Here is a 56,804-nt window from a genome sequence, read left to right as displayed (position 1 = left end):
ATGCCCTGGGCCATGCGGCGCAGGTTCTCCAGCAGCACCACGCGCAGGGTCGTGGGCAATGCCCAGAGTTCGCCCAGCGTGAGTTCGTCGATGTCCTGGTAGGCGTTCAGGAAGGTCGTGAAGAGCTCGGCGTTGAGCACGCTGTCGGTGTGCGCGACGTAGGCCCACGCGATGCCGTAGACGCGCGGCAGGCCCGCCAGCGGCGGGGTGCCCAGCTTGGGCAGGCGCGCGTAGTAGCCGCGCGGCACGCCTTCGCGGATCTCCTGGAGCTGCGCCTCCACCAGATGGAAGTTGTCCAGCAGCCATTCGGCCGCGGGCGACACGTAGCGCCCACTGCGCGAGATCAGGGCGATGTAGTCGAAGGCGCCGCGCAGCGAGGCCAGGTTCTCCTCGACGCGCGGGAAGAAGGGCGGCGCGGACCCGGCGGCGTCGGCGTCCCGCACGGTCTGCGCGCGGGCCAGGCTGTGGCCGTGCTGGGCGAAGCGCTGGGCACCGAAGAGCTCGGCCCGCACCGGCGGCTGCACGGCCGCGCGCGGGCGCGACAGCAACGTGCGTGCGTAGGGACTGAGGGAGTCGAAATGGGCGAGGACCGGAGCCGCCACGCCGTCAGGCGAAGGTGGCCAGCGCGACGGTGGCCACCGTGGCGACAAACGCCACCGTGACGATGCGGCCCGAGACGAGCGCGTGCACCTGCTGCAGTCCGCCTCGCACGGCCGACCATCGGCCGTGCGCCGCCGAACACTGCGCCATGTGCGAGGACAGGGCGTCGAAGTCGCTGCTCACGAAATCGAAGGCCGGCGGCGTGGGCGCCGTTGCCGGGCCGGTGGAGGAGACGAGGACGGACGAAGAGGACATGACGACGGTTCCAAGGTAAGACGTTGACGACCGCGCGAAATGCGAAATGGTGTGTGCGTGTTGCGTCTCAGGGTATACCTTTAAGGAAAACGGTCGATCCTCCGAAGCCGATAAAGACGTAGGAAAAAGCACTACGGCGAATGCGCGGAGACCGTCCGGCCCCGCGCACCGGCCGTCCTCAGCCCGTGTTGCGCAGGCCCGCCGCCACTCCGTTGATCGAGATGTGGATGCCGTTCTGCAGCCGCTCGCCGCCCTCGCCGGCGCGATAGCGGCGCATCAGTTCGACCTGCAGGTGGTGCAGCGGATCGATGTAGGGGAAGCGGTGGCTGACCGAGCGCTGCATCTCGGCGTTGCCTTCCAGGCGCTGCCTGGCGCCCGTGATCAGCGTGAGCGCGTCCGAGGTGCGGCGCCACTCGGCCTCGATCATGCCGAACACCTTCAGGCGCAGCTTGCGGTCGGCCACCAGCTCGGCGTAGCGCGAGGCCAGCGCCAGGTCGCTCTTGGCCAGCACCATGTCCATGTTGGACAGCAGCGTGCGGAAGAACGGCCATTGCGCGTACATGCGCTGCAGCATCGCCTCGCGCTCCTTGCGCTGCGCCGGGGTGGCGGCGCTCTCCAGGAACTGCGCGATCGCCGAGCCGAAGCCGTACCAGCCCGGCAGCGTGAGGCGGCACTGGCCCCAGCTGAAGCTCCAGGGCACCGCGCGCAGGTCCTCGATGCTGCGGTTGGGGTTGCGCGAGGCCGGGCGCGAGCCGATGTTGAGTTCGGCGATCTCGCGGATCGGCGTGGCGCCGAAGAAGTAGTCGGCGAAGTGCGGTGTCTCGTAGACCAGCGCGCGGTAGGCCGCCATGCTGGCGGTCGACAGCTCCGCCGCCGCCGCGAGGAAGGCCGCCGGCGCGGCCTTGCCCGCGGGCAGCAGCGTGGCTTCCAGCGTGGCCGCGACCAGGGTCTCCAGGTTGCGCCGGCCGATCTCGCGGTTGGCGTACTTGGAGCCGATCACCTCGCCCTGCTCGGTCAGGCGAATCTGGCCGCGCACGGTGCCCGGCGGCTGCGCCAGGATGGCCTGGTAGCTGGGACCGCCGCCGCGTCCGACCGTGCCGCCGCGGCCGTGGAACATGCGCAGGCCGATGGCCGGACCGGGGTCGTCCGCCGGCGCCGCGCCGGCCTTGGCGTCCTTGCCCTTCTTGGCGCCGGCGTCGGCGGCCGCCGCCGTCGCCGCCAGCGCCGGCGCGTTGAGTTCGTCGAACAGCGCCACCAGCGCCGTGCCGGTGCGGTAGAGCTCCCAGTTGCTGGTGAAGATGCCGCCGTCCTTGTTGCTGTCGCTGTAGCCGAGCATCACGTCCTGCAGCGCGCCCGAGCGCTGCACCAGCGCCTTGACGCCGGGCAGGGCGTAGAACTCCCGCATGATCGGCGCGGCGTTGCGCAGGTCCTCGATGGTCTCGAACAGCGGCACCACGATGAGGTCGCACACGCCCGAGCCGCCGAGCGTGCCGCGCATCAGCCCGACCTCCTTCTGCAGCAGCAGCACCTCCAGCAGGTCGCTCACGCTCTCGGTGTGGCTGATGATGTAGTGGCGGATGGCGGCGTCGCCGTAGCGCGCGCGCGATGCGCGGGCAGCCGCGAAGATCGCGATCTCGCTGTGCGTGAGCGGCGCGTAGTCGGCATCGGGCACGCGCAGCGGACGCGCCTCGCCCAGCAGGCGCAGCAGCAGCGTGCGCTTGGCGTCCTCGGGCAGGGCGACGTAGTCGGATTCGATCTGCGCCTGCGCCAGCAGGTCGGCGACCACGGCCTCGTGCTTGTCCGAGCTCTGGCGCAGGTCGACCGTCGCCAGGTGGAAACCGAAGACCTCGACGGCGCGGATCAGCGGTCCCAGGCGCTGCGCGATCAGCGCCGCGCCGTGCTTGTCGGTGAGCGACTCGGCGATGGTGCGCAGGTCGGCCAGGAACTCCTCGGCGTTCGGATAGGGGTTCTGCGGCGCGATGGCGTGGCGTGCCGCCTGGCCGCCGGTGAGGTCGCGCAGCGTGGCGGCCAGGCGCGAGTACATGCCCGTGAGCGCGCGCCGGTAGGGCTCGTCGACGCGGTGCTCGCTGTGGTCGGGCGAGCGCTCGGCCAGCGCCTGCATCTCCACCGACACGTCCACCAGCGTGGCCGACAGCGACAGCTCGCCGCCCAGGTAGTGCACCTCGGTGAGGTAGTGGCGCAGGGCCAGTTCGCACTGGCGGCGCAGCGCGTAGTCGAGCGTCTCGGCGGTCACGTTCGGGTTGCCGTCGCGGTCGCCGCCGATCCACTGGCCCATGCGCAGGAAGGGCGCGATGTCCTTGTGGCCCAGCTCGCGCTCCAACTCGGCATAGACGCGCGGGATCTCGCGCAGGAAGGTGGCCTCGTAGTAGCTCAAGGCGTTCTCGACCTCGTCGATCACCGTGAGCTTGGAGAAGCGCAGCAGCCGCGTCTGCCACAGCTGCGTCACGCGGATGCGGATCTGCTCCTCGTTGTCGGCGTAGTCGCGCGGCGTCAGGGCGTCCTTGGCGCCGGCGAAGGCGCGCTGGCGCCAGCCGATCTCGTCGCGCGCGGTCAGCAGCTGCGCGATGGCGCGCTCGGCGTCCAGGATGCTCTTGCGCTGCACCTCGGTCGGGTGCGCTGTGAGCACCGGCGAGACATAGCTGCGCGCGAGCGACTCGACCACCGCCTCGGGGGTCACGCCGGCCTTGCGGATGCGCGCGAGCGCGGTCTCCAGGCTGCCGTCCTCGGCGGCGCCGGCGCGGTCGGCCTCGGTGGCGCGGCGGATCTGGTGGCGGTCCTCGGCCAGGTTGGCCAGGTGGCTGAAGTAAGTGAAGGCGCGGATCACGCGCACCGTCTCGGCCGCGCTCAGGCCCTTGAGCAGGTTCTTCAGCGCCCGGTCGGCGGCCTGGTCGGCATCGCGCCGGAACGCCACCGACAGCGTGCGCACCTTCTCGACCAGCGCGTAGGTGGCTTCGCCTTCCTGCTCGCGGATGACGTCGCCGAGGATGCGGCCGAGCAGCCGGATGTCGTCGATGAGGGGCTCGTCGTCGCCGCGGACCGGCTTGTTCTGAGCGGTGGAGGGCGGGGCCTTCTTGCCTGTCGTCATTCGCGTTTTCTCCTGGTTTTAGGGGGTCGGCGCGCCGGCAGCGTTGCTGCGGCGCAACATGCTAGCATCCTGCGATTCTTAAGCCTTCAGCGGAAATCGTCTTGAGCAACATCGTGATCGCCACCCGGGAAAGCCGGCTGGCCCTGTGGCAGGCCGAACACGTGCGCGCCCTGCTGCAAGAACGGGGCCACACGGTCACCCTGCTGGGCATGACCACCCGGGGCGACCAGATCCTGGACCGCACCCTCAGCAAGGTCGGCGGCAAGGGCCTGTTCGTCAAGGAACTCGAGACCGCCCTGGAAGAGGGGCGCGCCGACATCGCCGTCCACTCGCTCAAGGACGTGCCGATGGAACTGCCCGAGGACTTCACCCTGGCCTGCGTGCTGGAGCGCGAGGACCCGCGCGACGCCTTCGTCTCGCCGCGCCACGCCTCGGTCGACGCGCTGCCCCATGGCGCCGTCGTCGGCACCTCCAGCCTGCGCCGCGTCGTGCTGCTGCGCGCGCTGCGCCCCGACCTGCGCATCGAGCCCCTGCGCGGCAACCTCGACACGCGCCTGCGCAAGCTCGACGAGGGTCATTACGACGCCATCGTGCTGGCCGCCGCCGGCCTCAAGCGGCTGGGCCTGGAACACCGCATCCGCGTCGCCTTCGAGCCCGAATCCATGCTGCCCTCGGCCGGGCAGGGCGCGCTCGGCATCGAGGTGCGCGCCGACCGCGCCGACCTGATCGAACTGCTCGCCCCGCTGGCCCACCGCCGCGACTGGCTCGCCACCACGGCCGAACGCGCCGTCAGCCGCACGATGGGCGGCAGCTGCTCGATGCCACTGGCCGCGCACGCGCGCTGGCGGGCCGACGGCACGCTGGGCATCGAGGCGATCTGGGGCGACCCGGAAGGCACCGGCGCCCTGGTGCGCGCCGGCACGAGCGCGACGGGCGTGGACACCGGGCCGGCCGACGGCGCGTCCGAGGGCGAGACCGCCGCGACCGGCGACTTCGCGCGTGCCCGGGCACTGGGCGAATCGGCCGCCGGCCTGCTGCGCGCGGCCGGTGCGCGCTGAGTCGGTCCCCGCCGTGGTCGTCGCCGTCGCGATCGCCGCCGGCTCCGCGCCTTCCTCCCGCCGATGCGTCCGCGCGTGATCGTCACCCGGCCGGCGCGCGAGGCCCCGCGCTGGGTCGACGCGCTGCGCGCCGCCGGCTTCGATGCCCACGCGCTGCCGCTGATCGCCATCGAGCCGGTCGAGGACACCGTCGCGCGCGCGGCGCTGGAGCGGGCGCGGCACGACGCGGCGGAGCGCGACGCGGTGATGTTCGTGAGCGCGGCGGCCGTCGAGCATTTCTTCGGGCCGGCGCCAGCCGCTGGTGCCGCCGTCGGCGAGGCCTCCGACACCGCGCCGCGCCGCTGCTGGGCCACCGGCCCCGGGACGGTGCGCGCCCTGCGCCGGGCCGGCGTGCCCGAGACACGCATCGACGCGCCGTCGGGCGAGGCGGCGACCTTCGACTCCGAGACGCTGTGGGCCCGGGTGCGCGCACAGGTCGGCGCCGGCACGCGCGTGCTGATCGTGCGCGGCGGCGACGCGCGGGCGCAGCCCACCGGGCGCGACTGGCTGATGCGCGCGATCGAGGGCGCGGGCGGCGTCGTCGACACCGTGGTCGCCTACCGCCGGCTCGAACCGCGCCTGGACGATGCCGCCCGCGCGCTGGCGATGGCGGCGTCGGGCGACGGGTCGGTCTGGCTCTTCAGCAGCTCCGAAGCCGTCGCGCACCTGCACCGGGCGCTGCCGGCCGCCGACTGGCGCGCGGCGCGCGCGGTGGCCACCCACGAGCGCATCGCGCAGACGGCGCGCGAGGCCGGTTTCGGCCGCGTCGGGCTGGCCTCGCCGCGGCTGGCCGATCTGGTCGCGTCGATAGAATCGCTCGGATGAGTCTCGCCGCGCCGCTTCCCGACGACATCGAGCCGGACGTGGCATCCCGGGTGCCGACGCCGATCTCCCCGCTCCCCCCTGCCGCCACCGGCGCCCAGCTGCTCACGCGGCTGGCGCTGGGACTGCTGGCTTTGCTGGCGCTGGTGTCGCTGGTGATCGCCCTGGTGCTGTGGCAGAAGGTCGCGGGCATGCAGGAGCAGCTGGCGCGCCAGAGCGCCGACGCCCTGGCGCAATCGCTCGAGGCGCGCACCCTGGCGCGCCAGGCCCAGGACACCGTGCGCGACACGGCCGCGCGCCTGTCGCTCGCCGAGGGCCGCGTCGCCGAGGTCGCGCTGCAGCGGACGCAGCTGGAGGAACTCATGCAGAGCCTGTCGCGCTCGCGCGACGAGAACCTGATGGTCGACATCGAATCCACCTTGCGCCTGGCGTTGCAGCAGGCGCAGGTCACGGGCAGCACCGGGCCCTTGCTGGCCGCCTTGCGCACCGCCGACCAGCGCATCGCGCGTGCCGCCCAGCCGCGCCTGGCGCCGCTGCAGCGCGCCATGCAGCGCGATGCCGACCGCCTGCGCGCCAGCGCCAGCGGCGACGGCGGCGAAGCCATCGCGCGCCTGGACGAGCTGCTGCGCGGCATCGACGACCTGCCCACCGTCAACGCGTTGCCCGCCCGCAGCGGCGGCAGCACCGACGCCTGGCAGATCGAGCCCGTCGCCGACGACGCGCCGCTGTGGCAGCGCGTGCTGGCGGCGGTGCGCAACGAGGCGCGCTCGCTGGTGCGGGTCGGCCGCATCGACCGGCCCGAGAGCGTGCTGCTCTCGCCCGACCAGGCCTTCTTCCTGCGCGAGAACCTCAAGCTCAAGCTGCTGGGCGTGCGGCTGTCGCTGCTGTCGCGCCAGGTCGAGCCCGCGCGCAGCGAGATCGCCGCCGTGACCACGGCGCTCAACCGCTATTTCGATCCGTCCTCGCGCCGCGTGCAGGTCGCGGCCACGCAGCTCCAGCAGCTGCAGCTGCAGGTGAAGGCGGTGGAGCCGCCACGGCTGGACGACACCTTCGCGGCCCTGTCGACGGCCGTGGCCGGACGCTGATGCGCGCGGCCCTCTGGTTCCTGGCGCTGTTCGGCATCGCCGCCGCGACGGCGCTCTTCACGGGCGACAACCAGGGCACGGTCACGGTGTTCTGGCCGTCCTGGCGCATCGACCTGTCGCTCAACCTGGTACTGCTGATCGTCGCCGGTGCCTTCATCCTGCTGCACGTGGCGCTGCGTGCGCTGTCGGCGTTGTTCTCGCTGCCGCGCGAGGCCCGTCAGTGGCGCATCCAGCAGAAGGAGCGGGCCTTGCACGCGGCGCTGCTCGACGCGCTGGTGCAGCTGCTCGCCGGGCGCTTCTCGCGCGCGCGCAAGGCGGCGCTGGCCGCGCTGGCGCAGGAGAGCACGCTCGCGGGACTGGACGCGGCGCTGCCGCAGGCCCGGCAGATCCGTACCATCGCCCACCTGCTGGCCGCCGAGGGTGCCCAGGCGCTGCAGGATCGCGCCGCGCGCGACCTGCACCTGCAGCAGGCGCTCGGTCAGGGCGAATGGCGCAGCGGCGCACCGGGCTCCGAGCTGCGCGAGGGCGTGCAGCTGCGCTCGGCCCGCTGGGCGCTGGAGGAGGGCGACGCCGCTGCGGCGCTGGCGCGCCTGGAGGAACTGCCGCAGGGCGCGCAGCGCCGCACGCTGTCGCTGCGCCTGCGCTTGAAGGCCGCACGGCAGGATCGCCGCACGGCCGAGGCGCTGCAGACCGCGCGGCTGCTGGCCAAGCACCGGGCGTTCTCCGAATCGGCCGCGCGCAGCATCGTGCGCGGGCTGGCGACCGAACTGCTCTCCGGCGCCCGCGATCCGGCGCAGCTGGTGCGGGCCTGGGGTTCCCTGGAAGCCGCCGAGCGTGCGATGCCCGAGGTGGCGATCCAGGCCGCGCACTGCATGACCGCGCTCGGCGGCGATCTCGCCACGGCGCGCGCCTGGCTGCTGCCGACCTGGGAGCGCGTGGTGCTGCCACCGTCGGCGGCCACCCACGCCCCGGCCGACGACGCCTTGCGCGTGCGCCTGGTGCGCACCCTCGAAGCGGGCCTGGAATCGGTCGATCCCGAATGGCTGGCGCGCATCGAGGCGGCGCACCGCGACAATCCACGCGATCCGATGCTCCAGTACCTGGCGGGGATCGCCTGTCTCAAGCGCGAGCTCTGGGGCAAGGCCCAGCAACTGCTGACGCAGGCGTCGCGGGGCCTCCAGGATCCCCACCTGCTGCGCCATGCCTGGCAGGCGCTGGCGAAGCTGGCCGAAACCCGTGGCGACGAGGGCCAGGCGGCCGATGCCTGGAAGCAGGCGGCCGGCGTGGATGGACATTGAGCCTCGTTTAGGCATGATGCGCCCTGGCGCAAAAGTACACTTAAGTTTTAGCCTACGCGAAGACCCTGGATTTTCAGAGGTCAACTATCAGAGAAATACCACAGGGTTTTCTCTCTAATCTCCTGCTTTTCGACTGTTCTGTTGCATACCTCACGCTTATGTTCGCTCGTCCAAGAAACATTTGGACTTAAATAAGCGACGTGAGGTACATTCATAACTGTTTCCAAAAGTATTCATTTTGCTTATTGCGGAGTCCGAATTGAAAAGTTTCCCACTACATGCTGCTCTGCTGCTCTCGGCCGTGGTCGCGCTGCAAGGGTGTGCACCATTGGCTCCGGGCTACCGTTCCGCCAGCAACGACGCGGCTTCGGCCGCGTCGCCTTCGGGCTTCGCGTCCGAAGGTGTGGATGCACCGCCGCCCGGCGCCCTGACGCAGATCACCCCCCAGCTCATCCAGGCGCAGCGCAGCGCCACGCCCAACCAGATCTCGCCCGAGGTGCTGGCCCTGGTCGGCGAGCCCGAGGCCTATCGCATCGGTGCCGGCGACGTCATCGGCATCACGGTCTACGACCATCCCGAGATCGTCTTCAGCGGCGTGCCGGCGACCACGGTGGCCGACCCGGGCAGCGTCTCGCCGGCCCCCGGCTTCATCGTGTCCAACACCGGCCAGCTCACCTTCCCGTACGCCGGTCCGCTGCAGGCCGCGGGCATGACGACGCAGGATCTGGAGAACACGCTCGTCCAGCGTCTCTCGCGCGTCTTCAAGAATCCGCAGCTGAGCGTCCGCGTGACCGCCTTCCGCAGCAAGCGCGCCTACATCGAAGGCGAGGTGCGCGTGCCCGGACTGCTGGTCTTCACCGACATCCCGATGACGCTGGCCGAGGCCCTCAACCGTGCCGGCGGCATCGCCCCGACGGGTGACCGCTCGTTCGTCACGCTCACGCGCGGCGGCAAGACCACCAGCCTCGACCTGTTCGCGCTCACCAGCGCCGGCATCGACCCGACCCGCATCCCGCTGAAGAACGGCGACCTGGTCATGGTGCGTGGCCGCGACGAGCGCAAGGTGGCGGTCCTGGGCGAGGTCAACGTCCAGGCCCCGATCCTGATGCGCAACGGCAACCTGAGCCTGAACGAAGCGCTCAACGAAGCCGGCGGCGTCAACCTGAACCTGGCCAACCCGCGCCAGATCTACGTGATCCGCAACGAGCCCGCCGGGGGCCAGTCGATCTTCCACCTCGACGCGAACACGCCCACGGCGCTCGCGCTGGCCGACGGCTTCGCGTTGCGCGCCCGGGACATCGTCTACGTCGACCCGGTCCCGCTCGTGCGCTGGAACCGCGTGATCAGCCTGCTCCTGCCGTCCACCGCCACGCTGAACTCCGTGCGCGACTTCAGAAGGACGACCAACTGAACCCCCGTTCGGTTTCCGTTCCACCCCAGACTTATCAGCCGATGAACACCACCACCACCTCCTACTCGGGCGACGGCCCGCCGACCACCGCGGACGAAGGCGGCGCCGCCGACTTCGGTCACTATGCCGAAGTCGTCCGCACGAACAAGTGGCTGATCCTCGTCATCACCCTGGTGGTGCTGGCGATCGGCACGGCCATCGCGATGCTGTCGCGCCCGACCTACGAATCGATCATCACGCTGCAGGTCGAGGACGCGCCCGACAACAGCGGCAAGGGTTTCCTGAGCGAAGCCGGCGGCCTGTTCGACGTGCGCGCACCCACGACCGCCGAGATGGAGATCCTGCGCTCGCGCATGGTGGTGGCGCCGGCGGTGGAGCACACCAAGCTCTACATCACGGCCCATCCGCGCTACGTGCCGCTGATCGGCGGCTGGCTGGCGCGCCGCGCCAGCGGCCTGTCGGACCCGGGTTTCCTGGGCTTCGGCGGCTACGTGTCGGGCCTGGAACGCATCGCCGTGAGCACCTTCGACGTGCCCGCCGACCTCGAAGGCACGCCCTTCATCCTCAAGGCGCAGGCCAACGGCGCCTACTCGCTGTCGCATCCGCGCATCGGCGAGGCCCTCAACGGCCGCGTCGGCACCGTCCTGAACGCCAGCACCGTGCACGGCCCGATCTCGCTGCTGGTCAGCGAGATCGCCGGCAAGCCGGGCGCCGAGTTCGAGGTCATCCGCTCGGCCAAGCAGGGAACCATCGCCGGTGTGCAGGATTCGCTCACGCTGGTGGAGCGCGGCAAGTCGTCGGGCATCATCAACGTGTCGATACAGGGCAACGATCCCTACCGCATCACGCGCGTCCTCAACGCCGTGGGCGACCAGTACGTGCAGCAGAACATCGAGCGCAAGGCGGCCGAGGCGCAGAAGACCCTGGCGTTCTTGGACGTGCAGCTGCCGCAGTTCAAGCAGCAGCTCGAGGCGTCCGAGGAGGTCTACAACCGCTACCGCAACCAGAAGGCCACCGTCGCCTTTTCCGAGGAAGCCAACCTGATCCTGACCTCGTCGGTCGACCGCCAGACCAAGCTGCTCGAAGCCCAGCAACGCCGTCGCGAGCTGGAGAGCCGCTTCACCGCCGGCCACCCGTCGGTGCAGACGCTCGACGCCCAGATCGCCGCGCTGCAGGCCGACATCGGCGGCATCCAGACCCGCATCAAGGGCCTGCCCGCGATCCAGCAGGAAGCCGTGCGCATGGAGCGCGACGTCAAGGTCAACACCGAGCTCTACCAGTCGCTGCTCAACAGCGCGCTGCAGCTGCGCCTGGTGAAGGAGGGCAAGGTCGGCAACGTGCGCGTGCTCGACGCCGCCGTGACCCCGGAGTACCCGATCAAGCCCAACCGCGCCGCCATCATCGGCGCGTCGCTGGCCCTCGGCCTGTTCCTGGGCCTGCTGACGGCCTTCATCCGCAGCGCGATGGCCGAACAGCGCATCCGCGATCCGCACGAGGTCGAGACCCACAGCGGCCTGCCCGTGTTCTCGACCATCCCGCTGAGCGACGCGCAGGACGCCATCGCCAAGCGCCGCCTGACCGGCGTCAGCGGTGCCCGCCTGCTGGCCATCGAGAAGCCGGACGATCCGGCCGTCGAGAGCCTGCGCAGCCTGCGCACCGCCATGCAGTTCGCCATGCTGGAGTCGCCGAACAACCGCGTCGTCATCACCGGCGCCACGCCGGGCGTCGGCAAGAGCTTCGTGACGGCCAACTTCGCCGCCCTGATGGCCGCCGCCGGCAAGCGCACGCTGCTGATCGACGCCGACCTGCGCCGCGGCCATGCGCACCAGTACTTCGGCCTGCAGCGCCACGGCGGCCTGTCCGAGCTGATCGCCGGCAGCCTGTCGGTGCAGCAGACGGTGCACAAGCAGGTCGCTCCCGACCTCGACTTCCTGGCCACCGGCCAACTGCCGCCCAACCCGGCCGAACTGCTGGTGTCGTCGTCCTTCAAGAGCATCCTGGACACGCTGTCGCAGCAGTACGACCTGGTGGTGATCGATTCGCCCCCGGTGCTGGTGGCGGCCGACACGGCCACCATGGCGGCGCATGCCGGCACGGTGCTGCTGGTGGCCCGCGCCGACCTCTCCACCATGGGCGAGCTCAAGGAGAGCGTGCGCCGGCTGTCGCTGACCGGCAAGGTCGCCTCCGGCGTGCTGCTCAACGGCATGAACCTGGATCGCCGCGGCTACTCGGCCCCCAAGTACGGCCGCTACCGCTACACCAGCTACAACTACGAGAGCGTGCTGCCCTCGGAAGAGCTGCCCGGCGGCAAGATGCACTGAGTGCGGGAACGGCGAGGCCGGGTGGCGTGGCAGCGATGCCTGCACCGGCCGATCGCGAGAAGGAAGAAAAGAAAGCCATCGGCGCCCATGAGGCGCCGATGGCTTTTCTGCGTCCGGAGAAGGGGCGGGCGGCATCTTCGAATCGATCGGACGATTTCCCTTGTGAATATAATGAGAATGATTCGCATTGTTGAATCGGGGGTATGGAAACGGGGAGGAATTCCGGTTCCGGCCGTTCGCCGACGTCCCCGAGCAGGCGAATTCCTCAACCTGTCACACAAAGGAAAACAACATGACACACGTGCGACGCCATCGCGCGCAGCATCCCGGCGGCCCTGCCGGACGTAGACGACGCGACGGCCAGGGATCGCGGCCGCTGCCGCTGCCCGTGCGGCTGGTCGGTCCCGCGATGCTGGCCGGCGGCATGCTCTGGTCCGCCGCCGCTTCTGCCCAGACCGCGGGAGCCTCCCTGCCGACGGTGACCGTGACCGCCGACACGGACACCGCGGAGAGCCTCCCCGCGCCGTACGCGGGAGGGCAGGTCGCGCGCGGCGCGCGGCTCGGCGCGCTCGGCAACGTCGATGCGATGGACGCGCCGTTCAGCGTCACGGGCTACACCGCCGAGCTGATCGAGAACCAGGGCGCGCGCACGATCGCCGACGTGCTCGCCAACGACGCGTCGGTGCGCTTCACCACGTCCGGCGGACACGCCTACGAGAACTTCCGCATCCGCGGTTTCGACGTCGGGCAGAACGACCTGGCCCTCAACGGCATGTTCGGCCTGCTGCCCGCCGGTCACACGCCGGTCGAGATGTTCGAGCGCGTCGAACTGCTGCGCGGTCCCAACGCGCTCCTGGGCGGCATGTCGCCCAGCGGCGCGGTCGGCGGCGCGATCAACCTGGTGCCCAAGCGGGCCGCCGACGAGCCCCTGAATCGCGTGTCCCTCGGCGCCCAGTCGTCCAGCCAGGTGGGCACCCAGTTCGACCTCGGCCGCCGCTTCGGGGAAGACAAGGTCTGGGGCGCCCGCGTGAACGGTTCGTTCAGCGACGGGCGCACCGCGCTCGACGGCCAGTCGAAGCGGCGCGAATTCCTCTCGGGCGGCTTCGACTACCGTGGCGGCGCGCTGAAGGCCTCGCTCGACGCGTACACCAGCAAGGAGTCGTTCAGGGGCGGGACGCCGGCGATGTTCTGGATCGGCGGCACGGTGCTGCCGACGGCCCCCGATCCGGGCGTGAACCAGTTTCCCGCCGCCCAGGGCGATCTGGAGAGCAAGGCCGTGGTCGCCCGCGCCGAGTACGCCTTCGATGCCCACCTGTCGGCGTTCGCGGGCATCGGCACCCGCCGGCACGACTACGCGGGCTTCATCAACGGCACGCACGTGCGCAGCATCAACGCCGCGGGCACCAGCACCAGCTCCCTCACGGTCGCCTCGCGCGGCTACGACGACGCGACGTCCTCCGAGGCCGGACTGCGCTTCAACGGCACCACGGGCCGAGTGGGCCACGAGGTGGTGCTGCAGGCCTCGCGGCTGACGCAGGAGTCCGGCGCGGCCAGCGCCACCTCGCTCTTCACCACCAACATCTACGCGCCGGTCTTCAAGGCCCTGCCGGCCACGCCGGTGGCGGCGCCGAAGTCCAGCGACAGCACGCTCTCCAGCACCGCGCTGATCGACACGCTGTCCATGCTGGACGACGCGGTGCGCCTGACCCTGGGCGTGCGCCACCAGACGGTCGAGACGGCGAACTTCAATCCGGCGGGCGCGACGAGCGCGCGCTACGACAGGAGCGCCACGACCCCGGCGGCGGCGGTGGTGTTCAAGCCCTGGGGTCCGGACGTCTCGCTGTACGCCAACTACGTCGAAGGCCTGAGCAAGGGCGACACCATCACCACGCCCACGTACGTCCGCAACTTCACTTTCGCGCCCTACAAGACGGTGCAGAAGGAAGCGGGCGTCAAGTGGAACGCGGGCCGCTTCGGCAACACGGCGAGCGTGTTCGAGATCGCCAAGCCGATGCTCATCGCCGTGAACGGCAACGATGCGTCGGACGGCGGCGAGAAGCGCGTGCGCGGTCTGGAATGGAACACCTTCGGCGAAGCGACGCGCGGCGTCCGGCTGCTCGGCGGCGTCGCCTACACCCAGGGCGTTCAGACGCGCACGGCCGGCGGCCTGAACGACGGCCGGACGGCCGTCGGGGCGCCGCGCTGGCAGGGCAACCTGGGGGTGGAGTTCGACACCCCGGTCGCCGGCCTGACCTGGAGCGGACGCCTCGTCACCAGCTCGAGCCAGTACCTCAACGCGGCGAACACGCTGAAGCTGCCCGGCTGGAGCGAGGTCGAGCTCGGCGCGCGCTATGCGACGCAGGTCGCCGGGCGCCGGACGGTCCTGCGGCTCAACGTCCTCAACGCGTTCGATCGGCACTACTACGCCGGCACGTTCAGCGACACCACGCCGATCGCCACCCTGGGCGCGGCGCGCACGGTCAGCGCGTCGGTCACCGTGGACTTCTGATGGACGCCGCCGCCTTCGCGCTCGCCGGCATGGTGCTGGCGGTGACGGGCTGCCTGTGCGTCTACCTCGCCGCCCGCCACCAGCAATGGCTGCACCGGCCCTGGCCGGCGCGCCGGGCACGCGCGGCGGGCGCGGCGATGCTGGTGGCGAGCATCGCCACGCTCGCGCAGGGCATGCAGCGCACCACGGCGGCGTTCGTGTTCGTCACGCTGGTGATGCTGTCGTTCACGCTGCTGCCCGGCATCGGCGCCTGGCTGGCGCTTCGGCGGGGAGCGGCGAAGTGACGCGGACCCGGACGGCGCCGGTGCGCCGCGACTGGATCGCCAAGACGCTGGCCGGGGCCCTGCTGGGCCTGGGCTTCGCGCTCGGAGCCAGCGGGGTCTTCACGCAGCTCGGTGCCGGGCTGCCGCTCGCCGTGCGCGGCCAGATCGCCATGTGGCTGGTGACGCCGCTGTGGCTGGGCCTGTGGGGCACGGTGTATTTCTTCCAGAGCGGCGCGCGGGCCTGGTCCTGGCTCGCGCTCGCCAACCTGCTCGTCCACGGCGCCTGGCTGTGGCTGCGCGCGGGATCGTCGTAGGCCGATCGTCATGCGAACCGAATTCGTCCGTATCTACAAGTCGGTCCACACCTGGACCGGCATCGTCAGCGGCCTCGCGCTGTTCATCGCCTTCTACGCCGGTGCGTTGACCGTCTTCAAGGAACCCCTGTCGCGCTGGTCGACGTCGCAGGCATCGGTTCGCGCGGTGCCGCTGGAGCGGGCGGCGTCCCTGATCGCCCGCACCCTCGCGGCCCGGCCGCAGGTCGCCCAGGGTTTCGTCCTGCGGCTGGCGGCGGGCGACGACCGGTCGGTGGCGATGACCTGGGAGGTGCGCGACCCCGACGCCGACGAGGAGGACGCGCAGGCGGTGCGCCACCACGCCGCGCACCTCGACGCGGCGGACGACCTGCGCATCGAGGCGACGCGGCCATCGCCCCTGGGCCCGTTCATCGACACGCTGCACCGGGTCGTCGGCCTGCCGTTCGACAACGATCCGAGCCGCTGGGTCATGGGCGTGGTGGCCGTGCTGTACGCGATCGCGCTGCTGTCGGGCGTCGTCGTGCTGCTGCCCACGCTCGTCAAGGATTTCTTCGCGCTGCGACTGGGCCGCAACCTCAAGCGCATGTGGCTGGACGCGCACAACGTGGTCGGCATCGTCAGCCTGCCGTTCCATCTGGTCATGGCGCTCACCGCCGTCGTCTTCGCCTTCCACGACGGCATCTACCTCGTGCAGGACCGCCTGATCCACGACGGCAAGTGGGCCACGGCCTTCCAGCGGCCGGCCCGCGGGGCCGAGGCCGCGCCGCGGCGCGATCCCGCGACCCTGCTCGCCCCGGCCGAGCTGCTGGCGCGCGCGCGTGCGCTGGCGCCCGGCTTCGAGCCCACCGAGCTTCAGTACCAGGCCGTGACGGGGCCGCGCGCCACGGTCCGCGTGTGGGGCCGGGACGCCGGGGCCGTCTCGATGCGCGCGCGGGGCGGCTTCGCGCTGCTCGATCCCTACAGCGGCAGGGTGTTGAGCACGGAGGCCCTGCCGGGACGCCAGGACCCGCCCAACCTGCTGCTGGCCAGCTTCTTCGCGCTGCACATGGCGTCCTTCGGCGGCACGCCGGTGCAATGGATGTACTTCCTGCTGGGACTGGCGGGCGCCTGGCTGTTCTACAGCGGCAACCTGCTGTGGATCGAGTCGCGCCGCCGCCGGGCGCTCGGGAACGCCCCGGTGCCCGTGCAGCGGCGCGACACGCGGTGGATGGCGTCGGCCACCGTGGGTGTGTGCCTGGGCAGTCTCTGCGGCATCTCGCTGATGATCGCGGCCAGCCGGTGGCTGCAGGACCGGGTCGACGATCCCGCCGTCTGGCACCAGGGGGTGTACTACGCCACCTTCCTCGCCTGCGTCGCCTGGGCGTTCGGACGTGGCGCGGCGCGCGGCGTCGTCCCGCTGCTGTGGTGCGCCGGCCTGGCGACGCTGGCGATTCCCCTGACCACCCTGCTGGCGTGGACGATTCCCGCCTGGGCCCCCTGGGCCGGGTTCTCGCCGGTGGCGCCGGGCGTAGACGCCACGGCGTTCGCGGGCGCCCTGTGCCTGGCCTGGATGGCGCGCGCCACCGCGCGCCGGACGCGCGAGGGCATCGAGGACAGCGTCTGGTCGGCGGCCGGTGCGCCGCCGGAGAAGACCCGGCCGGCCGATGCCGATGCGCGAGGAAGCGGCCTCTAGCGGGCGCGCCGCGCGTCGATGCAGGTCTGCAGGTCGCGCTCGAAGCGCTCCAACACGGCGTCGCGCGCGAAACGCGCCTCGGCGCAGGCGCGGGCCTTCGCACCGAGTTCGCGCCGCAGCTCGGGCTGCGAGGCGAGCGAGAGCATGGCGTCGGCGAAGGCGTGGGCGTCCTCGGGCGGCACGATGCGCCCGCAGGTCGCGACGACCTGGCCCAGTTCGGTGTCGGCCCGCGCACCGGCCAGCACGGGCCGGCCGCTGCTGAGCATGCCGGTCAGCTTCGACGGCATCACCAGGTCGGCGGCGTCGGCGCGCTGGGGCAGCAGGTGGATGTCGGCGAGGCCCAGGAGGTCGCCCAGGCGCTCGACCGGCTGCAGGTCCATGAAATAGACGTTGGACAGGCTGCCGCAGCGCGCCATCAGGTCGGCGCGGCCGGAGCCCATGCCGCAGAAGACGAAGGCGATGTTCGGCACGTCGCGCAGCAGGACGGCCATGTCGGCCAGGACATCGAGGCCCTGCTTGCCGCCCATGTTGCCCGAATAGAGCGCGACCACGGTGTCCTCCGCGATGCCGAGTTCGGCGCGGAACGGACTCGCCGCGGTGAGCGGCCGGATCGCCGTCACGTCGGCCCAGTTCGGGAACGAGACCAGCCGCTTCGGCGCCACGCCCTTGCTGGCCGCGCGCTCGAGCATGCGCTGGGAGATGGTGGAGACGCGATCGAAGCATCCCATCAGGGCCCGCTCGACGCGGGTCACGGCGGCACGCAGCCGCGGACCCTTGAGCAGGCCCAGCTCGAAGGCGGCGTCGATCTCGTAGTCCTGGATGTGCAGCCAGGCTGCGGCCGAGCGCAACCGGGCGAAGGCGAGTCCGCCCGGGGTGCAGAACAGGGGCGGCTCGGTCATCCAGACCACGTCGGGCTTCCAGCGCCACTGCGCGAGCAGGGCGGGAATGCTGGCCAGCGCGAAGCTCGCCAAGTGGATCAGGCGACGCAGGCCGTTGACCTTGCGCGGCACCCAGACGGGCGTGCGGTAGACGCGCGCGCCGTTCCAGGTCTCGGTGGCGTAGCGCATGGCGCTGTAGCCGGGCCAGACCTTCCATTCGGGATAGTAGGGCGGCGCGGTGACGACGCGCACGTCGTGGCCGCGTGCGGCCAGCCAGGCCACCATCTCGCCCGAGTACTTGCCGATGCCGGTGAGTTCCGGAGCGAAGTTGATGCCGTAGACCAGGATCTTCATCGGCGCTTCTTGGGGAACAGATCGGCCGTGGGGTATTTGCACATCAGCAGGTAGAAGGCCAGGAGCAGGCCCAGCATGGCGTTGGCGCTCAGCTGGCCGATGGCCGGCCAGGTGAACAGACCCAGCAGCAGGGCGAGGGCCATGAGCATGGGGAAGGGGGAGTGGCTGCGGAAAGAGAGGCGCCAGCTGTGCACCAGGGCGGCCATGAGCACCGCGATCTTCAGCGCGATGTAGGCGAAGCCGAGCAGCCCGCCTTCGAGCAGGATCCGGCCGGCTTCCGATTCGGCCAGGCCGAAGTTGTCGGCGCCGGGTTTCAGCGAGGTGGCGAGGTTGGAGCCGGTGCCGATGCCCGAGCCCAGCCAGTTGAAGGCGGCCATCACCGTCGGCTCGCCGAAGAACACGGCGGTCAGGCGCTCCAGGAAGTTCTCGTCGCCCGCCGCCGTCTCGAAGCGCTCCTGCGTGGCGCTGACGGCGTCGGAGAAGAAGTAGGCGAAGGCACACACGAGCAGCAGCACCATGAGCGCGGCGATGATCGCCGCGGGCCGCTCGCGGCCCCGCGACAGCACCACGCGGCCGGCGACGTAGGCGGCGAGCAGACCGCCGGCGGACAGGACGGCCGTGCGCGAACCGCTGACCACGCTGCCCGCGAGCAGGGCGGCGAACACCACCAGGGCGAACACCCACTGCCGCTTGGCGTACTTGCGCGTGCCGAGGTAGCCCAGGATGAGCGGTGCCGCCAGCAGGATGAAGGCCGCGTAGCCGGAGGTGAAGCTGAACGTGCCCGTGGTACGCACCACGCCCGCCACCACGACGAACACGCTGTCCTCGTCGCCGTCGATCTGGCGATTGATGGTCGAACCCTGCGACGAATAGTGCTGCAGCACCGCCAGCGGAGCGAGCATGAGCATCAGCAGCGCCACGACACGGATGGCGGCGCGGTAATCGGCCTGATTCATCGCCGCGGCGGCGGCCACCGCGAGCCAGCTGTAGAGCAGCCAGAAGCGCAATCCGACCGCCAGCAGCAGCGGGGAACTCTCGCCGGCCATGATCTGCATCAGGCTCCAGACCAGGACGCAGCACGTCCACGCCACCATCACCGTCGTGATCTTGGCGTGGCGCTGCAGATGACCGCCGCGCCAGGCATGGAAGACGAGGTAGAGGGCCAGTCCGTCGCGCAGCAGCAGCAGGGGTGCCGTGGCTCCGGAGGTGATCCATTTCCGGATGGCGCCTTCGAACACCACCGTCAGCAGCACGACAATGAAGGCGTAGCCGGCCCGGCTCATCTTCATCGGCGGACTGGCGCTGACCGCGCGTCGCGTCGCGGCGACGGGGGGGCGTGCCAGGCGTGACGGAAGGGGAACGGATGTCGTGGGCGTCATGGTCGGGCCTCTGCGCTGAGGGTTTTCAGGGCGTCGACGTGGGCGTCGACGCGGTGCGGTTCGTACCACTGCCGCGCGGCACGGCCGATCCGTGCCGCCTGGGCGAGGAGGTCGCCGGTGCCCAGGGCATCCAGGGCCCCGAAGCCGGCGGCGTAGTTGACCCCGGCCCGCAGGCCGTCGTGCACATCGTAGTCGCGCCACAGCAGGATGGGGCACATCCCGTGCGCCGCGTAGGCCGCGAAGATGCCGCTCTTTGCGGTGTCGAAGGTCGTGTACTCGACCACGCCGAAGGCGGCCGAACGCATGGCCGCGCTCACCCGCTCCTCGGACAGGAGGCCGTGGACGACGGCGCCTTCCTGCACCAGGCGACGCGTCGTCGCCTCGTCGGGCAGCGGCGGGCCGATGTCGTGGATGCGCAGGCCGTGACGCTGGGCGAACGCGTGGATCTCGCCGCCGTTCCAGGCGTAGGTCCGCGCGCGCGCCGGACCGCCGCCGAAGACGATCAGCGTCGGCTCGCGCGCAGCGCCGAGGTCGGCGACCGCGGGCTCGCCCATGTTCGAGAAGACCGGCACGACGCGATGCGGCGCCACGGTGGTCCCGGAGGAACCGCGCAGCCAGCGAGCCGCGTCCTCGCGGTTGGTGAGCCAGAAATCGGCCTGCCGCAGGGTGTCGCGCGCGATGCGCCGCTGCAAGCCGCTCAGCCAGAACTCCGAGCGCCAGGGCGGCCCGAAGGCATACAACTCGTGGAAGATGACGCCCAGGACCTTGAAGCGCTTGCGCAACTCGCGGACGTGTCCGGGCATCCAGGTCGGGATGCCGCGCTTCTGGTAGCCGTAGTTCGAGTAGTGCAGCAGCAGCAGGTCGCCCGACCAGCCCGACGTGTCCGTGTCGTGCGAGTACTCAACGACCGGCGCCTGGATCGCGTCGGCGATCTTCGCCGCGTAGTCCAGCACACCGCCGGTCCCCGGATAGATGAGCTGCAACGACGACGCTCCGCTGCCTTGCATCGTGGACATCGTCTTCAGTGGGCGCCGACGGGCGAGGCCTGGGCCGACATGCTGGCCAAGTAGGCCTTGAAGTCCTCGTAGGCGCTCTCGATGCCTTCGCGCAGGGCCACGGTCGGCGTCCAGCCCAGCTCGCGGATGCGCGAGATGTCCAGCAGCTTGCGCGGCGCGCCGTCGGGCTTGTCGGCGTCGCAGCGGATCTCGCCGCGATAGCCCACCACGTCGCTCACGAGACGTGCCAGTTCCAGGATCGAGAGGTCCTCGCCGCTGCCCACGTTGATGTGGCTGTTCATCGGCTCGGTCGAGGCGGCGTAGTTCTCGTGCGGCAGGTTCATCACGTGCACGCAGGCCGCGGCCATGTCGTCGACGTACAGGAACTCGCGCTTGGGCGTGCCCGTGCCCCAAATCGTGACGACGGGCGTGCCGGTGACGCGGGCCTCGTGGAAGCGGCGGATCAGCGCCGGCAGGACGTGGCTGTTCTCGGGGTGGTAGTTGTCGCCCGGACCGTAGAGATTGGTCGGCATGACGCTGCGGAAATCGGTGCCGTGCTGGCGGTTGTAGCTCTCGCAGAGCTTGATGCCGGCGATCTTGGCGATGGCGTAGGGCTCGTTGGTCGGCTCGAGCTTGCCCGTGAGGAGCGCGTCCTCGGCCATCGGCTGGGGCGCCAGGCGCGGGTAGATGCAGCTCGACCCGAGGAACAGCAGCTTGCGCACGCCGCTGCGCCAGGCCTCGTGGATCAGGTTGGCTTCCAGCATCAGGTTGTCGTAGAGGAAGTCCGCCGGATAGGTGGCGTTGGCGTGGATGCCGCCGACCTTGGCCGCCGCCAGGTACACCTCGTCGGGTTTCTCGACGGCGAAGAAGCGACGCACCGAGGCCTGGTCGGTCAGATCGAGTTCGGCGTGCGTGCGCGTGATGAGGCGGGTGTGGCCCTGGGCCGTCAGGCGGCGCACGATGGCGCTGCCCACCATGCCGCGATGGCCGGCGACATAGATGCGCTTCTGGAACTCGTTCATGGGAGTGGACGTCTGCAAGAGTGAACAAATGTAAACGAGGCGGGAAATCGTGGCTGTCGCCGCGAGCTCCGCCCCGTTGGTCCGACCGCGCGTCGCGATCGCATGCGGCCTTCTTTCAGGCCGCGGTCTGGATGCTAGCGCCTGTGGTCAGCGCGAGCCATCGCCGGAAATCACGGTATAGACAGTTTTCGCAAGAATCTTGATGTCCAGCCAGAGCGACCACTCGTTGACGTACTGGGCGTCGAGCTCGACGCGCTGGGCGTACGACAGACGGTTGCGGCCGCTGACCTGCCACAGACCCGTCAGGCCCGGACGCACGGCGCAGTAGTGGCCCCAGGTCTTGCCGTAGAGGCTGCGCTGGCGCTCCATGCAGGGGCGGGGACCGACGATGCTCATGTCGCCCTTGAGCACGTTCCAGAACTGCGGCAGCTCGTCCAGGCTCAGCTTGCGGATGAAGTGACCCAGGGGCGTGATGCGCGGATCGTTGTCGAGCTTCTGGAAGGTGTCCCACTGCTTGCGGGCTTCGTCGTTCTTGCTCAGGTAGTCGTCGAGGATGTCCTCGGAATTGCGCACCATCGAGCGGAACTTGAAGAAGCGGAAGGTCTTGCCGTCCACGCCCATGCGGGTTTGGCCGAAATGTACCGGCGTGCCCATGCTGATGCGCACGCCGAGCGCCACCAGCACGTAGAGCGGACCGAAAATCGCGAAGAACACCAACGCGCCCACGATGTCCATCGTGCGCTTGGCCGCACGCTCGGTCAGGGTGAACTGGCGAGGCTGGACGTGGGCGGGAGCAGGCTGGGAATCTCCACCGCCACGGGGCAGTCGACGAACCAGATTGGCTTGCGCGGTCGAATCAGAACGAAACATTTGGGATTCCCCTCAAAGAGCTGCCTTACAGCAAAGTTGTTGTAACGCTTTACTACTAACAGAAAGAATTTGAACACATTCGTTCTAGTCTGTCCGTAGAAGAAGGCCTCAAATCAACGATGCGCGAGGTGTGAAACGAGTAATTTTTCACACGATCCTCGGTTGTGCAATGCAGCATTGCATCATGCCTGTAATGAATTCGTACGCCAAGTAGTAACTAAATCTAAAAAAGATCCGGGTAAACGCTCAGTAAAGACAAACCTCCAATGTTCCTCTGTCAAGGCAATTGGGCTAGGAGAATGTGCGAAATATCACGTGCTCGATGCACCTTTGTGAAAACACGAGGCTGTTACAGCTGGTGATCTCTATGTCAGACAACGCGCCATGAAAAAAAGCCGGAGCATCCTGCGATGCCCCGGCTTCACGAGGTCGAACGGCGGAAGCCGATTCAGCGTGCCTGACTCTCCTCGACGCGTGCGGAACGCTCGAAAGGCAGGACGGTTTTGGCGAGGTCGCGCTTCGTTTCCACCAGCACCAGCGGGCCTTCGTCGACCACGACGACCGGCGGTCGTTCGCGCGGCACGTGGATCGCTGCGGGCTCGGCGGCGATCGCGGCCTGGACCTGGGCGATACGCTCCGCATTGGAGTTGACCCACTGTAGGCCTGATCCTTCAGCCACCTGTATCAATGCCGCCACGGGCAGTTCGAAAGGCCGGACCTTGGGCAGGCCGCCATCGGACTCGGAGTCGACATCGACCGGTGCTGCTTCGGGCTTCGGGCGCACGTCAGGGTTGTTACCCATGCTCACCAGATGACCCTCTGCCAAGTCCGAACCGGCTGGCGGGGAGAAGGAAGAGTGTGCTTTTTCGGGCACAAAGGCGGCGATCCGTGCCTCTTCGGTCTTGACGGAACCCTGACGTGGGGCCTCCTCCTCCCGGGTCGCGTCTCCCACGGCCTGCTCCTGCAGCGGGGGAACGGTGTCGTCGCGCGGACCCCGCTCGCGGCGGTCGCGACCGTAGCGATCGCGCGAGCGACCACGTCGCTCCTCGCCATCGCGACGCGCGGGCGCTTCACCAGTTCCCGTGCCCGCCGCGTCGACGGCCTGCACGTTGCCGGCATCCTCTTCGCCGGTCGGGGACAAGACCGGCGAGGATCCTTCATGGCTTGCGGCCACCGATGACGGTGCGGTGCGCTCGTCACGCATGCCGCCGCCTTCGGGACGACGCTCGCGACGCCGTCCGCCCGCGTCGTCGCCGCGTGCCGGACGCTCCGTGCGCTCGGACACCGGCGGGCGTTCGTCGGTCTCCGACGTCGCGAGTTCCGGCGTCGCCGCCGGGGCGGCTTCGGATTGCGCGGCGAAGCCCGGGTCGCGGGACGCATAGACGCTGCGCTCGCGTCCGTTGCGAGGTTCGCGCTCGGCCGGGCGGCCGTCCTGGCGGTCGTCGGCACGTGCCGACGGTTCGCCGGCCTCGGCGCGCTCACCGCGTTCCGGGCGCTCACCGCGCTCACTGCGTTCGCCACGCTCGCGGCCGCGGCCGCGCGGAGTCCGCTCGGTCGTGGTCGGCGGCGCATCGCCCGACGGTGCGTCGGGGAGGGCCGAAGCGCCTTCGACCACGGCACCTTCGGTCAGTTCGCTCACCAGGGGACGGACGTCGCCTTCGGAGCGCGGACCGCGTCCACCACGGCGCTCGCCGTCGCGCGGCGCACGCGCCTCGCGCGGTTCGCGCGTGCCCTCGCGGCCTTCACGCGGCTCGCGGGGTTCGCGCGCCTCGCGGGGCTCGCGCGCCGGACCGTCGGCACGCAACTCGCCGCGGACTTCGCCGGTCTCGCGGCGTTCGCCGTCGCGACGCTCGCCGCCGCGTCCGCCGCGGCGCTCGCCGTCGCGGCCCGAGCGGCTTTCGCCACCGCGACCGCCCTGGCCTTCGCCGCGTCCGCCACGGCGCGCTTCGCCGTCGCGCGCGCCGCGTGCCTCGCCGTCGCGACCGCCTCGGCCGCCTTCGCGACGTCCGGTCCGGGGTCCTTCGGCGGTCGGGGCGGACGGCGCGGGTGCCGGCGCCGCCGCCGGTGCCGCAGGCGCCGCCACCGGCGTGCCGAAGCCGAAGAAGTTCTTGAGCATGGCCCAGAAACCGGTCTCCGCCGGCGCCGCGGCCGGTGCCGGAGCAGGTGCCGGGGCCGGCGCGGGAGCCCGGGCCGGAGCGGCGGCGGCGGCCGGACGCACCGGCTCCGGACGCGGCACGGCCGCGGGTGCCGGCGCATCGGGCAGCACGCCCTTGATGACCGGCGTCTGCTTGTTGGTCGGCTCCTGCGAGCGGCGCGTGACGGAGGTCGGGTCCTCGATCTCGTCGGCCATCTTGTAGCTGGCCTCGATGTGGTCGAGGCGCGGATCGTCGTGCTTCAGGCGTTCGAGACGGTAGTTGGGCGTCTCCATCGTCTTGTTGGGCACCATCAGCACGGTCACGCGCTGCTTGAGCTCGATCTTGGCGATCTCGGGGCGCTTCTCGTTGAGCAGGAACGAGGCCACCTCGACCGGCACCTGCACGTGCACGGCCGCCGTGTGGTCCTTCAGGCACTCCTCCTGGATCACGCGCAGGATCTGCAGCGCGCTCGACTCGGTGTCGCGGATGTGGCCCGAGCCACCGCAGCGCGGGCAGGGGATCGACGAACCCTCCGAGAGCGCCGGCTTCAGGCGCTGGCGGCTCATCTCCATCAGGCCGAACTTGCTGATCGAGCCGAACTGCACGCGGGCGCGGTCCTGGCGCAGGGCGTCGCGCAGGCGGCTCTCGACCTCTCGGCGGTTCTTCGACTCGTCCATGTCGATGAAGTCGATGACGATCAGGCCGCCGAGGTCACGCAGGCGCATCTGGCGGGCCACCTCGTCGGCGGCCTCGAGGTTGGTGCGGGTCGCGGTCTCCTCGATGTCGCCGCCCTTGATGGCGCGCGCCGAGTTGACGTCGACCGAGACCAGCGCCTCGGTGTGGTCGATCACGATGGCGCCGCCCGAGGGCAGCTGCACCGTGCGGGCGTAGGCCGACTCGATCTGGTGCTCGATCTGGAAGCGGCTGAACAGCGCCGCGTCGTCGCGGTAGCGCTTCACGCGGGCGGCATGCTCGGGCATGACGTGCGCCATGAACTGCTGGGCCTGCTCGTAGATGTCGTCGGTGTCGATCAGGATGTCGCCGATGTCGTGATTGAAGTAGTCACGGATGGCGCGGATGACGAGGCTGGATTCCTGGTAGATCAGGAAGGCGCCCTTGGCGCCCTTGGCGGCGCCGTCGATGGCGCTCCAGAGCTTGAGGAGGTAGTTCAGGTCCCACTGCAGCTCGGGCGCCGAGCGGCCGATGCCGGCGGTGCGGGCGATGATGCTGGCGCCCTTGGGATACTCCAACTGGTCCATCGCCTCCTTGAGCTCGGCGCGGTCGTCGCCCTCGATGCGGCGCGAGACGCCGCCGCCGCGCGGGTTGTTGGGCATCAGCACGACGTAGCGGCCGGCCAGCGAGACGAAGGTGGTCAGCGCCGCCCCCTTGTTGCCGCGCTCCTCCTTCTCGACCTGCACGACCAGTTCCTGGCCCTCGCGGATCGCGTCCTGGATGCGGGCCTGGCTGGCGGAGACGCCTTCGGCGAAGTACTGGCGCGAGATCTCCTTGAACGGCAGGAAGCCGTGGCGGTCCTCGCCGTAGTCGACGAAGCAGGCTTCCAGCGAAGGCTCGACGCGCGTGACGACGGCCTTGTAGATGTTGCCCTTGCGCTGCTCGCGCCCTTCGATCTCGATTTCGTAGTCGAGGAGTTTCTGCCCATCGACGATGGCCAGGCGGCGCTCTTCGGGCTGCGTGGCGTTGATCAACATCCGCTTCATGGTGCGTTGTCCTTGTATGTATGCGTTCGAACCGGCCCATGACGGGCCAACGATGCACGGACGACGCCGGTGAAACGAGGGGGAATTGCCGCGATGTCCCGGTTGCCTCGGCCCGCGGCGCGAACGCCGGCGGCCCTGTCGAGCCTCAGCTCGACGGCAGCAGGGGGGGTGGTGGCGCGTGGATGGGTGCGAGCCCGGGGTGATGTCGATGGGCCGCGTCGCGGTCAGCCGGTCGCGCCGGGAGGGCGCGCGCCACGGGTGACCCGATGCCGCGGGCCGCTGGCAACGGCCAGGTCGGTTTGCGCAGGCAGCGGTGAATCAGCAGCAGCATCAACACTAGAGAGAACTCGCTTCGATCCGCCGGCTGCTTGGAAGCGGCCGGCTGGGTATTCCGTATCGGTGTTTCGTGGGCGTCGGCTTGACTGGGGTGCAGCGTCTGCCACCTGGCGCTCAAGCGCGGGGTTTGCAGTCTCGGCACCGGAGCGGCATCGACCTCACAGCGCGCTCGGCGGTGCTCTAAACTTCTGTTTAATCAAGCACTTACAAGACCACGCTGGTGAAAAATATTATAGGTGCGAAGCCGCAGCCCACGGCCGCGGAGGTCCGGTTTGTTACGGTGGATGAAGAATCCGCCGGGCAGCGTCTGGACAACTTTCTCTTCCGTCACCTCAAGGGCGTGCCCAAGACGCACGTCTACCGGATCATCCGTTCGGGCGAGGTGCGCCTGAACAAGGGCCGCGTCCAGGCCGAGACGCGCGTGGCGGTCGGCGACGTGCTGCGGCTGCCGCCCGTGCGGGTGGCGGAACGTCCGCCGGAGGAGGGCGCCGAGCGTGCGCCGGCGCGCGAGTTCCCCCTGCTGCACGAGGACGAGTCGCTGCTGGCGATCGACAAGCCCGCCGGCGTGGCGGTGCACGGCGGCAGCGGCGTGAGCTTCGGCGTCATCGAGCAGCTGCGCACGGCGCGCCCCGGCGCGAAGTTCCTGGAACTCGTGCACCGGCTGGACCGCGAGACCTCCGGCATCCTGCTGGTCGCCCGGCGCCGCAGCGCGCTGACCGCCCTGCAGGCGCAGTTCCGCGAGCGCGAGACCGGCAAGACCTACCTGGCGCTGGTCGACGGCGCCTGGCCGGCCAACCGCAAGGTGATGGATGCGCCGCTGGCGCGCTACCTGCTGCCGGCGACCGCCGGCGCGGCCGAGGGCGAGCGCCGGGTGCGGGTCGTGGCCAAGGACCATCCCGACGCGATGAGCGCCGTCACGCTGGTGCGCGTGATCGCTCCGGTCCGGCTCGCGGGCGACGCGACGGCGATGTCGCTGCTGGCCGTCACGATCAAGACCGGGCGCACCCACCAGATCCGCGTCCACCTGGCCTCCGCCGGCCATCCCATCGCCGGCGACGACAAGTACGGCGTCTTCGAACGCAATCGCGCCTTGCAGAAGCTCGGCCTCAGACGCATGTTCCTGCATGCGTGGCGGCTGCAGTTCACCCATCCGGCGACCGGCGAGCGCATGGCGCTGCAGGCCGACCTGCCGCCCGAACTGCGCGCGCTGATGCCGGCGGACGTGCTCGACACGCTGGCCCGACAACCGACCCCGACCCCGGCACCCACCGGCACCCCATGACCGAATCCTCCTCCCGCCGCTTCGACCTGATCGCCTTCGACTGGGACGGCACGCTCTACGACTCCACGGCGCTGATCGCGCAATGCATCCAGGACGCGGTGGTCGACGTCGGCGGCGCCCGGCCGAGCCTGCGCGACGCCACCTGGGTGATCGGCCTGGGCCTGGCCGAAGCGCTGGCGCGCGCCGCGCCCGACGTGCCCCGGGAGAAGTACATGGAACTCGGCGCGCGCTATCGCTACCACCACGTGAAGCGCCAGGACGATGTCGTGCTGTTCGACGGCGTGCTGCCGATGCTCGACGCGCTCCGCGCGCGCGGCCACCGGCTGGCCGTCGCCACGGGCAAGTCGCGCCGCGGACTCGACGAGGTGCTGGCCACCTCCGCGCTGCGCGACCGCTTCGACGCCTCCCGCACCGCCGACGAGACCTCCGGCAAGCCGCATCCGCGCATGCTGCTCGAACTGATGGAGGAGCTGGACGTGCCCGCCGCGCGCACGCTGATGATCGGCGACACCACGCACGACCTGCAGCTCGCCATCAACGCCGGCTGCGCGAGCGTCGGGGTGAGCTACGGCGCGCACGAGCCGGCGAGCTTCGACGCGCTGGCGCCGCTGCACGTGGCGCATTCGGTCGCCGACCTGCACCGCTGGCTGGTCGACCACGCCTGAGATCACCCGAAACGCCCGAACCACCCAGGAGCTTTCCCCATGAGCGACACCGAGAGCGAGACCATTCCCCTGTGCCGGTCGGCCGATCTGGTCGAAGGCGGCCTGGCCGTGCCGTTCGACATCACGTACGCCGGCGAGACCTGCCGCGCCTTCGCGATCCGTTTCGAGGGGTCGGCGCACGCCTACCTCAATCGCTGCACCCACGTCGCGATGGAGATGGACTACCAGCCCGACCGCTTCTTCGACGACTCCGGACAGTGGCTGCTGTGCGCGTCGCACGGCGCCGCCTACCGGCCCGACACCGGCGAGTGCGGCGGCGGGCCGTGCCGTGGCGCCCTGGTGAAGATCGACCTGAGCGAGAGCGATGGCGTGGTGCACTGGCATACTGCCTGGAACCTTCGCCCGGTGGCTTTCTAGCCTCAAGCCCGTTCCTTCCGATGACCGAACCGACCCGCACGGAACCCCAGGGTTTCGAACCTTTCGAACGCCCTCCGGCGTCTTCCGCAGTCCATCCCTCCATGTCCAAGACCGACCCGACCTCCACGCCCGGCTGGGAGCGCGCCACGCTCGAGAAGCTCGCCTTCGCCTCATTGCGCGAACAGCGCGCCGCGCGCCGCTGGAAGACCTTCGTGCGTCTGGCCTGGCTGGCCTTCTTCATCTTCCTGGCCTGGCTGGGCATCTCGCGCGCCAACACCGTCACGACCACCGCCGCGCCGCACACCGCCGTCGTGGAGATCAAGGGCGAGATCGCCGACGGGGCCGACGCCAGTGCCGAGTTCGTGGTGGCCGCGCTCAAGATGGCCTTCGAGGACGCCGGCGCCAAGGGTGTGGTCCTGCTGATCAACTCGCCCGGCGGCAGTCCGGTGCAGGCCGGCATCATCAGCGACGAGATCAAGCGCCTGAAGGCCAAGCACGACAAGCCGGTCTACGCCGTGGTCGAGGAGATGTGCGCTTCGGCCGCCTATTACATCGCCTCGGCCACCGACGCCATCTACGTCGACAAGGCCAGCATCGTCGGCAGCATCGGCGTGCTGATGGACGGCTTCGGCTTCACCGGCACCATGGAGAAGCTCGGCGTCGAGCGGCGCCTGATCACCGCGGGCGAGAACAAGGGCTTCCTCGATCCGTTCAGCCCCATGAGCGACGCGCAGCGCGCCTACGCGCAGCAGATGCTCGAGCAGATCCACCAGCAGTTCATCGACGTCGTGAAGGCGGGACGCGGCGACCGGCTCAAGCTCGACACGCCCGGCCTGTTCAGCGGCCTGTTCTGGAGCGGCCAGCGTTCCATCGAACTGGGGCTGGCCGACCACGTGGGCAACGTCGACTACGTGGCGCGCGAGGTCATCAAGGCCGAGGAGATCAGCGACTACACCCGGCGCGACAACGTCGCCGAGAAGCTGGCCAAGAAGTTCGGCGCCGCCATGGGCGATGCCTCGGTTCGCGCCCTGCACGCGGTGCCGGCCCTGCGCTGACGCACGCGTCGTCCGACCCACAGGGACAAGCCGGCCGCGCGGTTCGCGCGGGCCGGCTTTTTCACGTCCGCGCTCAGTGCCTGGGATTGGCGTGGCGCGCCGCCACGGCCAGCGCCAGCGCGAAGGCCACCACCACGCACAGCGCGAGCGTGAGCGAACTGACGCGGGCCAGGAAGCCGATGACCGGCGGCCCGGTCATGAAGCCGAGGTAGGCCATCGCCGAGACCGAGGCGATGCCCTGCGCCGGCGGCACGCCCGGCACCTGCGCCGAGGCGGCGAACAGCACCGGCACCACGTTGGCGAACCCGATGCCCACGCCGGCGAAGCCCGCCAGGGCGATCCACGGCGTCGACGTGACCAGCACCAGCGTCATCGACGCGGCCGCCAGCAGCGCGCTGCCGCGCACCAGCACGGCGGGCTCGAAACGCTTGCGCAGCGCGTCGCCGCCGAAGCGCGCGGCGGCCATGGCGGCCGAGAAGCTGCCGTAGGCCAGCGCGGCCTGCTGCTGCGGGCTGCCCAGCTCCTGCTGCAGGTAGAGCACGCTCCAGTCGTAGATGGCGCCCTCGGCGATCAACCCCAGCGCCGCCAGCGCGCCCAGGATCGCCAGCGCCCCGCGCGGCAGCCGGAAGCCGCCCGTGTCGCCGTGGGCGCCGCGCTCGGTCGCGGTGAGCGCGTTCGGCAGCATGCGGGTCGTCGCCAGCGCCACGGCCAGCACCATCGCGCCGGCCACCAGCAGCAGGTGCCGCTGCGGCGGCAGCCCGGCGGCGAGCGCGGCGCCGCCGGTGAGCGCTCCGGCCATCCCGCCGAGGCTGAACATGCCGTGCATGCCGCTCATCAGGGGGTGTCCGCTGCGCATCTCGATCTGCGCGGCCTCGGTGTTGATGGCGACGTCGAACACGCTGGTGACGAGGCCGAACAGCACCAGCAGGGCCAGCAGGCCGGCGAGGCCGGGCATTGCGATCAGGCCGGTCAGCAGCAAGGCGTAGACCGTGCCGCACAAGCCGCAGACGAAGCGCGCGCCATGGCGACCGATGACGCGACCGGCCTGCGAGATGCCCAGCAGGGCGCCGATGCCCGCGGCCAGCAGCGCCAGGCCGAGCTGGGCCTCGTCGATGCCGTAATGCGCCTTGACGGTGGGGATGTGCACGCCCCAGGTCGCGAAGATGAAGCCGGCGCAGAAGAACTGCGTGCGCGAGGCCCAGCGCGTGGCGGCGGACAACGGCGCGCGGTCGATGGCGGTGCCGGGGGTGGCGGTGGTGTGAGCCGTCGTCATCAGCGCCCGATCGCGAAGACGGCCGGCAGGCGTGTGTCGGCCGTCTCGGGCGCGGCGGCGCGCCAGCCCTTGACCGTGTCGCTGCGCACGCTGGCGCCCGGGAGAGTCAGGCCGCGCGCCACCGCCAGGCGGGTGTGGTGCTGCAGCGACTGCTTGAGCGCCTGCAGCAGCGCGGCGTTGCGGTAAGGCGTCTCGATGAAGAGTTGGGTCTGGCCGGTGCGCAACGCCAGCGCCTCCAGTTCCCGGATGCGCTTGACGCGCTCGTCGGCGTCCTGCGGCAGGTAGCCCACGAAGGCGAAGTTCTGGCCGTTGAGGCCGCTCGCGGCCAGCGCCAGCAGCAGCGACACCGGCCCCGTCAGCGGCACCACTTCGATGCCCAGCAGGTGCGCCGCGCGCGCCACCGACGAGCCCGGATCGGCCACCGCCGGCATGCCCGCCTCGCTCAGCAGGCCGACGTCGTGGCCCTGCAGCGCCGCGGCGAGCAGCGGCCGGGCGTCGAACTGGCCGGCATGGTCGCCTTTCTTGTGGACGTCGCGCGGCAGCTCGTCGATGTGCTGCGCCTGCAGCGGCTGGGCCAGCGGCACGACGGCGTCGATGCGCTTGAGGTAGGCGCGGGCCGATTTCGCGTTCTCGCAGATCCAGTGCGTGATGCGCGCGGCGGTCTGCAGCGTGCCCAGCGGCAGCGCGTCCTGCAGGGGCGCCTGCGCGTCGCAGCCGAAGTCGAGCGGGGCGGGGACGAGGTACAGCCGGCCCGGCGCCGCCTTTCCGGTCGCGGCCGCGGGGCCGAGGGTCGTGGCGTCCCCGCTCACAGCAGCTCCAGCCCGGCGGCGCGCAGCATCCGCGCGGTGCGGATGAGCGGCAGACCGATCAGCGCGGTCGGGTCGTCGCTGTCGATGGATTCGAGCAGGGCGATGCCCAGGCCCTCGCTCTTGGCGCTGCCGGCGCAGTCGTAGGGCGTCTCGGCGCGCAGGTAGCGCTCGATCGCCTCGTCGCCCAGGGGCCGGAACACCACGCGCACCGGTGCCACGTCGCTGCGGGCGAAGCCGCTGGCGGCGCAGACCACCGCCACGGCCGTCTGGAACACCAGCGTGCGGCCTCGCATGCGGCGCAGCTGGGCCGTGGCGCGCTCGTGGTCGCCGGGCTTGCCCAGGGGCTCGCCGTCGAGGTCGGCGACCTGGTCGGAGCCGATCACGATCGCCTCCGGAAAGCGCGCCGCGATCGTGTTGGCTTTGGACAGGGCCAGCCGCTGCGCCAGCGCCAGGGGTGTCTCGCCGGGCAGCGGGGTCTCGTCGACCTCCGGTGCGTGGACGTCGAAGGGCAGGCGCAGGCGCGCGAGCAGCTCGCGGCGGTAGCGCGAGGTCGAGGCGAGGATCAGAGGGCGTTGCATGGGCCGGAATTGTGCGCGAGCCGTTTAGACTGGCCGGGATGAAAAGAGATGCCGCCCCCGCCCGACTCGACGTGATCGACTTCGCCGGCAACGCCGCGATGCTCGCCGGTGAAGAACCCCTGACCGGCTACCCGCGCCTGGCCGCCGAGATGGAGGCGACCGAGGCGCCGACGTCGCCCGTGTCCGACGCCCCCGATGCTCCCGATGCCTCCGATCCGCCCACGGTGCGCTGGCAGGCCACCGGCGAGCGCCGCACCGGCGCCACCGGCGCGGCCGAACCCTGGCTGCATCTGCAGGCCGATGCGGTGCTCCCGCTCGTCTGCCAGCGCTGCCTCTCGACGGTCGACACCGAACTGCAGGTCGATCGCTGGTTCCGCTTCGCGCCCGACGAAGCGACGGCCGAGCTCGAGGACGAGAACTCGGAGGAGGACGTGCTCGTGGCCGCACGGGACTTCGACCTGCGCGAGTTGATCGAGGACGAACTGCTGATGGACATCCCCATCACCCCGCGTCACGACGTGTGTCCGCAGCCGGTGCAGTTGTCGGCGGTCGATCCGGCCTTCGAAGAAGAGGGGAGCGAGCGCGTCAATCCGTTCGCGGTGCTGGGCAACCTGCGCCCTGCCAAATCCTGAATTGGCGGCGTCGCCACCGACGCGCTATAATCGCAGGCTTCGCGCGCGCCGCCGACGAAGTTGGACAGTGATTCCGACCTCCTTGCCGCCCCGCAGCCCACCCACCTCACCGAATAGTCAGGAGCCACCATGGCCGTCCAGCAAAACAAGAAGTCGCCCTCCAAGCGCGGCATGCACCGTTCCCACAATGCGCTGGATGTGCCCGGCATCGCTGTGGAACCTACCACCGGCGAAATCCATCTGCGTCACCACATCAGCCCGACCGGCTTCTACCGTGGCCGCAAGGTTCTGAAGACCAAGTCCGAATCCTGATCCACTGATCCAAGGCCAAGGCCAAGGCCCGAAGCTACTTCTGTCGTAGCGTCGGGCCTTTGTTTTGATGGTCGTCGACTCCCAAACCGCTTCCGTACCGCCCGTGATCACGCTCGCCGTGGATTGCATGGGCGGCGATCACGGGCCGCGCATCACGCTGGCGGCCTGTCGCGCATTCCTCGAACGTCATCCGGAAGCCTCGCTGCTGCTGGTCGGCCTGCCCGCCGCGCTGGAGGGCATGACGCACCCGCGTGCCCGCATCGTCGCGGCCACCGAGGTCGTCGGCATGGACGATCCCCTGGAGGTCGCGCTGCGCAAGAAGAAGGATTCTTCGATGCGCGTCGCCATCCAGCAGGTCAAGGACGGTGCGGCGCAGGCCGCGGTGTCGGCCGGCAATACGGGCGCGCTGATGGCCATCGCGCGCTACCTGCTCAAGACCATGGACGGCATCGACCGACCGGCCATCGCACCGCAACTGCCCAACCGCAAGGGCGGCGCCACGACGGTGCTCGACCTCGGCGCCAACGTCGATTGCGATGCCGAGGACTTGCTGCAGTTCGCCGTGCTCGGCTCGGCGCTGGTCTCCGCGCTCACGGGCAACGAATCGCCGACGGTCGGTCTCCTGAACGTGGGCGAGGAAGCCATCAAGGGCAGCGAGACGATCAAGAAGGCGAGCCAGCTGTTGCGTGCCGCCGCCGATTCGCAGGACCTGAACTTCTACGGCAACGTCGAAGGCAACGACATCTTCAAGGGCACGACCGACATCGTGGTGTGCGACGGCTTCGTCGGCAACGTCACGCTCAAGGCGACCGAGGGCGTGGCGTCGATGATCGTCGAGTTCCTGCGTTTCGAATATTCGAACGGCCTGTTCAGCAAGTTCGCCGCCCTCGTGTCCTATCCGGTGCTCAAGTCGCTCAAGAAGCGGCTCGACCACCGGCGCTACAACGGCGCCGCCCTGCTGGGTCTGCGCGGACTGGTGTTCAAGAGCCACGGTTCGGCCGACGAGCTGGCGTTCGGCTATGCGCTCGACCGCGCTTATGATGCCGCCCGCAACAACCTGCTCGACCGTGTGCGGTCCCGCATCGCCCATGCTGCTCCCCTGCTCGCGCGGAACCATCCCGCAGGTCCGGGGGCGCCGGCCGAAGCCACCGCATCCGCCGCACTGCACGCCTGATGACCTCCTTCTCCCGCATCACCGGCACCGGCAGCCACCTGCCGCCACGCCGCCTTACCAACGAGGATCTGGCCCGCGAACTCGCCGAACGCGGCGTCGAGACGTCCGATCAGTGGATCGTCGAGCGCACCGGCATCCGCGCGCGCCACTTCGCCGCGCCGGACGTGACCAGCAGCGACCTGGGCCTGGAGGCGGCACGCCGTGCTCTCGATGCAGCCGGACGCGTGCCTGCCGATGTCGATCTGATCATCGTCGCGACCTCGACGCCGGACATGGTGTTTCCCTCGACGGCGGCCATCCTGCAGCACAAGCTGGGAATCGCGGGCTGTCCGGTTTTCGACGTGCAGGCGGTCTGCAGCGGCTTCATCTACGCATTGACCGTGGCCGACGCCATGATCAAGACCGGCAGCGCCCGCTGTGCTTTGGTAATCGGTGCCGAGGTGTTTTCCCGCATCCTCGATTTCAACGATCGCACGACCTGCGTGCTGTTCGGCGACGGCGCCGGCGCGGTGGTGCTCGAGGCCAGCGAGGAGCCCGGCATCCTGGCGAGCGACCTGCACGCCGACGGCAAGTACGTCGATATCCTGTGCGTGCCGGGCCAGGTCTCCGGCGGCGCCGTGCTGGGCATGCCCCTGCTGCGCATGGACGGTCAGGCGGTCTTCAAGCTGGCGGTCCGCGTGCTGGAAGAAGCGGCGCGCGCCACGCTGGCCAAGGCCGGCAAGACGGCCGAGGACATCGACTGGCTGATCCCGCACCAGGCCAACCTGCGCATCATGCAGGGCACGGCCAGGAAGCTGAAGCTGCCGCTGGAGAAGCTGGTGGTGACCGTGCACGATCATGGCAACACGTCGGCGGCATCCATTCCCCTCGCGCTCGACGTCGCGGTGCGCGGCGGCCAGGTGAGGAAGGGCGACACCGTGATGCTCGAAGGCGTGGGTGGGGGTTTCACCTGGGGCGCCGTCCTCCTGAATCTTTAAGCTCGCCCGATCGGCGGCCGGCGACGCCGGCACCAGCGCCGAGCCGAACGACACGCACACAACGAGACACGATGAAATCCTTCGCTTTCGTATTTCCCGGCCAGGGTTCCCAGGCCGTCGGCATGCTCGACGCATGGGCGGGCCATCCGGCGGTCGCCGAGACCCTGCGCGAAGCGTCCGACGCGCTGGACGAGGACATCGGAGCGCTCATCCAGGGCGGTCCAAAGGAAGCGCTCGCGCTCACCACCAACACGCAGCCCGTCATGCTGGTGGCCGGCGTGGCGGCCTGGCGTGCTTGGCTGTCGGAAGGCGGCGCGCAGCCGGCGGTGCTGGCCGGTCATTCGCTGGGCGAATACACGGCGTTGGTCGCCGCCGGCGCGCTCACGCTGGCGCAAGCGGCGCCGCTGGTGCGCTTTCGCGCCCAGGCCATGCAGCAGGCGGTGCCGGTCGGCGTCGGCGCCATGGCGGCGGTGCTCGGCATGGAAGCGGCCCGGGTCGTCGACGGTTGCGCCGAGGCGACGGCGAGTTTCGCCGCCGACAGCGGCGAGGTCGTCGAAGCCGTGAACTTCAACGACCCGATGCAGACTGTGATCGCCGGCAGCAAGGCGGCGGTCGACAAGGCCTGCGAGATCGTGAAGGCGGGCGGCGCCAAGCGCGCGCTGCTGCTGCCCGTGTCGGCCCCGTTCCATTCGAGCCTGATGCGGCCGGCCGCCGATGCCTTGCGCGAGCGGCTGGAATCCGTGTCGATCGAGACGCCCCGGATCCCGGTGATCAACAACATCGACGTGGCCGTGGAAACCGACACGGCACGCATCCGCGACGCGCTCGTGCGCCAAGCGGCCGGACCGGTGCGCTGGGTCGAAACGGTCCAGGCGCTGCAGGCGCGCGGCGTCGAGGCCATCGTGGAATGCGGCCCGGGCCGCGTGCTCGCAGGCATGGTCAAACGCATCGCACCCGACGTGGCCTCCGGCGCCCTCTACGATTCGGCCTCGCTGGACCAGACCCGGCAACTTTTGACGACCCCATGAGCAATCCCAAATTCGAAGGCCAGATCGCGCTGGTCACCGGCGCATCGCGCGGCATCGGCGCCGCCATCGCGCTGGAACTCGCGCAGCGCGGGCTGACCGTGATCGGCACCGGCACCAGCGCCGAGAGCGCGCAGAAGATCACCATCAGCCTGGGCGCGCACGGCGTGCAGGGGCGCGCGCTCGACGTCAACGACGGCACGGCGCTCGAAGCGCTGGTCGAGGACATCGTCAAGACCCACGGCGGCCTGCACGTCGTGGTGAACAACGCCGGCATCACGCGCGACATGCTCGCCATGCGGCTGAAGGACGATGACTGGGACGCTGTGCTCGACACCAACCTGAAGGCGGTCTTCCGCGTCTCGCGCGCGGCGATCCGCCCGATGATGAAGCAGCGCTACGGGCGCATCATCAGCATCACCAGCGTGGTCGGCGCGGCCGGCAACGCGGGTCAGGCCAACTACGCCGCCGCCAAGGCCGGCGTCGCGGGCATGACGCGCGCGCTGGCCCGGGAACTCGGCAGCCGCAACATCACCGTGAACTGCGTCGCGCCGGGCTTCATCGAGACCGACATGACCTCCCGACTGCCCGAAGCGCAGCAGCAGGCCCTGCTGTCCCAGATCCCGCTGGGGCACCTGGGCAAGCCGGCCGACGTGGCGCACGCCGTGGCCTACCTCGCATCGCCGCAAGCTTCCTACGTGACGGGGCAGGAATTGCACGTCAATGGTGGCATGCACATGTGATGCGGCGTCGCGATTCGCGAATCCTTTCCGGATCGGCGGACGTTGCATGGCAGCCAGCTAAAATCAACTGATTCTTTACAACCCTTAGAGGGAAACAAATGAGCGATATCGAAGCACGTGTCAAAAAAATCATTGCCGAACAACTCGGCGTGGAAGAGTCCCAGGTCACCAACGAGAAGGCTTTCGTGGCCGACCTTGGCGCGGACTCGCTCGACACGGTGGAACTCGTGATGGCACTCGAAGACGAGTTCGGCATCGAGATCCCTGACGAGGACGCAGAAAAGATCACGACGGTGCAGAACGCCGTCGATTACGCCACCAAGAATCAAAAGGCCTGATTGGCCGTCCACTGCCTGATCGGCCTGCGGCGCGGCGTTTCGACCCGCGCTCGCCAGAGGTCCGAGATCGCGGTGTTGTCCCAGAAAGGTTTGCCGGCATGACCAAACGCCGCGTTGTCGTGACCGGACTCGGTTGCATCGCTCCCGTCGGAAATACGGTGGTCGAGTGCTGGACCCATCTGCTGGCCGGCCAGTCGGGCATTGACACCATCCAGTCGTTCGACGCCAGTTCCTTCGCCTGCAAGTTCGCCGGCGAAGTCAAGGGCTTCGACGTCACCCAATACATCTCCGAGAAGGAAGCGCGCCACATGGATCGCTTCATTCACTTCGGACTGGCCGCTGCCATGCAGGCTGTGCAGGACAGCGGCCTGAAGACCAACGATGCGCTCTCGCCCGACGAGGCGACGCGCATCGGCTGCAACATCGGCTCGGGCATCGGCGGACTCCCGCTGATCGAGCACATGCACGACGAGCTGGTCAACCGCGGCCCGCGTCGCGTGTCGCCCTTCTTCGTGCCGGCCTCGATCATCAACATGATCTCCGGACACGTCTCGATCAAGTACGGTTTCCAGGGTCCCAACGTGGCGATCGTCACGGCCTGCACCACGGGTCTGCATGCCATCGGCCTGTCGGCCCGCATGATCGAGTACGGCGATGCCGACGTGATGATCGCCGGCGGTGCCGAATCCACGGTGTCGCCGCTGGGCATCGGCGGCTTCGCCGCCGCGCGCGCCCTGTCCACTCGCAACGACGATCCCAAGACCGCCTCGCGGCCCTGGGACCGGGACCGCGACGGCTTCGTGCTCGGCGAAGGCGCCGGCGTGGTCGTGCTCGAAGAGTACGAGCACGCCAAGGCACGTGGCGCGAAGATCTATGCCGAGGTGGCGGGTTTCGGCATGAGCGCCGACGCCTATCACATGACGGCGCCCAACGTCGACGGCCCGCGCCGCTCGATGGAGGCCGCGTTGCACAACGCCGGTGTCAACGTGGACGAGGTCCAGTACCTCAACGCGCACGGCACCTCGACGCCGCTCGGTGACCTGAACGAGACGAACGCGATCAAGAACGCGTTCGGCGAGCATGCCCGCAAGCTGGTCGTGAACTCGACCAAGTCCATGACCGGCCACCTGCTGGGCGGCGCGGGTGGCATCGAGTCGGTGTTCACGGTGCTCGCCCTGCATCACCAGAAGAGCCCGCCGACGATTAACATCTTCAACCAGGATCCCGAGTGCGACCTCGACTACTGCGCCAACGAGGCGCGCGATCTCGGGATCGATGTCGCGGTGAAGAACAATTTCGGATTCGGCGGCACCAACGGCACGCTGGTGTTCAAGCGCGCTTGAATTCCTCGTTGCCTCATGCATAGCCCACCGCCGGTCCGCTATCCGGTCGGGCGTTCCCGCACGGCGGATCGACTGCTCGGCATCTGCTGGATGTCGGGCGCGGCGTGTGCCGGTGCGGCGGCGACCCAGCCGATCCTGCAAGGCATGGCCGATTGGCGCGCCTGGGTGCCTTGCGCAGCCGCGTTGCTGTCCGGACTGTCGCTGTGGCGATCGCGCCGGCAGGCGGTGACAGGCGAGCTGACGTTCGATGATGGCGAGGGCTGGTCGCTGGCGTCGGCCGACGGCGCCGTCGTGGCGACCGGCGACGCGCGGATCCACCTCGACCTGCAGCGACTCATGCTGCTGCGCGTCGAAACGACGGATCGGCATGGACACTGGTTGTGGGTCGATCGCGATGCCGACCGGCCGCGTTGGCGCGATCTGCGCCGTGCGCTGTACGCCGGCGCGCGCGGGGTCGCGCACACCGCGTCGCGGCAGGGCGAACGGTTCGCTTCCGCATGACCGCGTCCGTACCGCCCCCGTCGCCGCCGGAAGGTGGGAACGCCGTGCTTCCCGATGCCGACATCGCGCCGTCGCCCCGGCCGGGCGATGTCGACTTCGAACTCGTGCAGCGCACCGTCGCCGGAGACCAGAAGGCCTTCGAGATGCTGGTCGTCAAGTACCAGCGCCGCATCGAGCGCCTGATCGGTCGCATGGTGCGAGATGTCGATCTCGTCGAGGACATCGCCCAGGAGACCTTCATCCGGGCCTATCGTGCGCTGCACCAGTTCCGTGGCGAAGCGCAGTTCTACACCTGGCTCTACCGGATCGCCGTCAATACCGCCAAGAAGGCGCTCGTGGACATGAAGCGCGATCCGACGATCTCCGAAAGCGCACTGAGGCCTTCTTCGTCCGACGACGATGAAACTTACCAGCCGAGAAACGAACCAATCAGCGACGAAACCCCGGAAACGGTGCTGGCGGCCAACGAGATCGCGGCAGCGGTCGAGGCGGCGATGGACGCCTTGCCGGCCGAACTGCGGCAGGCGGTGACGCTGCGCGAGATCGAGGGGTTGAGTTACGAAGAAATCGCCGAGGTCATGGACTGTCCGATCGGCACGGTGCGCTCGCGGATCTTCCGGGCGCGCGAAGCGATTTCTGCACGAGTCAAGCCGATGCTCGACAACCAGTCCGGCAAGCGTTGGTAATCAGGTGATTGCAATGAACCCCCTTCAAGAGTCTTCCCGCGAACAGATTTCCGCGCTGGCCGATGGCGCCCTGCACGGACAGGCGATGGCGAGTGCCGTCGATGCGCTGTGCGCGGACCGCGACCTGCAGCAGGCCTGGCAGGACCATCACGCCATCGGCGAGGTGCTGCGTGCCGGCGCGCGCCGGCCATGCACCGACGGCGCGGCCTTCCTGTCGCGTTTCCAGCAGCGTCTCGCGGCCGAGTCGATCGCCATGCCGGTCGCGGCCGCCGATGCGGCGTCTTCCGTGGTGCCGTTCCCGACCCGTCAGCCGGCGACCGTCGCCGCCGCACCGGTCGAGCGCATCGAAGCCGCCAACGAGCCGGTGTTCCGCTGGAAACTTGTCTCGGGCGTGGCTTCGCTGGCCGCGGTGGCGGCCATCGGCTGGAATCTGGTCGGTGGCGCCGGTCTGCCGGCGGTCGATTCTCGGCTCGCCGCACAGCAGCAGGTGCAGTCGCCGGTGCAGATCGCATCGCGCGATGCGTCCGGGGTGCCTGCCGCCCTGCAGCCCAGCGGCGTGTCCGTTCCCGCAACTGCGCCTGTCCAGGTTGCCACGCAAGTGGCCGCGAGCGGGGGTGAGCCGCAGGTGATGCTGCGCGATGCCCGGCTCGACCAGCTGCTCGAAGCGCATCGGCAGGCCGGTGGCGCGGCGCAGATGCCTTCGGGTTTCCTGCGCAACGCGACCTTCGACGGACCGTCGCGCTGAGCGGCATCAAGGAAATCCAACGATGCCGATCGTCGCTCGCAGGTCCCTGCTGATCCTCTCCACCGCCGGTCTGGTGGAAGTCGCTGCGGGGCAGACGCGTGTCGGCATCGGCGGCGAGCGGGAATCGCACAAGCCCGTCGCGACCGAACTCTCGAAGCTCGGCACCATCGACTGGCTGCGCCGCATGCACGCGGCGTCCCGCCAGTTCAGCTATGTCGGCACCTTCGTGGTGTCCGCGACCACCGGTAATCTCTCGAGCGCCCGCATCTGGCACGTGGCGCAGGGCGACCTGCTGATGGAGCGGGTCGAGTCCCTGTCCGGCGCGCCGCGTTCGACCTTCCGCCGCAACGGCCAGATCATGACCTTCTTCCCCGAGGACAAGGTCGTGAAGAGCGAGAAGCGCGAGAACCTCGACTTCTTTCCCAACCTTCCCGGCGCGCCCGATTCGACCATCGGCGAACTCTACGACGCCCAGACCCTGGGCAAGGGCCGCGTCGCCGCCCTCGACGCCGACGTGGTGCAGCTCGCACCGCGCGACAACCTGCGTTTCGGCTATCGCGTCTGGTGCGAGCGCCGCACGGGGCTCGTGGTCGCGCTGCAGACCGTCGATCGCGATGGCCGGGTGGTCGAGCAGTCGGCGTTCTCCGAGCTCCAGTTCAACGCACCCGTCAAGGTCCAGGCGCTGCAGCAGATGATGAGCGACACGGCCGGCTATCGCATCGAGAAGGCCGAACTCGAGCGCACCACCGCGGCGGCCGAGGGCTGGACCCTGCGCGAGCCGGTGCCCGGGTTCCGACCCGTCAACTGCTACCGGCGCTCGCTCGACGGCGGCGCCCAACCCGAGCGGACGATGCAGTGGACGTTCTCCGACGGCCTGGCATCGGTGTCGCTGTTCGTCGAGCCCTTCGACGTCCGGCGGGCCTCGCGCGAAGCCACGCTCGCCCTGGGGGCCACGCACACGATGACGCGGCGCCTGGCCGATCGCGACGGCGACTGGTGGCTCACCGCCGTGGGCGAGGTGCCTTCGCAGACCCTGGACGCTTTCGCGCAGGGCCTCGCTCGCCTGCGTTGATCTCTTTGTCGCCTGCCGTCCCGGTGGTGTGAACCAAAGCGTCGCGAGAGATTCATAGTCCGGTGTGTTTCGTGTTCTTGCATGGAAAGAAATATCCAATGATGCTCACTCTCGACGGTCGAAAGAAATTCCGTTCCACGTTGCTCGCCTGTGCCATGGCGGTGACCGCCACAGGCGCCTTCCTGCCGATCGTGCCGGCCGTGGCGCAGGTGAGGGCGCTGCCGGACTTTACCGACCTGGTCGACCAGGTCGGGCCGGCGGTGGTCAACATCCGCACGGTGGAGCGGGTCGCCCAGCGGGGCGGCTCCGGTGGTGCCGCCAATGGCGAGATGGACCAGGAGATGCAGGAATTCCTGCGCCGGTTCTTCGGGCAGAACATGCCGAACATGCCCGGCGCGCCGCGCCAGGGTCCGCGTTCCAGCCCGCAGCCGCAGGAGCCGCAGGAGGAGTCCCGCCCGCGCGGTGTCGGCTCGGGCTTCATCCTGAGCCCGGACGGCTACGTGATGACCAACGCGCACGTCGTCGAGGACGCCTCCGAGGTGGTGGTCACGCTGACCGACAAGCGCGAGTTCAAGGCGAGGATCATCGGCGCCGACAAGCGCACGGACGTCGCGGTCGTGAAGATCGACGCGACGGGACTGCCGGCGCTCAAGGTGGGCGACGTCTCCAAGCTGCGCGTGGGCGAGTGGGTGATGGCCATCGGTTCGCCGTTCGGCCTGGAGAACACCGTGACGGCAGGCATCGTGAGCGCCAAGCAGCGCGACACCGGCGACTACCTCCCGTTCATCCAGACCGACGTGGCGATCAACCCCGGCAATTCCGGCGGTCCGCTGATCAACATGCGCGGCGAGGTCGTCGGCATCAACAGTCAGATCTACTCGCGCTCGGGCGGCTTCATGGGCATCTCGTTCTCGATCCCGATCGACGAGGCGATCCGGGTGAGCGAACAGCTGCGTACCACCGGCCGCGTCTCGCGCGGCCGCATCGGCGTGCAGATCGACCGCGTGTCCAAGGACGTCGCCGAATCGATCGGCCTGGGTTCGGGGCAGGGCGTCCTAGTGCGCAGCGTCGAGGCCGGTTCGCCGGGCGAGAAGGCGGGCATCGAGGCGGGCGACATCATCACCAAATTCGACGGCAAGGTGGTCGACAAGCCGAGCGATCTGCCGCGCATGGTGGGCAACACCAAGCCCGGCACGCGCAGCACGGTGACGGTGTTCCGCCGCGGCGCCTCGCGCGACCTGGCCGTGACAATCGCCGAGATCGAGCCCGACAAGCCGGCCCGCAAGGCCAGCGCCGAACGTGAGGAACCGGCGCCCAAGCCCGCCTCGTCGGCGGCGGCGAAAGCCCTGGGGCTGGCGGTCAGTGACCTGTCCGACGCGCAGAAGAAGGAACTCAAGGTGCGCGGCGGCGTGCGGATCGAATCGGCCACCGATGCGGCCGCGCGTGTGGGCCTGAAGGAGGGCGACGTGATCCTGGCCGTCGGCAACGTCGAGGTGTCGGGCGTCAAGGAGTTCGATGCCGCCCTGGCGAAGCTCGACAAGTCCAAGCCCGTGAGCGTGCTGTTCCGCCGCGGCGACTGGGCCCAGTACGCGCTGATCCGCCCGACGCGCTGACCTTCCGGTCGTCTCAAGTGGCCCCACCCGCCAGTCGGGATTGGGGCTTTTTTTGGTTGCAGCGAAGCAACTTTCTTGGTTAACACGACTATTTTTCCGCTGCTTCTTGTGTTAGCGGTCGCTGACCAAGCCAAAGGACTAATGATGGATTTCAGTAGAATAGGTACCCGTCGAAAGGTCGACCCGGCATAAGAATGCACGCCATGTTCACCATGCGGTACAGGCTCCGACCGATCGTCATCGCTCCACAGATCGCCCACAAGTTGTCCTCGAAACCATTCACACAAGCTGTGGATATCTTGTTGACAACATGACCGTTGTGGACCTGCAACGTCTTTTCCGACCCCGCGCCGACATGTACGTGCCCCCCTTTTTGCCTACAATGAAGACCCAACTACTGCAGTTGCCATTGCTTGTTGGTTCAGGGCGCGTCTCTTTCGGACGCGCCCTTTTTTCTTGTCCGGCGCGTTCTGCGTGCGAGGCAATTCAAGTACTTAAGCGTTCCCGTTGATGAATCACATCAGAAATTTCTCCATCATTGCGCACATCGACCATGGCAAGTCGACGCTGGCCGACCGACTCATCCAGCGCTGCGGCGGACTCGCCGAACGGGAGATGGAGGCCCAGGTGCTCGACTCGATGGACATCGAGAAGGAGCGCGGGATAACCATCAAGGCGCAGACCGCGGCGCTGCGCTACAAGGCCAACGACGGCAAGGTCTACAACCTCAACCTCATCGACACGCCCGGCCACGTCGACTTCTCGTACGAGGTCTCGCGCTCGCTCTCGGCGTGCGAGGGCGCGCTGCTGGTGGTCGACGCGTCGCAGGGCGTCGAGGCGCAGACGGTGGCCAACTGCTATACCGCGCTCGACCTCGGCGTCGAGGTGGTGCCGGTCCTCAACAAGATGGACCTGCCCAATGCCGATCCGCAGAACGCGCGCACCGAGATCGAGGACGTCATCGGCATCGACGCGACCGACGCCATTCCCTGTTCGGCCAAGACCGGCATGGGCATCGACGAGATCCTGGAGGCGGTGGTGCAGCGCATGCCGCCGCCGCGCGGCAATCCCGAGGGCCCGCTGCGCGCGATGATCGTCGACAGCTGGTTCGACGCCTACGTCGGCGTGGTCATGCTGGTGCGCGTGGTGGACGGCCGGCTGGTCAAGGGCGAGCGCATCAAGATGATGGCCTCCGGTGCGACCTACAACGCTGACAACCTCGGCGTCTTCACGCCGGCGACCGAGAAGCGCGAGTCGCTGGAGGCCGGCGAGGTGGGCTTCATCATCGCCGGCATCAAGGAACTGCAGGCGGCCAAGGTCGGCGACACCGTGACGGTCATCAAGACCGGCACCGGTGGCGCCGCCGCGACGGCGACCGAGGCGCTGCCGGGTTTCAAGGAGATCCAGCCGCAGGTCTTCGCCGGTCTCTATCCGACCGAGGCGAGCGAGTACGAATCGCTGCGCGACGCGCTGGAGAAGCTCAAGCTCAACGACTCGTCGCTGCGCTACGAGCCCGAGGTGAGCCAGGCGCTGGGCTTCGGCTTCCGCTGCGGCTTCCTGGGCCTGCTGCACATGGAGATCGTGCAGGAGCGCCTGGAACGCGAGTTCGACCAGGACCTCATCACGACCGCGCCCAGCGTGGTCTACCAGGTGATGCGCAACGACGGCGAGGTCATCATGGTGGAGAACCCGTCGAAGATGCCCGATGTCGGGCGCATGAGCGAGATCCGCGAGCCGATCGTCACGGTGCACCTCTACATGCCGCAGGAGTACGTCGGTGCCGTCATGACGCTGGCCAACCAGAAGCGCGGCGTGCAGATGAACATGGCCTACCACGGCCGCCAGGTCATGCTGACCTACGAGATGCCGCTCGGCGAGATCGTGCTGGACTTCTTCGACAAGCTGAAGTCGCAGAGCCGCGGCTACGCGTCGATGGACTACGAGTTCAAGGAATACCGCGCCTCCGACGTCGTGAAGGTCGACATCCTGCTCAACGGCGACCGCGTCGACGCGCTGTCGATCATCGTGCACCGCAGTCAGAGCCAGTACCGGGGCCGTGCCGTGGTCTCGAAGATGCGCGAGATCATCTCGCGCCAGATGTACGACGTCGCCATCCAGGCGGCCATCGGGGTCACGATCATCGCGCGTGAGACAATCAAGGCGCTGCGCAAGAACGTGCTCGCCAAGTGCTATGGCGGCGACATCTCCCGCAAGAAGAAGCTGCTCGAGAAGCAGAAGGCGGGCAAGAAGCGCATGAAGCAGATCGGTTCGGTCGAGGTCCCGCAAGAGGCCTTCCTCGCGATCCTGCAGGTCGAAGACTAAGAAAACATGGCACTCCTCACCTCCCTGATCCTGGCCGTCTTCGCGGCATACGTCGGCTCCTGGTACTTCGGCGCGGTCGAAGGCAATTTCGCGTTGCTGCTGTTCCTGGCGACCGTCGTCACCGGCCTCTACTGGCTCGCCGAGCGCCTGTACTTCCTGCCGCGCCGCCGGCGCACCGCCGCCGCCCTGGACGCCTCGCTCGAGCAGCGGCGCGCGGAGCTGGAACGCCAGGGCATCAAGCAGGTCGACACCGTCGACGCCAAGGCGCGCGAGCGCCTGGTCATGCAGCCGTGGTGGCTCGACTGGACCGCCGGCCTGTTCCCGGTGATCCTGGTCGTGTTCCTGCTGCGCTCGTTCCTGTTCGAGCCCTTCAAGATCCCGTCGGGCTCGATGATGCCGACGCTGCTCACCGGCGACCTGATCCTGGTCAACAAGTTCACCTACGGCCTGCGCCTGCCGGTGCTCAACACCAAGGTCACGGACGGCACGCCGCCCGCGCGCGGCGACGTGATGGTGTTCCGCTACCCGCCCAAGCCCAGCCTGGACTACATCAAGCGCGTGGTCGGCCTGCCGGGCGACGAGGTGGCCTACCTGAACAAGAAGCTCACCATCAATGGCCGGCCGGTCAACAAGGACGCCGTTCCCGACTACTTCGACGAGGAGGCCATGCGCTACCTCAAGCAGTACAGCGAGAACCTCGGCACGCACCAGCACAGGATCCTGAACGACGACACGCGCCGCGCGGGCATCTCGGAAGTCGAGGTGATGACGTTCCCGAACCAGGACAACTGCCGCTACAGCGTCGAGGGCGTCGTCTGCAAGGTGCCCGCGGGACACTACTTCATGATGGGCGACAACCGCGACAACTCGCTCGATTCCCGTTACTGGGGGTTCGTGCCGGACAGGAACATCGTCGGCCGCGCCTTCTTCGTCTGGATGAACTTCGGCAACCTGGGGCGCATCGGCGCCTTCCAGTGACGGTGATCGATGCACGCATGCAAGGAGCAGGGCACATGAAGTCTTTCCGTTCGACCCGCGCGGCGTCGCGCCAGCGCGGCATCTCGTTCATCGGACTGCTGTTCGTCGCCGCCGTCCTGGGCTGCGCCGGCGTGGTGCTGGCCCAGGTCATCCCGACGGTGATCGAGTACCAGGCCATCGGCAAGGCCGCCAACAAGGCGGCCGAGGGCAACACGGTGCCCGAGGTGCGCGCCCTGTTCGACCGCGCGCAGGCCGTCGACGACTTCAAGTCGGTCAGCGGCAGGGATCTCGACGTGCAGAAGATCGGCGACCGGGTCGTCGTTTCCTTCGCCTACGACCGCGAGATCCACCTGGCCGGCCCGGCCTACCTCGTGCTCAAGTACAAGGGCCAGGGGCAGGCGCGCTGAGCCCGGTGACGCACTCGGCGAAACCGGACCTCCGCCAGCGCCCGGCCGACGCCACGCTGGGCGCCCTGGCGGCGCGCCTGAAGCACGCGTTCGGCGATCCGCGTCTGCTGCAGCTCGCGCTCACCCATCGCAGCTTCTCGGCCGACCACAACGAGCGCCTCGAATTCCTGGGCGACTCGGTGCTCAACCTGGCGGTGTCGCACCTGCTCTACGAGCGTCTCGCGGCGCTGCCCGAGGGCGACCTCTCGCGGGTGCGCGCCAACCTCGTCAAGCAGGACACCCTGCACCAGATCGCCGTGCGGCTGGCGCTGTCGCCGCTGCTGCGGCTGGGAGAGGGCGAGGCGCGCTCGGGCGGACCCCAGCGGCCGTCGATCCTGGCCGATGCGCTGGAGGCCGTGATCGGCGCGGTGTACCTGGATGCCGGCTACGAGGCCGCGCAGGCGGTGGTGCGACGGCTCTACGAGTCGGTCGAGATCAATCCCCGCATGGAGGCCGCGTCGAAGGACGCCAAGACCGAGCTGCAGGAATGGCTGCAGGGGCACAAAATGAAACTGCCCGTCTACCGCGTCGCCGATACGCTGGGGGCGGCCCATCAACAGACCTTCGATGTCGAGTGCGAGGTGCCCGAGCTGGGCCTGCTCGAACGCGGCACCGGCGGCTCGCGCCGCGCCGGCGAGCAGGCCGCCGCCGCTGCGATGCTGATCCGACTCAAGTCCCGCGGGACCTCCTCCAAATCCAAATGAATTCCACTCCTCCCGACGACACGACGCCCCCGGCATCGCTCCCCGCCGCCGCGCACCCGGGCGACGACGACACCATTCCCGACGTCCGCCTCGAGGACCAGCTGCGCCAGCTGGCGGCGGCGCGCGGGTCGACCGCGAGCACGGGCGAGGGCGTCCAGCGCTGCGGCCTGATCGCCATCGTCGGCAAGCCCAACGTGGGCAAGTCGACGCTGCTCAACGCGCTGGTCGGGCAGAAGATCAGCATCACCTCGCGCAAGGCGCAGACCACGCGTCACCGCATCACCGGCATGCGCACGCGCCCCGCGCCCGAGGGCGGTGGCACGCAGTTCGTCTTCGTCGACACGCCCGGCTTCCAGACGCTGCACGCCAACGCGCTCAACAAATCGCTCAACAAGACCGTCAAGGGCGCCGTCGCCGACGTCGACCTGATCCTGTTCGTGGTGGAGGCGGGCAGCTTCACGCCGGCCGACGCCAAGGTGCTGGCCCTGCTGGGCAAGGACATCCCGGCACTGCTGATCGCCAACAAGTTCGACAACATCCACCGCCGCGGCGACATCGCGCCGTGGCTGCAGACGATGCAGCAGAAGCATCCCTTCGCCGAGTTCGTGCCGATGTCGGCCAACAACGCGCGGGACGTGGAGCGCCTGTTCGGCATCTGCGAGAAGTACCTGCCCGAGCAGGCCTGGTGGTATGCCGAGGACGAACTCACCGACCGCAGCGAGAAGTTCCTCGCCAGCGAGACGGTGCGCGAGAAGCTGTTCCGCCTGACCGGCGACGAGCTGCCCTACACCTCGACCGTCATCATCGACAAGTTCGACGAGGAGCCGCCGCAGCGCAAGGGCCACCGCCGCCTGCTGAAGATCGCCGCGACCATCGTGGTCGAGCGCGAGGGCCACAAGGCGATGGTGATCGGCGACAAGGGCGAGCGCATCAAGCGCATCGGCACCGAGACGCGCCAGGAGCTGGAGAAGCTGCTCGACGCCAAGGTCTTCATCGAGATGTGGGTCAAGGTGCGCTCCGGCTGGGCCGACGACGAGGCGCGCGTGCGCTCGTTCGGCTATGAATAGGCACCCCCCCAGGCTTGCTCGCTGCGCGTAGCCGCCCACCCCCGTGCAGGGGGCAATGCCGGCGGTCCGGCGAAGCCGGTTGCACGGCATTCGCGCGCGGCGGCCTCGCTTCGCTGGCCGCTTTTTGCAGATGACCTCGTGAATCGGGTTTGAAAATGGCGACGCAACGAATTTCCCACGAGCCGGCCTATGTGCTGCACCGCTACGACTGGAGCGAGTCGAGCCTGATCCTGGAGACCTTCACCCGGCACCACGGGCGCATCGCGCTGGTGGCCAAGGGGGCCAAGCGGCCGAGTTCCAATTTCCGGCCGATCCTGCTGCCGCTGCAGCCGCTGCAGGTGAGCTACGGCGGCGACACCGAGATCCGCACGCTCAAGGCGGTCGAGTGGATGGGCGGCCACGTGATGCCCACCGGCGACGCGCTGCTGTCGGGCTACTACGTCAACGAACTGCTGCTGCGCCTGCTGGCGCGCGACGACGCGCACGAGGCCCTGTTCGACGCCTATGCCGGCGTGGTGCAGGTGCTCGCCACGTCGCACGAGGGCGCGCAGGCGGCCGCGCAGGCCTCGGCGTTGCGCGCCTTCGAGCTGCTGCTGCTGCGCGAGACCGGTTTCCTGCCGGCGCTCGACGCCCAGACGATGACATTGGCGTCGCTGGCCGCCGACGGCCGCTACGCGCTGGTGCCCGAGGCCGGCGTGCGCGAGGCGGGCGAGGACGAGTCCTCGCTGCCCGGCGCCGACTGGCAGGCCCTGCAGCGCGCCCTGGACGACCCGGCACCCTTCACCGCCCTGCTGCGCCGGGTCGCCGAACTCACGCCCGGCACCAACGCCGCCCTGCGCATGCAGCTGCGTGCACTGCTCAACTACCATTGCGGCGTCGACACCCTGCGCACGCGCCAGATGATGCGCGAGCTGCAAAACCTATGAGCACTCCCTCCGAATCCCTGTTCTCGCCGCGCTCGACGGCGCTGTCGGTCAACGTCAACAAGGTCGCGCTGCTGCGCAACACGCGTCATCTCGGCATCCCGAGCGTCGCGCGCGCGGCGCGCCTGTGCCTGGAGGCCGGCGCGCACGGCATCACCGTGCATCCGCGCCCCGACGCCCGCCACGTCCGCGCCGACGACGTGCGCGAACTCCATGCCCTGCTGAAGGCCGACTGGCCGCGGGCCGAGTTCAACATCGAAGGCAACCCGTTCCAGAACCTGATGGACTTCGTGCGCGCGCTGCGGCCGCACCAGGCGACCTTCGTGCCCGACAGCGAGGACCAGTTCACCAGCGACCACGGCTGGGCCTTCCCGCAGGACGCCGAGCGCCTGCGCCCGCTGATCGCCGAGGCCCATGCGCTGAGCGTGCGCGTGAGCCTCTTCATGGATCCGGACGCCGGCGCGATGGCCGCCGCCCGGGCCGTGGGCGCCGACCGCGTCGAGCTCTACACCGAAGCCTACGCCTCCTCGCGCGGCACGCCCGAGGCCGACGCCGTGCTCGCGCGCTACGCCGAGGCGGCACGCGCCGCCCGGGCCGCCGGCCTGGAGGTCAACGCCGGCCACGACCTGAGCCAGGCCAACCTGGCCGACTTCCTGCGCGGCGTGCCGGACGTGCGCGAGGTCTCGATCGGCCACGCCTTCGTCGCCGACGCGCTGGAAGCGGGCTACGCGGCCACCACGCGCGCCTACCTGCGCTGCATCGACGAGGCGGCCCGACCATCGTGATCTACGGCATCGGCACTGACATCTGCGACATCCGGCGCATGGCCGCCACCCTCGAGCGCCAGGGCGAGCGCTTCGCGCGCCGCGTGCTCGCCGACGCCGAGTTCGCGGTCTGGCAGGCGCGCGCCGTGCGCTGGCCGAAGCGCGGCCTGAGCTACCTGGCGACGCGCTTCTCCGCCAAGGAGGCCTTCAGCAAGGCCATCGGCACCGGCATTCATTCGCCGATGAGCTGGCGGCTGTGCGAGATCGCCAACGAGGCGAGCGGCAAGCCGGTGATCGTGCTGCACGGCGCGCTCAAGGACTGGTTCGACGGCGAGCGGCTGGTCGCCCACGTCACCGTGACCGACGAGACCGACTACGCGGCGAGCTTCGTGGTGGTCGAGCGCCGGGCGGACGCGCCGTGAGCCGCCGCGCCCCGACGTCCGCCGCCGCACCGGACCGCGTCGCCGACGGCACGCCGGTGCAGCGGCCGCTCGTCATCGATGTCGCCGGCACCGAGCTGACCGCGGCCGACCGCCGCCGGCTCGCGCATCCCCGCGTCGGCGGCGTGATCCATTTCGCGCGCAACTGGCGGGACCGCGCCCAGCTGCGCGCGCTCAACGCCGGCATCAAGGCCATCCGTCCCGACATCCTGATCAGCGTCGACCACGAGGGCGGACGCGTGCAGCGCTTCCGCACCGACGGCTTCACCCGGCTGCCGTCGATGCGCGCCCTGGGCACGTTGTGGATGGAGGACCCGATGCGCGCCGTCGAGGCCGCCACGGCGGCCGGCCACGTGCTGGCAGGGGAGCTGCGCGCGTGCGGCGTCGACTTCACCTTCGCGCCCGTGCTCGACCTCGACCACGGCGGCAGCACCGTCATCGGCGACCGCAGCTTCCATCGCGATCCGCGCGTCGCCGCGCTGCTGGCCCAGGCGCTGGTGCACGGGCTGCTGCAGTCCGGCATGGCCAGCTGCGGCAAGCACTTCCCTGGCCACGGCCACGTCAAGGCCGACTCGCACGTCGCCATCCCCGTCGACCGCCGTGGCCTGAAGACCTTGCTGGCCGACGACGCGCGGCCCTTCGAATGGCTCGCCGGCACGCTGGCGGCCGTGATGCCGGCGCACGTCATCTACGCCCGCGTCGACGTGCGGCCGGCCGGCTTCTCGTCGCGCTGGCTGCAGGAGATCCTGCGCGGCCGCTTCGGCTTCGAGGGCGCGATCTTCAGCGACGACCTGAGCATGGAAGCCGGCCGCTACATCGACGGCGCACTGCTGAGCTACACCGACGCCGCGCTCGCCGCGCTGGCGGCTGGCTGCGACCTGGCGCTGCTGTGCAACCAGAGCGTGGGGGAGGGCGCCGCGCTGGACGAACTGCTCGACGGTTTCGATGCCGCCACGGCCGCCGGCCGCTGGCGGCCCGACGCGGCCGGCGAGGCGCGCCGGCTCGCCCTGCTGCCGAAGGCGCCCGCGCTCGACTGGGACGCACTGACGGCGTCGCCGGCCTACCGCCGCGCGCTGGCCACGCTGTCGCGGCTCGCCCCGGCCTGAGTCGCGCCGTGCGGATCGTCGGTTCGGACATCGGCTTGACTTTGCCGTCGTGGCAAGGTTCACAGTCGGGGCTTCGTCCGCCACATCGCCGCCATCGCCCCATGCCGAGGCTTCGCCTGTTCATCCTCTGGATCGTCTGCGTCTGCCTGCCCCTTCAGGGCTGGGCGGCGGCGGCCATGGCGTCGTGCGGACCGGGGCACGCCGGCCGAGGCGCCACGGTGGCGATGGACGCGCGTGCTGCCGTGGGCCGGACCCCCGATGCGGCGACCGTCGCCATCGAGCGACCGACGCACGCAGCGCATGCGGCGCACGGGCCTGCGCAAGCACGATCGCCGGACCCCGTCCAAGAGGAGGCCGAAGCCCGGATGCACCATGACCGTGGTGCCCACCCTTGCCACGACGGCATCGCGCACGCCGGCACGCACGCCGATGCCGACCCCGTCGCTTCCGCCGACACCCCGCACGCCTGCGGCACCTGCGCCGTCTGCCATGCCACCGCGCTGACCGGCCGGCTCGACGTCGCGGTGCTCCACGACCTGCCGCCCGCCGACCTGGCGGAGCCGGCCCTCGTGGCGGCCACGCGCGTGCCGCGCGTCCTCGACCGACCTCCGCGCGCCTGAGCGCGTCGGCCCGCCCGCGATCCGTGTCGCGGGCGGGCGCGAACGCCTCCATGCATCGCCCGCGCCGCCCGCAGCCCCTGCGGGTCCCGACGCGCTCCGTTCCATGAAACCGCGAGGATTCCATGCCCTCTCCGTCACCGGCCCACGTGCTGGTCGTCTTCCATTGCCTCGTGACCGCATCCGCCGCGACGGCGCAGGCCCTGCCGGGCCCCTCGATACCGAGCGTTCGCCCGGGCGTCGCGACAACGCCTCCCGGCGGCGCCCATGCCCTTCCGCATGCGCCGTCGATGGCCGCTGCGCCGCCGTCCACCGCACCGGCCGGCCTGGGCTACCGGCCGGTCTTCGAAGGCTACGTCCCGTTCTCCGACGGTCCGCCGACGTCCTGGCGGGAGGCCAACGAGACCGTCCGGCGTCGGGGCGGCTGGAAGGCCTATGCGCAGGAGGCCGAGGGAGGTGATGCGGCCGCCGACACGCCGGGCGTGTCCGGGGCATCGCCCGCGGGAGCCGATCCGGGAGGCGCGTCGCCCGTCCGGCCCGCGCACTCGCACTCGCACTCGCATCCCAGCTCGGGTTCGGGCCCGGGCTCGCCGGCCCATCCGCACCCGGCGACCGTGCCCGATCCGGCACCGGCGAAGGAGCGGCCATGAACCGCGCGATCCGATGCGCGGCCGCCGCCCTTGCGGTCGCCGTCCTCGCCGGCTGCGCCACGGTCGACATCGACGAGGCGGTGCGGGAGGCTGACACCCGCGCCGGCGCCTTCACCGGCGGCGCCTTGCGCCTGGAGCGCACGGCGGCGCAGCGCGAGCGTGGCGCCGCGCTGGCCGACGAGCTGCTCGCCGCGCCGCTGTCGCGCGACGACGCGGTGCGGCTCGCCCTGACGCGCAGTCCGGCCGTGCAGGCGCTGCTGGCGCAGGGCTGGGCCGACCTCGCCGCAGCGCGCCAGATCGGGCGCCTGCCCAATCCGGTGTTCTCGTTCGAGCGCGTCCGCCTGGGCGGCGAGGTCGAGTTCGGCCGGCTGCTGTCGGTCGGACTGGTCGACCTGCTGCTGTGGCCGCAGCGGCGCGCGCTGTCCGAGGGCCAGGTCGCGCAGGCGCGGCTGCAGCTCGCCGCCGGCGTGGTCGACCAGGTGACGGCGGTGCGGCAGGCGTGGACCCGGGCCGTCGCGGCGCGCCAGCTGCTGCACTACGCGCGGCAGGTCGACCGCTCGGCACAGGCCAGCGCCGAGCTGGCACGCCGCATGCGCCAGGCCGGCAACTTCAGCCGGCTGCAGCAGGCGCGCCAGCAGGTCTTCCATGCCGACGCCGTCACGCGGCTGGCGCAGGCGCAGCATGCCGACGTCGCCGCGCGCGAGGCGCTGGTGCGCGCGCTCGGCCTGGACGAGGCGCAGGCCGCGCGCCTGACGCTGCCCGAGCGCCTGCCCGACCTGCCGCCGGTCCCGCGCGCGCCCGAGGAGGTCGCCGCCCGCGCCGGCGACGAGCGCCTGGACGTCCGGCTCGCCCGCGCGCGGCTCGATGTCGCCGGCCGTGCGCAGGGCCTGAACCTGCTGCCCAGCATCGTCGACGTGGACGTCGGCGCCCGGCGCGACACCGTCGTCGACGAGGCGGCCGGCACGCGCGGCACGCGGCGCGGCGTCGAACTCGACCTGCGCCTGCCGCTGTTCGATGCCGGCGGGGCGTTGCGCGAGGCGCTCGACGCGCGCTCGCTGGCGGCGGCGCGGCGCTACGACGCCGCGGTGCTCGGCGCCGTGTCGCAGCTGCGCGAGGGCTACTCGGCCTACCGCACCGCCTACGACGTCGCGCGCCACGAGCGCGACGAGGTCGTGCCGCTGCGCCAGGTCATCGCCGACGAGAACCTGCTGCGCTACAACGGCATGTTCATCGGCGTCTTCGAGCTGCTGGCCGAGGCGCGCGAGCAGGTGGCCGGCGTGACGCGGGCCATCGAGGCCCAGCGGCAGTTCTGGCTCGCCGACGCGGCGCTGGCCGCCACCGTGATCGGGCGGCCGGAACCGGGCGCCGCGCCCGTCGCGGGCGTCGTTCCGTTCGCCGGAGTGGCATCGCCCTTCGCCGCGCCGTCCACCGGCATCGCGCCGGCCGCCGGGCATTGACCACGATGCCGCGCACCGCCTTTCCCCCATCCCGTTCCTCGATCGATCGAATCCCATGACCAACCGACGCAACTTCCTCGGCGGCGCGGGCGCCCTCACGGGTGCCGTGGCCGCCGCCGGCGTGAGCCGGGTGGCGCTGGCCGCGCTGCCCGAGCCCGTGCTGCAGACCACGCCCGAGACCCGGCCGCCCCTGCGGCCCGCCACCGGCCGGCCCTACGACCCGGTCGTCACGCTCAACGGCTGGACGCTGCCGTGGCGCATGAACGCCGGCGTCAAGGAATTCCACCTGGTGGCCGAGCCGGTGGTGCGCGAGATGGCGCCCGGCTTCAAGGCCAACCTCTGGGGCTACAACGGCCAGTCGCCGGGGCCGACCATCGAAGTGGTCGAGGGCGACCGCGTGCGCGTCTTCGTCACCAACCGCCTGCCCGAGCACACCAGCGTCCACTGGCACGGCCAGCGCCTGCCCAACGGCATGGACGGCGTCGCCGGTCTCACGCAGCCGGGCATCCGGCCGGGCAAGACCTTCGTCTACGAGTTCACCGCGCGCCGCCCCGGCACCTTCATGTACCACCCGCACGCCGACGAGATGGCGCAGATGGCGATGGGCATGATGGGCTTCTGGGTCACGCACCCCAAGGGCCGGCATCCGCTGATCGACCGCGTCGAGCGCGACTTCGTCTTCCTGCTGGGCGCCTACGACGTCGAGCCCGGCAGCGCGACGCCGAAGATCATGACCATGACGGACTTCAACCTGTGGTCGTGGAACAGCCGCATCTTTCCCGGCATCGACTCGCTCAACGTGCGCCTGGGCGACCGGGTGCGCATCCGCGTGGGCAACCTGACGATGACCAACCACCCGATGCACCTGCACGGCCACGAGTTCGAGGTCACCGGCACCGACGGCGGCCCGGTGCCCCGGAGCGCGCGCTGGCCGGAGGTGACGGCCGACGTGGCGGTCGGCCAGATGCGCCAGTTCGAGTTCACCGCCGACGAGGAGGGCGACTGGGCCTTCCACTGCCACAAGAGCCACCACACCATGAACGCCATGGGCCACGACGTGCCCACCCTGATCGGCGTCGACCACCGGGACATCACCCGCCGCATCGCCGACCTGGTGCCCGACTACATGGCCATGGGCGAGCGCGGCATGGCCGACATGGCCGAGATGTCGATGCCGCTGCCCGACAACACCGCGCCGATGATGGGCGGCGCCGGGCCCTTCGGCTCGCTGGAGATGGGCGGCATGTTCAGCGTCGTGAAGGTGCGGCGCGATCAGAAGCCGGGCGACACCTCGGACCCCGGCTGGTTCAGGCACCCGCCGGGCAGCGTGGCGCACGAATGGCGGGGCGACGCGCCCGAGGCGCCGCGCCAGGGCTCCGCCGCCACGCCGGCGCGCGGACGGCGGCCGGCCGACTCCGACGTCGAGGTCCGCGTCCACAAGCCGACGGGCGGCCACGGCGGCCATGCCGGTCACTGAATCACGTCCCGCTTCCCTCTTTCCCTCGAAAGGAACACCCATGTTTCGTCACCCGCCCCGCGCCGTCGCGCGCTCCCTGGTCCTGGCGGCACTGCTCGGTGCCGCTGCCATGACCACCGCCACGGCCCAGACCCACGCGACGCACGACCGCGATCCGGGCGCCGGCGGCGTCG

The 56,804-nt window shown here is 70.0% G+C and carries 53 protein-coding genes (2 of these 53 running past the window's edge); 41 read left to right on the top strand and 12 right to left on the bottom strand.

Annotation, left to right across the window (positions count from 1 at the left end; all coding sequences use genetic code 11):
• From ABID77_RS07480 to ABID77_RS07470, 3 genes are all read right to left on the bottom strand, one after another.
• Positions 1–602, bottom strand: the start of a protein-coding gene (locus tag ABID77_RS07480; protein ID WP_429593028.1) for a GH36-type glycosyl hydrolase domain-containing protein. It extends 7,684 nt beyond the left edge of the window; the window shows 602 of its 8,286 coding nt (coding positions 1–602); the start codon lies at positions 600–602; the stop codon falls past the left edge of the window.
• A gap of 4 nt (positions 603–606) precedes the next feature.
• Positions 607–855 (bottom strand): hypothetical protein, encoded by a 249-nt coding sequence (locus ABID77_RS07475; RefSeq protein WP_429593025.1) that lies wholly within the window; start codon positions 853–855, stop codon positions 607–609.
• A gap of 178 nt (positions 856–1,033) precedes the next feature.
• Complete coding sequence (locus ABID77_RS07470) at positions 1,034–3,961, bottom strand: phosphoenolpyruvate carboxylase (protein WP_429593022.1); 2,928 nt, start codon at positions 3,959–3,961, stop codon at positions 1,034–1,036.
• A gap of 101 nt (positions 3,962–4,062) precedes the next feature.
• Between ABID77_RS07470 and hemC the strand changes: the two genes are divergently transcribed.
• From hemC to ABID77_RS07420, 10 genes are all read left to right on the top strand, one after another.
• Positions 4,063–5,019 carry a hydroxymethylbilane synthase gene (gene hemC / locus ABID77_RS07465; RefSeq protein ID WP_429593019.1) on the top strand — a complete coding sequence of 319 codons (957 nt, stop codon included), beginning with the start codon at positions 4,063–4,065 and terminating at the stop codon, positions 5,017–5,019.
• Positions 5,020–5,082: 63 nt separating this feature from the next.
• Positions 5,083–5,883 (top strand): uroporphyrinogen-III synthase, encoded by an 801-nt coding sequence (locus ABID77_RS07460; protein ID WP_429593016.1) that lies wholly within the window; start codon positions 5,083–5,085, stop codon positions 5,881–5,883.
• Positions 5,880–6,965, top strand: a complete 1,086-nt coding sequence (locus ABID77_RS07455) for a uroporphyrinogen-III C-methyltransferase (protein WP_429593013.1) — start codon at positions 5,880–5,882, stop codon at positions 6,963–6,965. The genes ABID77_RS07460 and ABID77_RS07455 overlap by 4 nt, the downstream gene beginning before the upstream one ends.
• Positions 6,965–8,263, top strand: a complete 1,299-nt coding sequence (locus tag ABID77_RS07450) for a heme biosynthesis HemY N-terminal domain-containing protein (RefSeq protein WP_429593010.1) — start codon at positions 6,965–6,967, stop codon at positions 8,261–8,263. The genes ABID77_RS07455 and ABID77_RS07450 overlap by 1 nt, the downstream gene beginning before the upstream one ends.
• A gap of 259 nt (positions 8,264–8,522) precedes the next feature.
• Positions 8,523–9,674 carry a polysaccharide biosynthesis/export family protein gene (locus ABID77_RS07445; RefSeq protein ID WP_429593007.1) on the top strand — a complete coding sequence of 384 codons (1,152 nt, stop codon included), beginning with the start codon at positions 8,523–8,525 and terminating at the stop codon, positions 9,672–9,674.
• A 41-nt stretch (positions 9,675–9,715) separates the two neighbouring features.
• Positions 9,716–11,995, top strand: a complete 2,280-nt coding sequence (locus tag ABID77_RS07440; RefSeq protein WP_429593004.1) for a polysaccharide biosynthesis tyrosine autokinase — start codon at positions 9,716–9,718, stop codon at positions 11,993–11,995.
• A 292-nt stretch (positions 11,996–12,287) separates the two neighbouring features.
• The gene (locus tag ABID77_RS07435; RefSeq protein WP_429593001.1) at positions 12,288–14,504 is read left to right on the top strand and encodes a TonB-dependent receptor; all 2,217 of its coding nucleotides are present in this window, start codon (positions 12,288–12,290) and stop codon (positions 14,502–14,504) included.
• Positions 14,504–14,788, top strand: coding sequence for a hypothetical protein (locus tag ABID77_RS07430; RefSeq protein WP_429592998.1), 285 nt, complete (start codon positions 14,504–14,506; stop codon positions 14,786–14,788). The genes ABID77_RS07435 and ABID77_RS07430 overlap by 1 nt, the downstream gene beginning before the upstream one ends.
• Positions 14,785–15,081: a hypothetical protein gene (locus ABID77_RS07425; RefSeq protein WP_429592995.1), complete on the top strand. Its 297-nt coding sequence runs from the start codon at positions 14,785–14,787 to the stop codon at positions 15,079–15,081. Before ABID77_RS07430 ends, ABID77_RS07425 begins: the two co-directional genes overlap by 4 nt.
• A 10-nt stretch (positions 15,082–15,091) precedes the next feature.
• Complete coding sequence (locus tag ABID77_RS07420) at positions 15,092–16,753, top strand: PepSY-associated TM helix domain-containing protein (RefSeq protein ID WP_429592992.1); 1,662 nt, start codon at positions 15,092–15,094, stop codon at positions 16,751–16,753.
• On the opposite strand, the gene ABID77_RS07415 is transcribed toward ABID77_RS07420, so the two are convergent.
• From ABID77_RS07415 to ABID77_RS07390, 6 genes are all read right to left on the bottom strand, one after another.
• Positions 16,750–17,985, bottom strand: coding sequence for a glycosyltransferase WbuB (locus tag ABID77_RS07415; RefSeq protein ID WP_429592989.1), 1,236 nt, complete (start codon positions 17,983–17,985; stop codon positions 16,750–16,752). The genes ABID77_RS07420 and ABID77_RS07415 overlap by 4 nt on opposite strands.
• On the bottom strand, positions 17,982–19,364 hold the full coding sequence (locus ABID77_RS07410) for an O-antigen ligase family protein (protein WP_429592986.1): 1,383 nt from the start codon (positions 19,362–19,364) through the stop codon (positions 17,982–17,984). The genes ABID77_RS07415 and ABID77_RS07410 overlap by 4 nt, the downstream gene beginning before the upstream one ends.
• Entirely contained in the window at positions 19,361–20,380 is a 1,020-nt protein-coding gene (locus ABID77_RS07405) for a hypothetical protein (RefSeq protein WP_429592984.1), read from the bottom strand. Before ABID77_RS07405 ends, ABID77_RS07410 begins: the two co-directional genes overlap by 4 nt.
• A gap of 5 nt (positions 20,381–20,385) precedes the next feature.
• The gene (fcl, locus tag ABID77_RS07400) at positions 20,386–21,381 is read right to left on the bottom strand and encodes a GDP-L-fucose synthase (RefSeq protein WP_429592981.1); all 996 of its coding nucleotides are present in this window, start codon (positions 21,379–21,381) and stop codon (positions 20,386–20,388) included.
• Positions 21,382–21,528: 147 nt separating this feature from the next.
• Positions 21,529–22,116: a sugar transferase gene (locus ABID77_RS07395; RefSeq protein ID WP_429592978.1), complete on the bottom strand. Its 588-nt coding sequence runs from the start codon at positions 22,114–22,116 to the stop codon at positions 21,529–21,531.
• Between the two features lie 583 nt (positions 22,117–22,699).
• Positions 22,700–26,104, bottom strand: a complete 3,405-nt coding sequence (locus ABID77_RS07390; protein ID WP_429592975.1) for an Rne/Rng family ribonuclease — start codon at positions 26,102–26,104, stop codon at positions 22,700–22,702.
• A 556-nt stretch (positions 26,105–26,660) separates the two neighbouring features.
• Between ABID77_RS07390 and ABID77_RS07385 the strand changes: the two genes are divergently transcribed.
• From ABID77_RS07385 to ABID77_RS07370, 4 genes are read left to right on the top strand one after another with little or no spacing between them, the layout of a single operon-like run.
• Positions 26,661–27,722: an RluA family pseudouridine synthase gene (locus ABID77_RS07385; protein WP_429592972.1), complete on the top strand. Its 1,062-nt coding sequence runs from the start codon at positions 26,661–26,663 to the stop codon at positions 27,720–27,722.
• On the top strand, positions 27,719–28,387 hold the full coding sequence (locus tag ABID77_RS07380; RefSeq protein WP_429592970.1) for an HAD-IA family hydrolase: 669 nt from the start codon (positions 27,719–27,721) through the stop codon (positions 28,385–28,387). The genes ABID77_RS07385 and ABID77_RS07380 overlap by 4 nt, the downstream gene beginning before the upstream one ends.
• Positions 28,388–28,426: 39 nt before the next feature.
• Positions 28,427–28,804 (top strand): Rieske (2Fe-2S) protein, encoded by a 378-nt coding sequence (locus ABID77_RS07375; RefSeq protein WP_429592967.1) that lies wholly within the window; start codon positions 28,427–28,429, stop codon positions 28,802–28,804.
• 20 nt (positions 28,805–28,824) lie between these two features.
• A complete protein-coding gene (locus ABID77_RS07370; protein WP_429592964.1) occupies positions 28,825–29,859 on the top strand; it encodes a S49 family peptidase in 1,035 nt (344 codons plus the stop codon).
• Between the two features lie 73 nt (positions 29,860–29,932).
• On the opposite strand, the gene ABID77_RS07365 is transcribed toward ABID77_RS07370, so the two are convergent.
• From ABID77_RS07365 to ABID77_RS07355, 3 genes are read right to left on the bottom strand one after another with little or no spacing between them, the layout of a single operon-like run.
• The gene (locus ABID77_RS07365) at positions 29,933–31,132 is read right to left on the bottom strand and encodes an MFS transporter (RefSeq protein ID WP_429592961.1); all 1,200 of its coding nucleotides are present in this window, start codon (positions 31,130–31,132) and stop codon (positions 29,933–29,935) included.
• Positions 31,132–31,941 carry an SAM-dependent methyltransferase gene (locus ABID77_RS07360; RefSeq protein ID WP_429592958.1) on the bottom strand — a complete coding sequence of 270 codons (810 nt, stop codon included), beginning with the start codon at positions 31,939–31,941 and terminating at the stop codon, positions 31,132–31,134. Before ABID77_RS07360 ends, ABID77_RS07365 begins: the two co-directional genes overlap by 1 nt.
• The gene (locus ABID77_RS07355) at positions 31,938–32,519 is read right to left on the bottom strand and encodes a Maf family nucleotide pyrophosphatase (RefSeq protein ID WP_429592955.1); all 582 of its coding nucleotides are present in this window, start codon (positions 32,517–32,519) and stop codon (positions 31,938–31,940) included. The genes ABID77_RS07360 and ABID77_RS07355 overlap by 4 nt, the downstream gene beginning before the upstream one ends.
• Before the next feature lie 38 nt (positions 32,520–32,557).
• Here ABID77_RS07355 and ABID77_RS07350 point away from each other — a divergent pair, with 38 nt between their 5' ends.
• The 27 genes from ABID77_RS07350 to ABID77_RS07220 form a co-directional block, all read left to right on the top strand.
• Entirely contained in the window at positions 32,558–33,151 is a 594-nt protein-coding gene (locus ABID77_RS07350; RefSeq protein WP_429592952.1) for a YceD family protein, read from the top strand.
• Between the two features lie 129 nt (positions 33,152–33,280).
• On the top strand, positions 33,281–33,463 hold the full coding sequence (rpmF, locus tag ABID77_RS07345; protein ID WP_429592950.1) for a 50S ribosomal protein L32: 183 nt from the start codon (positions 33,281–33,283) through the stop codon (positions 33,461–33,463).
• Between the two features lie 103 nt (positions 33,464–33,566).
• Positions 33,567–34,637 (top strand): phosphate acyltransferase PlsX, encoded by a 1,071-nt coding sequence (plsX, locus tag ABID77_RS07340; protein ID WP_429592947.1) that lies wholly within the window; start codon positions 33,567–33,569, stop codon positions 34,635–34,637.
• Positions 34,637–35,614, top strand: a complete 978-nt coding sequence (locus tag ABID77_RS07335) for a beta-ketoacyl-ACP synthase III (RefSeq protein WP_429592944.1) — start codon at positions 34,637–34,639, stop codon at positions 35,612–35,614. Before plsX ends, ABID77_RS07335 begins: the two co-directional genes overlap by 1 nt.
• 71 nt (positions 35,615–35,685) lie before the next feature.
• On the top strand, positions 35,686–36,642 hold the full coding sequence (gene fabD / locus ABID77_RS07330; RefSeq protein ID WP_429592941.1) for an ACP S-malonyltransferase: 957 nt from the start codon (positions 35,686–35,688) through the stop codon (positions 36,640–36,642).
• The gene (gene fabG / locus ABID77_RS07325) at positions 36,639–37,382 is read left to right on the top strand and encodes a 3-oxoacyl-ACP reductase FabG (protein WP_429592938.1); all 744 of its coding nucleotides are present in this window, start codon (positions 36,639–36,641) and stop codon (positions 37,380–37,382) included. The genes fabD and fabG overlap by 4 nt, the downstream gene beginning before the upstream one ends.
• 98 nt (positions 37,383–37,480) lie before the next feature.
• Positions 37,481–37,720 (top strand): acyl carrier protein, encoded by a 240-nt coding sequence (gene acpP / locus ABID77_RS07320; protein ID WP_007830471.1) that lies wholly within the window; start codon positions 37,481–37,483, stop codon positions 37,718–37,720.
• Between the two features lie 98 nt (positions 37,721–37,818).
• Positions 37,819–39,063 carry a beta-ketoacyl-ACP synthase II gene (fabF, locus tag ABID77_RS07315; RefSeq protein WP_429592935.1) on the top strand — a complete coding sequence of 415 codons (1,245 nt, stop codon included), beginning with the start codon at positions 37,819–37,821 and terminating at the stop codon, positions 39,061–39,063.
• Between the two features lie 15 nt (positions 39,064–39,078).
• Positions 39,079–39,564, top strand: a complete 486-nt coding sequence (locus tag ABID77_RS07310) for a hypothetical protein (protein ID WP_429592932.1) — start codon at positions 39,079–39,081, stop codon at positions 39,562–39,564.
• Complete coding sequence (gene rpoE, locus ABID77_RS07305; RefSeq protein ID WP_429592930.1) at positions 39,561–40,250, top strand: RNA polymerase sigma factor RpoE; 690 nt, start codon at positions 39,561–39,563, stop codon at positions 40,248–40,250. Before ABID77_RS07310 ends, rpoE begins: the two co-directional genes overlap by 4 nt.
• Positions 40,251–40,263: 13 nt before the next feature.
• Entirely contained in the window at positions 40,264–40,995 is a 732-nt protein-coding gene (locus ABID77_RS07300; RefSeq protein ID WP_429592927.1) for a sigma-E factor negative regulatory protein, read from the top strand.
• 22 nt (positions 40,996–41,017) lie between these two features.
• Complete coding sequence (locus ABID77_RS07295) at positions 41,018–42,067, top strand: MucB/RseB C-terminal domain-containing protein (protein ID WP_429592925.1); 1,050 nt, start codon at positions 41,018–41,020, stop codon at positions 42,065–42,067.
• A gap of 101 nt (positions 42,068–42,168) precedes the next feature.
• A complete protein-coding gene (locus ABID77_RS07290) occupies positions 42,169–43,680 on the top strand; it encodes a DegQ family serine endoprotease (protein ID WP_429593350.1) in 1,512 nt (503 codons plus the stop codon).
• A gap of 510 nt (positions 43,681–44,190) precedes the next feature.
• A complete protein-coding gene (gene lepA / locus ABID77_RS07285) occupies positions 44,191–46,002 on the top strand; it encodes a translation elongation factor 4 (protein WP_429592922.1) in 1,812 nt (603 codons plus the stop codon).
• Between the two features lie 6 nt (positions 46,003–46,008).
• Positions 46,009–46,980: a signal peptidase I gene (gene lepB / locus ABID77_RS07280; RefSeq protein ID WP_429592919.1), complete on the top strand. Its 972-nt coding sequence runs from the start codon at positions 46,009–46,011 to the stop codon at positions 46,978–46,980.
• A 35-nt stretch (positions 46,981–47,015) separates the two neighbouring features.
• Positions 47,016–47,387: a DUF4845 domain-containing protein gene (locus ABID77_RS07275; RefSeq protein ID WP_429592916.1), complete on the top strand. Its 372-nt coding sequence runs from the start codon at positions 47,016–47,018 to the stop codon at positions 47,385–47,387.
• Between the two features lie 5 nt (positions 47,388–47,392).
• Positions 47,393–48,130, top strand: a complete 738-nt coding sequence (gene rnc / locus ABID77_RS07270; protein ID WP_429592914.1) for a ribonuclease III — start codon at positions 47,393–47,395, stop codon at positions 48,128–48,130.
• Entirely contained in the window at positions 48,127–49,197 is a 1,071-nt protein-coding gene (era, locus tag ABID77_RS07265) for a GTPase Era (protein WP_429592911.1), read from the top strand. The genes rnc and era overlap by 4 nt, the downstream gene beginning before the upstream one ends.
• A 155-nt stretch (positions 49,198–49,352) precedes the next feature.
• On the top strand, positions 49,353–50,123 hold the full coding sequence (gene recO / locus ABID77_RS07260) for a DNA repair protein RecO (protein ID WP_429592908.1): 771 nt from the start codon (positions 49,353–49,355) through the stop codon (positions 50,121–50,123).
• Positions 50,120–50,905 (top strand): pyridoxine 5'-phosphate synthase, encoded by a 786-nt coding sequence (locus ABID77_RS07255; RefSeq protein ID WP_429592905.1) that lies wholly within the window; start codon positions 50,120–50,122, stop codon positions 50,903–50,905. The genes recO and ABID77_RS07255 overlap by 4 nt, the downstream gene beginning before the upstream one ends.
• On the top strand, positions 50,902–51,306 hold the full coding sequence (gene acpS / locus ABID77_RS07250) for a holo-ACP synthase (protein WP_429592902.1): 405 nt from the start codon (positions 50,902–50,904) through the stop codon (positions 51,304–51,306). Before ABID77_RS07255 ends, acpS begins: the two co-directional genes overlap by 4 nt.
• A gap of 56 nt (positions 51,307–51,362) precedes the next feature.
• The gene (gene nagZ, locus ABID77_RS07245) at positions 51,363–52,430 is read left to right on the top strand and encodes a beta-N-acetylhexosaminidase (protein WP_429593347.1); all 1,068 of its coding nucleotides are present in this window, start codon (positions 51,363–51,365) and stop codon (positions 52,428–52,430) included.
• A gap of 101 nt (positions 52,431–52,531) precedes the next feature.
• A complete protein-coding gene (locus tag ABID77_RS07240) occupies positions 52,532–53,050 on the top strand; it encodes a hypothetical protein (RefSeq protein ID WP_429592900.1) in 519 nt (172 codons plus the stop codon).
• A 122-nt stretch (positions 53,051–53,172) separates the two neighbouring features.
• Positions 53,173–53,697, top strand: a complete 525-nt coding sequence (locus ABID77_RS07235; RefSeq protein ID WP_429592897.1) for a hypothetical protein — start codon at positions 53,173–53,175, stop codon at positions 53,695–53,697.
• Entirely contained in the window at positions 53,694–55,154 is a 1,461-nt protein-coding gene (locus tag ABID77_RS07230; RefSeq protein ID WP_429592894.1) for a TolC family protein, read from the top strand. Before ABID77_RS07235 ends, ABID77_RS07230 begins: the two co-directional genes overlap by 4 nt.
• A 55-nt stretch (positions 55,155–55,209) precedes the next feature.
• The gene (locus ABID77_RS07225) at positions 55,210–56,631 is read left to right on the top strand and encodes a multicopper oxidase domain-containing protein (protein WP_429592891.1); all 1,422 of its coding nucleotides are present in this window, start codon (positions 55,210–55,212) and stop codon (positions 56,629–56,631) included.
• A gap of 40 nt (positions 56,632–56,671) precedes the next feature.
• Positions 56,672–56,804, top strand: partial view of a copper-binding protein gene (locus ABID77_RS07220; protein ID WP_429592888.1) — the 5' portion only. The gene runs 260 nt beyond the window's last position; 133 of the gene's 393 nt are visible here — the first part of the coding sequence; the start codon lies at positions 56,672–56,674; the stop codon falls past the right edge of the window.

The organism is Variovorax sp. PvP013 (assembly GCF_050435945.1).
Classification (GTDB): domain Bacteria; phylum Pseudomonadota; class Gammaproteobacteria; order Burkholderiales; family Burkholderiaceae_C; genus Variovorax.
This window is presented reverse-complemented; position numbering and strand designations above follow the sequence as displayed.

Excerpts from the sequence above, each read along its gene's own strand:
- fabG (WP_429592938.1), top strand. The coding sequence starts at position 36,639 with ATGAGCAATCCCAAATTCGAAGGCCAGATCGCGCTGGTCACCGGCGCA.
- ABID77_RS07380 (WP_429592970.1), top strand. The coding sequence starts at position 27,719 with ATGACCGAATCCTCCTCCCGCCGCTTCGACCTGATCGCCTTCGACTGG.
- fabD (WP_429592941.1), top strand. The coding sequence starts at position 35,686 with ATGAAATCCTTCGCTTTCGTATTTCCCGGCCAGGGTTCCCAGGCCGTC.
- ABID77_RS07225 (WP_429592891.1), top strand. The coding sequence starts at position 55,210 with ATGACCAACCGACGCAACTTCCTCGGCGGCGCGGGCGCCCTCACGGGT.
- ABID77_RS07405 (WP_429592984.1), bottom strand. The coding sequence starts at position 20,380 with ATGTCCACGATGCAAGGCAGCGGAGCGTCGTCGTTGCAGCTCATCTAT.
- ABID77_RS07310 (WP_429592932.1), top strand. The coding sequence starts at position 39,079 with ATGCATAGCCCACCGCCGGTCCGCTATCCGGTCGGGCGTTCCCGCACG.
- ABID77_RS07455 (WP_429593013.1), top strand. The coding sequence starts at position 5,880 with ATGAGTCTCGCCGCGCCGCTTCCCGACGACATCGAGCCGGACGTGGCA.
- ABID77_RS07390 (WP_429592975.1), bottom strand. The coding sequence starts at position 26,104 with ATGAAGCGGATGTTGATCAACGCCACGCAGCCCGAAGAGCGCCGCCTG.
- era (WP_429592911.1), top strand. The coding sequence starts at position 48,127 with ATGAATTCCACTCCTCCCGACGACACGACGCCCCCGGCATCGCTCCCC.
- ABID77_RS07430 (WP_429592998.1), top strand. The coding sequence starts at position 14,504 with ATGGACGCCGCCGCCTTCGCGCTCGCCGGCATGGTGCTGGCGGTGACG.
- ABID77_RS07255 (WP_429592905.1), top strand. The coding sequence starts at position 50,120 with ATGAGCACTCCCTCCGAATCCCTGTTCTCGCCGCGCTCGACGGCGCTG.
- lepA (WP_429592922.1), top strand. The coding sequence starts at position 44,191 with ATGAATCACATCAGAAATTTCTCCATCATTGCGCACATCGACCATGGC.
- ABID77_RS07440 (WP_429593004.1), top strand. The coding sequence starts at position 9,716 with ATGAACACCACCACCACCTCCTACTCGGGCGACGGCCCGCCGACCACC.
- ABID77_RS07410 (WP_429592986.1), bottom strand. The coding sequence starts at position 19,364 with ATGACGCCCACGACATCCGTTCCCCTTCCGTCACGCCTGGCACGCCCC.
- acpP (WP_007830471.1), top strand. The coding sequence starts at position 37,481 with ATGAGCGATATCGAAGCACGTGTCAAAAAAATCATTGCCGAACAACTC.
- ABID77_RS07235 (WP_429592897.1), top strand. The coding sequence starts at position 53,173 with ATGCCCTCTCCGTCACCGGCCCACGTGCTGGTCGTCTTCCATTGCCTC.
- ABID77_RS07290 (WP_429593350.1), top strand. The coding sequence starts at position 42,169 with ATGCTCACTCTCGACGGTCGAAAGAAATTCCGTTCCACGTTGCTCGCC.
- ABID77_RS07370 (WP_429592964.1), top strand. The coding sequence starts at position 28,825 with ATGACCGAACCGACCCGCACGGAACCCCAGGGTTTCGAACCTTTCGAA.
- ABID77_RS07365 (WP_429592961.1), bottom strand. The coding sequence starts at position 31,132 with ATGACGACGGCTCACACCACCGCCACCCCCGGCACCGCCATCGACCGC.
- ABID77_RS07355 (WP_429592955.1), bottom strand. The coding sequence starts at position 32,519 with ATGCAACGCCCTCTGATCCTCGCCTCGACCTCGCGCTACCGCCGCGAG.
- ABID77_RS07450 (WP_429593010.1), top strand. The coding sequence starts at position 6,965 with ATGCGCGCGGCCCTCTGGTTCCTGGCGCTGTTCGGCATCGCCGCCGCG.
- ABID77_RS07275 (WP_429592916.1), top strand. The coding sequence starts at position 47,016 with ATGAAGTCTTTCCGTTCGACCCGCGCGGCGTCGCGCCAGCGCGGCATC.
- ABID77_RS07420 (WP_429592992.1), top strand. The coding sequence starts at position 15,092 with ATGCGAACCGAATTCGTCCGTATCTACAAGTCGGTCCACACCTGGACC.
- ABID77_RS07460 (WP_429593016.1), top strand. The coding sequence starts at position 5,083 with ATGCGTCCGCGCGTGATCGTCACCCGGCCGGCGCGCGAGGCCCCGCGC.
- ABID77_RS07475 (WP_429593025.1), bottom strand. The coding sequence starts at position 855 with ATGTCCTCTTCGTCCGTCCTCGTCTCCTCCACCGGCCCGGCAACGGCG.
- ABID77_RS07240 (WP_429592900.1), top strand. The coding sequence starts at position 52,532 with ATGCCGAGGCTTCGCCTGTTCATCCTCTGGATCGTCTGCGTCTGCCTG.
- ABID77_RS07375 (WP_429592967.1), top strand. The coding sequence starts at position 28,427 with ATGAGCGACACCGAGAGCGAGACCATTCCCCTGTGCCGGTCGGCCGAT.
- ABID77_RS07335 (WP_429592944.1), top strand. The coding sequence starts at position 34,637 with ATGACCTCCTTCTCCCGCATCACCGGCACCGGCAGCCACCTGCCGCCA.
- lepB (WP_429592919.1), top strand. The coding sequence starts at position 46,009 with ATGGCACTCCTCACCTCCCTGATCCTGGCCGTCTTCGCGGCATACGTC.
- ABID77_RS07470 (WP_429593022.1), bottom strand. The coding sequence starts at position 3,961 with ATGACGACAGGCAAGAAGGCCCCGCCCTCCACCGCTCAGAACAAGCCG.
- ABID77_RS07350 (WP_429592952.1), top strand. The coding sequence starts at position 32,558 with ATGAAAAGAGATGCCGCCCCCGCCCGACTCGACGTGATCGACTTCGCC.
- fcl (WP_429592981.1), bottom strand. The coding sequence starts at position 21,381 with ATGAACGAGTTCCAGAAGCGCATCTATGTCGCCGGCCATCGCGGCATG.
- ABID77_RS07295 (WP_429592925.1), top strand. The coding sequence starts at position 41,018 with ATGCCGATCGTCGCTCGCAGGTCCCTGCTGATCCTCTCCACCGCCGGT.
- ABID77_RS07435 (WP_429593001.1), top strand. The coding sequence starts at position 12,288 with ATGACACACGTGCGACGCCATCGCGCGCAGCATCCCGGCGGCCCTGCC.
- recO (WP_429592908.1), top strand. The coding sequence starts at position 49,353 with ATGGCGACGCAACGAATTTCCCACGAGCCGGCCTATGTGCTGCACCGC.
- ABID77_RS07230 (WP_429592894.1), top strand. The coding sequence starts at position 53,694 with ATGAACCGCGCGATCCGATGCGCGGCCGCCGCCCTTGCGGTCGCCGTC.
- ABID77_RS07415 (WP_429592989.1), bottom strand. The coding sequence starts at position 17,985 with ATGAAGATCCTGGTCTACGGCATCAACTTCGCTCCGGAACTCACCGGC.
- fabF (WP_429592935.1), top strand. The coding sequence starts at position 37,819 with ATGACCAAACGCCGCGTTGTCGTGACCGGACTCGGTTGCATCGCTCCC.
- rpmF (WP_429592950.1), top strand. The coding sequence starts at position 33,281 with ATGGCCGTCCAGCAAAACAAGAAGTCGCCCTCCAAGCGCGGCATGCAC.
- ABID77_RS07395 (WP_429592978.1), bottom strand. The coding sequence starts at position 22,116 with ATGGACATCGTGGGCGCGTTGGTGTTCTTCGCGATTTTCGGTCCGCTC.
- rpoE (WP_429592930.1), top strand. The coding sequence starts at position 39,561 with ATGACCGCGTCCGTACCGCCCCCGTCGCCGCCGGAAGGTGGGAACGCC.
- ABID77_RS07300 (WP_429592927.1), top strand. The coding sequence starts at position 40,264 with ATGAACCCCCTTCAAGAGTCTTCCCGCGAACAGATTTCCGCGCTGGCC.